The following is a 54,467-nucleotide window of genomic DNA, read 5'->3' as shown; positions in this document are numbered from 1 at the left end:
GTCGCGCTCTGCCGCACGGTGTGGCAGCACGGTGCCCAGCCACCAGGCGCCGCGGGGGGCGAGGCGCAGCCACCAGCCGCGCTCCTCCTCGACCCGCTCCGCGGGCTGGCCCCGGGCGGCCCGCTCCTGCAGGGCCCTGACCAGTTCCGGGCCGGTCAGATTCGACGGCGGCGACACGACACCCTCCTTTTCCCTGGCGGCTGCCCGGACAGCGTCACAGTCGTTGGAGACGACGGGGTGTCCCGGTCCCTGATGCTCCCAGGATTCGGCCAGAAAAATCTTGGCGACGATGTCGAACCGGCCGTCGCCCGGACGACGCGTTGATGACAGCGACACCAACCCGAAGGAGCGATCATGCGTTTCATGCTGCTGGTGAAGGCGACCCCGGAGTCCGAGGCCGGCGCGCTGCCGACCGAGGAACAGCTGACCGAGATGGGCAGGTACAACGAGGAGATGGTCAACGCCGGGATCATGCTCGCCGGCGAGGGCCTGCACCCCAGTTCGAAGGGCGCCCGGGTGCGGTTCTCCGGCAAGAACCGCACCGTCGTCGACGGCCCGTTCGCCGAGACGAAGGAGCTGATCGCCGGCTTCTGGCTGATCGACGTCAAGTCCCGCGAGGAGGCCATCGAGTGGGTGAAGCGCTGCCCGAACCCGATGAACGAGGACTCCGAGATCGAGATCCGGCAGGTCTTCGAGGCCGAGGACTTCGGCGACGTGATGACCCCGGACCTGCACGCGCAGGAGGATCGGCTGCGCGCGGCGGTGGCGAACCAGCCGCGGTAGCCCGCTGGTGCGGCGTCCGGCCGTCGTACCCGGCCAGCCTGGTAGCGTCGCGACGCAGTGACGAGCCTGGAGACGCGACGGACGATCGAGGCGGTCTGGCGGATCGAGTCCGCCCGACTGATCGCCGGTCTCGCGCGGATGACGCGCGATGTCGGCCGCGCGGAGGACCTCTCGCAGGACGCGCTCGTCGCCGCCCTCGAACAGTGGCCAGAGTCAGGCGTCCCGGACAATCCGGGCGCCTGGCTCATGGCCGTCGGCAAGCGCCGCGCGATCGACCAGATCCGCCGTGACATCCGGTTGGAACGCAAGCAGGACGAGCTCGGGCGGGCCCTGGAACTGGCGGACCCCGCGGTGGATCCGGAGGCGAACGCCGTCGACGACATCGGCGACGACCTGCTGCGGCTGGTCTTCACCTCCTGCCATCCGGTGCTCTCCACCGACGCCCGGGTGGCGTTGACGCTGCGGGTGCTCGGCGGGCTCAGCACGGCGGAGATCGCCCGGGCGTTCCTCGTTCCGGAGTCCACCGTGGCGCAGCGCGTCGTGCGGGCCAAGCGGACCCTCGCCGACGCCGGAGTGCCGTTCGAGGTGCCCTCCGGGCCGGAACTCGCCGACCGGCTCGGGTCGGTGCTGGAGGTGGTCTACCTCATCTTCAACGAGGGATACTCGGCCACCGCCGGCGACGACTGGATGCGCCCGGAGTTGTGCGGCGACGCCCTCCGGCTGGGCCGGATCCTGGCCAGCCTGGCGCCGAAGGAGCCCGAGGTGCACGGCCTGGTGGCGCTGATGGAGATCCAGGCGTCGCGGTCGCGGGCCCGGGTCGGCCCGTCGGGTGAGCCGATCCTGCTGGCCGAGCAGGACCGGTCCCGCTGGGACCAACTGCTCATCCGGCGCGGGCTGGCGGCGCTGCGCCGGGCGGAGGAACTCGGCGGCGCGGCCGGACCGTACGCCCTCCAGGCCGCCATCGCGGCGTGTCACGCCCGCGCGGTCCGCCCGGAGCAGACGGACTGGCGGCGGATCGCCACGCTCTACGGGGCGCTGAACCGGGTAACGCCGTCGCCGATCGTGGAGCTGAACCGGGCGGTCGCGGTCTGCATGGCCGACGGACCGGCGGCGGCCCTCCCCCTCGTGGACGCGCTCGCCGCCGAGCCGGCGCTGCGCGACTACCACCTGCTGCCGAGTGTCCGCGCTGACCTGCTCGACCGGCTGGGCAGGTTCGACGAGGCCCGGGTCGAGTTCGAGCGGGCCGCCGAGATGACCGCCAACGCCCGGGAGCGGGAGCTGCTGCGCCGCCGCGCCGCCGAGGCGACCCACCAGAAGGGCTGACCATGTCCAACACCGGCACCGTACGGGCGTTGTTCGATGCGTACCGGAACCAGGACCTGGCCGCCGCGGACCGCCTGCTCGCCCCGGACCTGGTCTTCACCAGCCCGCAGGACGACCACATCGACAAGGCGGCGTACCTCGACCGGTGCTTCCCGACAGCGGACCGCTTCGTGTCGCAGGAGATCCTGCGCCTGACCGACGTCGGCGACGACACCGTGTTCCTGCTGTACGAGTACGAGCTCCGGAACGGCGAGCGGTACCGCAACGCCGAGCACATCACCGTGCGGGCGGGCCGGGTCGCCGAGATCTGGGTGTTCTTCGGCGGACGCGTCTAGGGGTGCTTCCCGCTACCAGCACGCCCCGCCGCTACCCGGCCGCCAGGAGCCGGCGGATAGCGTCGGTGATCACGCGGTCGGCCGTGAAGCGCTCCTCCAGCCAGGTCAGCGTGACCTTCGCCGCCTGCCGGTTGTGCTGGTAGCCGGGCACCATCGCGGCCAGCGGAAGCAGCTCCGGCGGGTACGCCTGCTCCACCCGCCGGCTGGCGTCGAACGGATCGCGACGGTGCCCGGCCCCGGGACACGTCAGGTTGAGCAGCGCGATCACCCGGTCGACGGCGTACGACTGGATGAACCGGGCCGCGGTGAGCCGCTCGCCACGCAGTTCGCGGAGCAGGCCGACGTAGAGGTTGGTCAACGCTTCGTTGAGATGGAACTCGACGGTGTCGAACGCGGGCCCGGCCGGTGACGGTCCACAGTCAACCAGCCTGTCCGGCGCGTCGCCGCGCTGCCAGACGATCCGGGCGCCGGTGAACGGCAGCCGGGCCAGTTCGGCGAGGGTGAAGACGGCGTACTCGACGAAGATGCCGTCGGCGTAGAGCGCCTTACGCCCGTTGCGGTCGTTGGCGAAGCTGTACGCCACCGGGCAGGGGGCGCGCAGCCAGTCGATGGACTCCAGGTAGCGGGGCTTGGCGGGCGCGTCGACCACAACGAAGAAGTCCAGGTCGGAGTAGTCGTCGAGGCGGTCGTGGTCGGCGCCGGCGGAGCCGAGCCCGAGCAGCGCGATCACGTCGGTGCGGCTCGCGAGGTGGGCGGCGAGGTCGTCCAGCCGCCGCAACATCGGGTGCATCACGTCGTCCCTTCGTGGAGAGTCGACGTTTCAGCCCGCGCGGCCCGACTGGCCGCCGAGGTCGCGACACCGATGCCCCGATGCTGGCCAGCGGGCCCGGGTGTGTCAAGGGCAACGGTCCTTCGCTTCGGACAGCTAGGGTCGCGGCATGCATCTGGCGACCGTGCCGAGTTCGTTCGTCACCATCACCGGCGGCTGGCCGAACCTCCTCCAGGGACTGTTGAGTGCGGGGATCACCGGAGCGGTGGCGGCGGTGGTGAGCTTCGCGGTGGTCAACCGGACGAACGCCGGAGCCCGGCACCTGCACCGCCGACAGGAAGCCCGACAGAAGCTGATCGAAGCCATCGAGGCGTGCATCAGCACCTTCATCGGGGTACCGGACAGCCGACCCTGGCGGGACGACCTCGAATCCGTTGCCGTGCTCAACTTCAAGCTGAGGCTCGCCGCCGCCCTGGTCGCCGAGGAGAGCGTGCAGATCGCCCAGCGGGTCCAGGACGCCGCGGGCCAGCTGGCCGGCCTGGCGAACACGTGGCGGGCAGATCCGTCGTGGCAGCCGGACGACCAGGCCCTCCGGCGCTACAACGCCGCGTTCGCGGTGGTCTCGCCGCTGGAGGAGGAGGTCATCAAGTGGCTCGGCACCATCAACCCCCTCCCCCGCAAGACCTGACAACGCTGCCCGGGCCCAAATTCACTTAGGTATTGACCTAACCAACCCCCGCCCCCATACTTAGGTACATGCCTAAGCGAGCTGGCGGTGGAGACGGGGTGGTCGACCCGACTCTGGACGGCGTGTTCCACGCGTTGTCCGATCCCACCCGCCGCCGGGTCGTCGAGCTTCTCGGGCGGGGGCCGGCGACGACCAGCGAGCTGGCCCGCCCATTCGACATGGCACTGCCGTCGTTCACCCAGCACCTGAGCGTCCTCGAGCGCGCCGGCCTGGTGACGTCGGAGAAGAAGGGGCGGGTGCGGACCTACCGGCTCGCGCCCGAGCCACTCGACCGAATGGACACCTGGCTCGCCGGGCAGCGCGCCCTGTGGACCCGACGCCTCGATCAACTGGACACACTTCTCTACCACCTGAAGGAGCAGCAGGAATGACCACCTACAACGCGAACCCCGACCTCGACCTCGTCCTGGAGCGCACCGTCGACGTGGCGCCCGAGCTGGTCTGGAAGGCCTGGACGACGCCCGAGCTGATCGTGCAGTGGTTCACCCCGAAGCCCTGGTCGACCACGTCCTGCGAGCTGGACCTGCGGCCCGGCGGCAAGTTCAACACGGTGATGCGCTCGCCGGAGGGCGAGGAGTTCCCGAACATCGGCTGCGTCCTGCTGGTCGAGGAGAACTCGACGCTGGTGTTCACCTCGGCCCTGGGCCCCGGGTTCCGCCCGCAGGTAAACGAGGACGGCTTCCCGTTCACCGCGGTCGTCCACATCGAGCCCGCCGGCAACGGCACGAAGTACACCGCCACCGCGATCCACGCCGACGCTTCGGCGAAGAAGGCGCACGCGGAGATGGGCTTCATCGAGGGCTGGGGCGCGGCACTGGACCAGCTGGTCGAGGTCGCGAAGGGCCTCTGACGGACGGACCGGACGGCCATCCGGGCGAAAGACGCGGCGGCCGCCAGCCCACGGGGGTCCCGGCACCCTGGCGCTGGCGGCCGTCAACTCATCGGGCGCACCCACGAGGAGCAGACCCTGCGGCTCCCGGTGCGCCGTCAGACCTCGGCGGCGCGGATCGCCGCCGCCTGTTGACGGGCAAGGGCCCGCATGCGCCCGAACAGGTCGATGAGCATCCGGAGCTGGGCGTCGTCGTAGTCGGCCATCGCGGCCGACCAGCCGGCCGCCATCCCGGCGAAGAGCGGCCCGATCTCCGCCAGCCGCTCCGGCACCGGCTCGACGATGACCCGGCGGCGGTCGACGGTGTCGTGGCGGCGCCGGACCCACCCGCCACGCTCCAGGCGGTCGATCATCCGGGTCACCGCGCCGCTGGTCAGTCCCGTGCGGTGGGCGATCTCCCCGGCTGTCGCCGAGCCGTCCTCGGTGAGTGCGGTGAGGCACTTGAAGTCGGCCAGCCCGAGACCGAGCCGGTCGGCCGCCGCCTGCTGGACCAGGATCGCGTCGGCGACGGCCTGGGTAAGCGTGACCTGCAGTTCCACCAGCAGCTCCTGCCGTGCCCTTGACATGGCCCGACTCTACCGCCGCAAAATCTGCATCATCGTTTATCTGCATAGTGCGGATTATGATAGGGGAAGACATGTCGTCACGGAGGCTGCTCTGGGCCGGTGTGGTCGGTCCGCTGCTGTTCGCCACCGTCGCGCTGGTCGAGGGCGCCGCGCGACCGCACTACGACCCGCTCCGGAACTGGATCAGCGAGCTGGCCCTCACCGGGCGCGGCTGGATCCAGATCGCCAACTTCCTGATCACCGGCGTACTGCTGATCGCCTTCGCGGTCGGGCTGCGCCGGACCATCCACTCCGGGCCGACGGCCGTCTGGGGGCCTCGCTGGGTCGCCGTCACGGGCGTGGCGCTCGTCGCCGCCGGCGTCTTCGTCACCGATCCCGGCCTGGACTACCCGCCGGCGACACCCCCGGCGACCTCCTGGCACGGCGCGCTGCACGACGTCGCCGGCCCGGCCGTGTTCCTCGCCCTCGCGACGACCGCCTTCGTGTACGCGCGCCGCTTCGCCCGGCCGTACGGCATCGCGGTGGGGGTCGCCGTCGTCGTGCTGTTTCTCGGCGCCGGCACGCTCGTCGGCCTGGACTACGCCGGCGTGTTGACCCCGGCACCCGCCGGCCTGCTCCAGCGCCTGTCGATCCTCGCCGGGCTGGCCTGGCTCGTCGTCCTGGCCCACCACGCCCTGACTACCGGGCGGGCGGCGGAGCCCGTACCCGCCCCGCGGCGCTGAACGAGAACCGCCGTAGCCTCGCTACCCACGCAGCACGGCGGCGACGGTGGCGATGCCCTCCTCGATGGCCGTCGCGGTGTTCGCCGCGTACCCGAGGACCAGCCCGGGCCGGTGTTCCCGCTGGCAGTGCCAGGACAGCGGCTGCACCTTCACCCCGCGCTCCAGCGCGGCGGCCGCCACCTCGGTGTCCGGCACGCCGCCGCCCAACGTGACCATCAGGTGCAGCCCGGCCGCCGCCCCGTGCACCGTCGCGCCCGGCAGGTGCCGGGTCAGCGCGGCTATCATCGCGTCCCGCCGGCGGACGTGCCGCCGGCGCAGCATCCGGAGCTGGCGCTCCAGGGCGCCGGAGGTCATCAGCTCGGCGAGCACCAGTTGCGGCAGCACCGCGTTGCCCAGGTCGGCGTTGCGCTTGGCGTCCACCACCGCGTCCCGGTAGCGCGGGGGCACCAGCAGCCAGCCGACCCGTAGCGCGGGCGCGAGCAGCTTCGACACGCTGCCGGCGTAGCAGACCTGGTCGGGCAGGAGCGCCTGCAGCGCCGGCACAGGCGGGCGGTCGTAGCGGTGTTCCGCGTCGTAGTCGTCCTCGATGACCAGCCCGCCGGCCCGCGCCCAGGAGACGAGCTGCCGGCGGCGCTCGCCGTCGAGCACCACGCCGGTCGGGAACTGGTGGGCGGGGGTGAGCATCGCCGCGCCCACGCCGCTGGCGGCCAGCTCGTCGACCCGCAGGCCGGCGGCGTCGACCGCGACGGGCGGGGTGTCGACCTGCCAGTTGTTCAGGTGCTGGCGTACCCCGAGCGAGCCGGGGTCCTCCACCGCGATCCGGGTGACGCCGTGCGGGCGCAGCGCCTGGGCGAGCAGGCCGAGCGCCTGGGAGACGCCGGTCGTGACGATCACCTCGGCGGGGTCTGCGGCGACGCCCCGGCTGCGGGCCAGCCAGGCGGCGACCGCGCCGCGCAGCGCTGGGGTCCCGCGCGGGTCGCCGTAGCCGAAGTCCGACGCGGCCAGGTGCCGCAGCACGGTCCGTTCGGCGCGCAGCCAGTCCGCACGCGGAAAGGCGGCCAGATCCGGTACGCCGGGCGTCAGGTCGATCCGCGCCGGTGCCGTGCGTACGGCGTCGAAGATGTCGGTGCCCGGGGCGCGCGGGAAGAGCGTGGCCGGCGCGGGCGCGGGGGCCGGCGGCGGCGCGGGCGGCGCGGCCGGGGCGGCGACCACCACGGTGCCGGCGCGCCCCCGGCCGGCGACCTGGCCGTCCTCGACCAACCGCTGGTACGCCTCGGTGACCACGCCCCGGGAGACGCCGAGGTCGGCGGCGAGCACCCGGGTGGCGGGGAGCCGCCCGCCGACCGGGAGCCGCCCGTCGGCGATGGCCGCGCGGAGCCGGGCGGCGAGCCAGCCGGCCCGGCCGCCGGGCGGGGCGTCGGCGATGTCCAGGTGCAGGAAGTCCGACCCGGCGGTTATGGACCTCTCGGACGGCCGCGGTTTGGCCCTGCTCATCGGGCCATGATGGCAGCAGAGTGGGCGTGAAGGAAGCACCACCCACTCGTCGGAAGGACGATGATGACCGTCGCGTTCCTGCTCACCTCGCTCGTCGTGATCGCCACCCCGGGCACCGGCGCGCTCTACACGCTCGCCGCCGGGCTCGGCCGGGGCCCCCGGGCGGGGCTGCTCGCCGCCGCCGGTTGCACCCTGGGCGTCGCCCCGCACCTGGCGGCCGCGGTCACCGGGCTGGCCGCGCTGCTGCACTCCAGTGCGACGGCCTTCCAGGTGCTCAAGTACGTCGGGGTGGCGTACCTGCTCTACCTGGCCTGGGCGACGTGGCGGGACCGGAGCGGGTTCACCGTCGATCCGGCGGACCCGGCCCCGTCGGCCACCCGGGTGATCACGGTGGCGGTGCTGTCGAACCTGCTCAACCCGAAGCTGACCATCTTCTTCTTCGCGTTCCTGCCGCAGTTCGTCCGCGCGGGCGAGCCGGACCAGTTCGCCCGGATGCTCGGGCTGGGCACGGTGTTCATGCTGCTCACCTTCGTGGTGTTCGGCGGGTACGGGGTGCTCGCCGGCGCGGTGCGCGACCGGGTGCTGGCCCGGCCGGCGGTGACCCGCTGGCTGCGCCGGGGCTTCGCCGGCTCGTTCGTCGCGCTCGGGCTGCTGCTGGCCCGCGCCGAGGCCTGAGCGAGGACCTGAGATGTTCTTCCAGCACTCGCCCGAGGTCTGGGCCGCGCACCCGGGACTGGTCGCCGGGCTGCTGCACGCCGAGGGCGTCGACGGCAAGCCCCGCGTCGACCTGCCGCTGGCCGACCTGCACGCGGTGGCCCGACAGCGGCTGGCCGGCGGCACCGAGGCGACCTTCCCCGAGATCCAGGCGTGGCGGCGGGCGTTCTCCCGGATGGGGCTCGCCCCGACGAGGTACCGGTGCGCGGCGGAGTCACTGCTGCGTCGGCTGCGCACCGAGGGCGGCCTGCCCGCGGTGCATCCGCTGGTCGACCTCGGCAACGCCGTCTCCGCCGCGTACGCCATCCCGGTGGGGATCCTCGACGTGGCGCGGATCGGCGGCGGCATCGAGGTGCGGCCGGCCCGCGGCGACGAGCGCTACCTGACCTTCGGCGGCGCCGAGGAGCACCCGGACCCGGGTGAGGTGATCTTCGCCGACCCCGACGGGCGGGCGCACGCCCGGCGCTGGACCAACCGGCAGAGCGGCTGGTCGGCGGTACGGGACGACACGGCGGCGATCCTGGTGGTGGTCGAGGCGATGCACGACGCCGCCGCACGGGACGTGCCGCGGGTGCTCGACGCGATCGCCGGCGAGCTACGGCGCGGCTGGGCCGCGCCGGCCCGGACGGCCCTGCTGACCCCGGCCGCGCCGAGGTTCGAATGAGGTGTCGGAGGCGGGCCGGCGGTCAGATGTTGGACGAGTCGGCGGGCACGTCGGCCGGGAGCGCCGGCGCCCCGACCGCCGGGCCCGAACCCTCGCAGGTCAGGCCCACCGTGTACGCGGTCATCGACAGCGACCCGTAGGCGTACCCGTCCACCAGCACGTTCGACCCGTCGCCCGCCGTGCCGGCCAGGCCGGCCAGGTAGAGCGGCGGGATGAAGTGGTCGGGCGTCGGCACGGCGAGGCCGAAGTCGCGGTGGGCGTCCAGCGTGGCCGCCTCGGTCGGCTGGCCGAGCATGACCTCCTTCGCTGCCTCGTCGAACCGGTGCGCCCAGTCGAAGCCCTCGTCGACCATCCCGGGGTTCACCCCGCGCAGGTTGTGCACCACGTTGCCGCTGGCCGCGATGAGCACGCCCCGCTCGCGCAGCGGTGCGAGTCGCGCACCGAGCTCCAGGTGGTGGTCCAGGCTCTTGAAGGCGTTGATGCTCAGCTGGACGACCGGGATGTCCGCCTCGGGGAAGGCGTGGGTGAGCACCGACCAGGTGCCGTGGTCGATGCCCCAGGAGTCGACGTCCGCCCCGACCCAGGTCGGATGGACCACGTCGCTGATCTCCTCGGCCAGCTCGGGCAGACCGGGCGCCGGGTAGCGCACGTCGAACAGCTCCTGCGGGAAGCCGTAGAAGTCGTGGATGGTCCGCGGCCGGGGCATCGCGGTGACCGCGGTTGCCCCGATGTACCAGTGGGCCGACACCACCAGGATCGCCCGGGGCCGCGGCACCGACCGGCCGAAGGTGCGCCACGCCTGCGTGTAGCGGTTGAGCTCAAGGGCGTTCATCGGGCTGCCGTGCCCGAAGAAGGCGGCCGGCATCGCCGTGGACACGGTCTCGCTGCTCATGCTGCTCCCTGCGGCGCGCGGTGGCCCGAGCGTATCCGAGCCGCCGCAGGGCGGCCGGCCGATCGGCGGAGGGTTCAGGCGGCGTCGCCGGGGGCGAGGTGGCGGTAGCCGGGCACGGTCTCGCCGAACCAGCCGTTGACGCTGGCCAGCCCCCGCTCGTTGAGCTGGGCGTCGTGGATCGGGAACACCCGCTCGGCGCCGACGGCGCGGGCGAAGTCGATCGCCTCGGTGAGCTTCAGCCAGGACGCCTGGGCCGGCACCAGCAGCGTCGACACCGGCTGGTCGGGGCGGTGCAGCGAATCGCCCGGGTGGTAGACGCTCTCCTCGACCAGGTAGCCGAGGTTGGCGCAGGCGGGCTGCCCGTTGTGGATGGTGGCGTGCCGCCCGCCGTACGCGGCCACGGTGAGGCCGGCGGCGGTGAACCGCTGGCCGGCGCGGACCCGGGTGACCGGCAGCGGGGCCAGGTCGGGCAGCACCGCCTGCTCGGGCGCGAAGACCGGGACGCCGAGGCCGGCCAGCCGCAGCACGTCGACGTGGTCGGTGTGCTCGTGGGTGACCAGCACGGCGTCCGCGCCGGCCAGGGCTCGTGGTTCGCTCCAGGTGCCCGGGTCAATCACCAGGACCGCCCCGTCGTGCTCGATCCGGACACAGGCGTGGGTGAACTTGATGATCCTCACCCGCCGACCGTACGCCCCGTCGCGGGCCGCCGCGGTCCCGCCACCTACCGACGCCGGCGGCGGCCGGTGCACCGGTCATCGTGGCGCTCGCCCGTGCGCGCCCTGCCGAGCTGCCCCACAGACGGGGCACCGTGACGCGCCTGCGCGCCGCGACGCTCGACTCCTACACGCCTGTCGAGCTGCCCGCACAGACGGGGCACGCGGGTGTCGCCTCGCTCCGGGGCGCAGGTCGGGTGGCCCGGTGGCGGTTGGTCCTACAGATGGGGCAGCTCGACAGGGCGCCACGGGTGCCCGGCCGGGTCCGCGCCGCCCGCCCCCGAGGGCGGCGACCCGACCGCCGGTGACCGGGCCGCCGGTGACCAGGACGCCAGTCACCGGGACGCCAGTCACCGGGACGCCAGTCACCGGGACGCCAGTCACCGCGCGGGTGGCCGTCAGTCGTGGCCGCTGTGGTCGCCCGCCCGGGGTGGGCGGCCGGCCCGCTGGCCCGGTTCCACCACCACGAACTGGCCCATCATGCCGGCGTCCTCGTGGTACAGCAGGTGGCAGTGGTACATGTACGGCATGTCCGGGTCACTGTGGTCGGTGAACCGCATGATCAGTCGTACCGGCCGGTTGGGCGCGAGGTAGACGGTGTCCTTCCAGCCGCTCAGCGCGGGCCGCGGCGCCGAGCCGCCGACCGAGAGCACCTGGAACTGGACGTCGTGCACGTGGAAGTTGTGCGGGGCGCCGTCCCGGTTGGTCACCTCCCAGACCTCGGTGCTGCCCCGGGTCACCGTCTCGTCGATCCGGTCCAGCTCCATCGAGCGCCCGTTGATGCTGCGGCCGCTGAGGGTGAAGCGGCGGGTCTGCTCCGCCTCGGCCGGATCCAGCCGGTCGGTCGGCACCAGCGTCTCCGGCACCGGCGGCGACGCCGCGAGCGTGTCGGCCGCCCGCAGTTGGAGCACGTCGAAGCGGTCCGCGCCACCGGCTAACCGGTCGGCCAGCGCGCCCGCGCCCAGTTCGGGCGGGGTGCTGCGCAGGGTCACCCGCTCCCCCGGCCGGACGTCCACCACGATCTCGGCGCGCTCGCCGGGAGACAACTGCACCCGGTCGACCCGGGCGGTACGCGGCAGCAACCCGCCGTCGCTGCCGATCAGCGCGAACGGCCGGTCGTCGGCCAGGCCGAAGTCGTACGTGCGGGCGGTCGAGCCGTTGAGCAGGCGCAGCCGCACCCGCTCGGTCCGCACGTCCAGGTACGGCCCGACGGTGCCGTTGACCAGCAGGGTGTCGCCGAGCACGCCGATGCCGGCGATCACGTTGCGGGTCGTCTTGAACTCGCCGCTGCGGGAGAAGTTGCGGTCCTGCACGATCACCGGGATGTCGTCCACGCCGTAGTCGCGGGGCAGCGCCAGGGCGGCCTCCCGCTCGTCGTCGAGGATGAACATCCCGGCGAGCCCGCGGTAGACGTGTTCCTCGGTCGCCCCGTGCGGGTGCGGGTGGTACCAGAGGGTGGCGGCCGGCTGGTTCACCGTCCAGGTCGGCGACCAGGTCGCCCCCGGGCGGATCATCTGGTGCGGCCCGCCGTCCATCCGGGGCGGCAGGTGCATGCCGTGCCAGTGCACGCTGGTCTCCTCGGCGAGCCGGTTCACCACGTTGACCACGACCTGCTCACCCCGCTTCGCGCGGAGCGTGGGGCCGAGGAAGTCGTCGTCGAAGCCGGCCGTGCGGGTCAACCGCCCGTCGCCGCGGAAGTCCCGCTGACCGTCCCGGGCGAGCAGGTCGAACACCCGCCGTCCCCGCTCGTCGATCCGGGATTCGGCCAGCGGCGGCACGGCGAGCGGGCGCACGAAGTCCACCCGGCCGACGGTGTCGGTGCCGCCACGCGCCAACGCCCAACCGCCGACGGCCATCCCGCCGCAGCAGAGGACGAGCACGACGGCGAGCACGCCGATGGTCACCCGGGCCAGGGATCGTCGTCCGGCCACCACAAGAACCTCCTGTAGATTCGATACCTGTAGCCTGCCTGCATATTGGGGCGGCGCCCAGCGGATCGGGCCGGTTTCCGGGCCCGCTCCGGGTTCCCCCGGACCCGGTTCCGGGCCGCTCCCGACAACCGCCCCGCCGCCGGGCGCGGAAGCGCATGATCGGGGCATGGAGCGACGAGCGGAACGGGGGCACCGGTGCGTGCCGCACACCGCCGACGTACGGATCGAGGCGTGGGCGCCCACCCGGGAGGCGTGCGTGGCCGAGGCGGTGACCGCCCTCGTCGACACGTTCACCGACCCCGGCGCGGCCCGGCCGAAGGCCGAACGGGAGTTCCGGGCGCCCGCCGGCGACGACGGGGACCTGCTGGTCAGCGTCCTGGACGAGGTGATCTTCCGGATGGAGACCGAGGGCGAGCTGCCGCTGAGCACCGAGGTGACCGACGACGGCGCCGGCGGCCTGCAGGTGCGCTGGCGGACCACCGACACCGAGGCGGTCGAGCTGGTCGGCGCGGTGCCGAAGGCGGTCGCCCTGCACGAGCTGCGCTTCGGCCGCGGCGACGAGGGCGGCTGGTCCTGCGCGGTGACCCTGGACGTCTGAGCCCGGTCAGCGCCCGCCGGCGCCGGCGCGGGGTCAGCCCTTCACCACGCCGATCGGCACCAGCCGGGCCACCTTCCGGCACAGCCCGGCCCCCTCGGCCGCCTCGATCACCGCCGAGATGTCCTTGTACGCCGCCGGCATCTCCTCGGCCAGGCCCCGCCGGGACGCGCCGCGCACCACGATGTCCTGGGCCTCCAGCTGGCGACGCGGATCCATCCCCTTCTCGGCCTTGACCGCCTGCTTGCGGCTCTGCACCCGGCCGGCGCCGTGGCAGGTGGAGGCGAAGGCGGGCGCGCCGGGCACCCCGGTGAGCACGTACGAGCCGGTGCCCATCGAGCCGGGGATCAGCACCGGCTGCCCCACCTCCCGCAGGTCGTCGGGGAGGTCCGGGTGACCCGGCGGCAACGCCCGGGTGGCGCCCTTGCGGTGGACGCAGAGACTGCGCTGGCCGCCGTCGACCCCGTGCGTCTCGATCTTGGCGAGGTTGTGCGAGATGTCGTAGACCAGGTCGAGGCCTCGGCCGGTCTCCCGCTTGAAGACCTTGCCGGCGGCGTCGGCCAGCAGCTGCCGGTTGGCCCGGGCGTAGTTCGCGGCGGCCGCCATCGCGCCCAGGTAGGCGCGGCCCTCGTGCGAGTCCACCGGCGCGCAGGCCAGCTGCCGGTCCGGCACGTGGATGCCGTACCGGGCCATCACCTTCTCCATCCGGCGGACGTAGTCGGTGCAGATCTGGTGGCCCAGCCCCCGCGACCCGCAGTGGATCATCACGCAGACCTGGCCCGGGCGCAGCCCGAACGCGGTGGCGACGCGGTCGTCGTACACCTCCTCGACGGCCTGCACCTCCAGGAAGTGGTTGCCGGAGCCGAGGCTGCCGACCTGGCGGGCGCCGCGCTCCACCGCCCGTTCGCTGACCTCGGCGGGGTTGGCGTCGTCCACCGCCCCGTAGTCCTCGCAGCGGGCCAGGTCCCGCTCGACGCCGAACCCCCGCTCCACCGCGTACCGGGAGCCGCCGCGCAGCACCGCGTCCAGCTCCGACTGCTTGGACAGGTGCCACACCGCGCCCTTGCCCATGCCGCGCGGGGTCACCGCGCCCAGCCCGTCCATCAGCGTCTCCAGCCGGGCGCCCAGCTCGGCGCGGTCCAGATCGGCGGCGAGCAGCCGGACCCCGCAGGAGATGTCGAAGCCCACCCCGCCCGGGGAGACCACGCCGCCGGCCTCGACGTCGGTGGCCGCGACCCCGCCGATCGGGAAGCCGTAGCCCCAGTGCACGTCCGGCATGGCGTACGAGGCGCCGACGATGCCGGGCAGGGTGGCCACGTTCGCCACCTGGTCCAGCGACTTGTCCGCTCCGGCGTCCGGCAGCAGCGAGCGGGACGCGAAGACCACGCCCGGTACCCGCATGGGGTCGTGCCGGTCGATCCGGAACCGGTACGGCGACTCCTCCACCAGCTCCATTCCCCGCGGCTACCCCCGCCGGGCCGCCCTACACCTGCCCGCGCCGGCCTGACCACCGGATCAGGCCGGCTCCACCCGGTTCACGGCCATGGTCTGCGCCAGCTCCCGCTCACCGCAGGCGGCGGGGCGCGAGGTCAGCGCGCCGTGCACGGTCACCTGGGCACCCGGGCTCAGGGTGGCCGCGACCTCCCCGGTGAGCGCGAAACGCTGCGCACCCACCAGCAGCATGGTGCAGTCGCCCGCGCGCTCCACCGTGCCGGTCAGCGTCCGGCCACCCCAGGGCAGCGGCCCAGGCACCTCGCCACCGCCCGGCGGGGAGGGCGCCGCGGCCGACGGGCCGGCCGCGGACGGCGGGGGTGCGGTCGGCGGCTGGCCGGTGGACGCCGGTTCGGGTGCCTCGCCCGTTGAGCAGGCGGTCATCGTCCAGACCAGACCGATCGCGGTGAGCAGCACCGATGCTCTGCGCATGACATGACACCTCCGTCAGCTGGGACGGTCCGGCCGGCCGCCGGGTTCCTCAGACGCCGTAGAACGCGCGGTAGCGGCGGATCAGCCGCCACTGCACAAGCACCGCCGCCACGGTCAGCAGGATCATCACCAGCGTCGCCGCGGCCGCGTAGCCGTACCGGAGGTACTCGAAGGCGTTGCGGTAGACGAACAGCGAGAGGTAGGTGGTGGCGTACGGCGGTGGGCCGCCGTCGGTGACCACGAACGCCGGCACGAACGAGAAGTGCAGGCTCTGGATGAGGTCACGCACCGTCAGCAGGGCCAGCACCGGCGCCATCAGCGGCAGGGTGATCCGCCGGAACACGTCCCAGCCGGTGGCGTCCTCGAGGGCGGCCATCTCGTACACGTCGCGGGGCAGCGCGCGCCGCGCGGCCAGTAGCACCACGAAGGTCTCCCCCATGGTGAACAGGCTCAGCAGGATGATCGCCGCGCGGGCGTCTCTGGGGTCGGTGAGCCACTGCGGTGGGGTGCGCCCGAGCGCGGTGAGCCCGTTCTCCCCGCCGGTGCGCAGCAGCTGGTTGATCGGCCCGTACAGCGGGTTGAGCAGCCAGAGCCAGAGCAGGCCGTAGGCGATCTCCGGCACCGCGGTGGGCAGCACCGCCGCGGTGCGGGCGCTGCCGACGCCGAACGCGCGGCGGTGCAGCAGCAGCGCCAGGCCGAGCGCGAGGAGCACCCGCAGGGGTACGGCCACCAGCCCGAACACCAGCGAGTTGGTCAGCGACACCCGGAAGACCGGGTCGTCGACCAGGGCGGTGAGATTGTCCAGCCCCACCCAGGTCGGTGGGCGCAGCAGGTCGTACTCGGTGAAGGCCAGCGCCAGCGTCACCACGGCGGGCAGCAGCACCAGCCCGACCAGGCCGACCAGGTACGGCGCGAGCATCAGCGCCAACTGCCGGCGGGAGCGGGTGTCCGGCCTCATGACGGGGTGAACCGTCGCCCGGAACCGGCGTGGAAGACGTGCACGTCGGCCCAGCGGACCGCGATGCGTACCGCCGCGCCCCGGTCCGGCCGGCGGGCGGCCGGCACCCGGGCGACCACCGGCTCCCCGCCGGCGAGCCGCAGGTACGCGTACGCGTCCTCGCCCACCACGTCCACCCGGTCCACGGTGGCCGGCGTGCCGTCGGCGTCGGGACCGGCCACGGTGACCGCCTCCGGCCGGAAGCCGAGGTCGAGCCGGCCGGTCTCGGTGACCGGCGCCCCGGCCGGCGCGGTGCCGGTGGGCGGCAGCGGCCCGGCGGCGGGGAGCAGGTTCATCGCCGGGGAGCCGACGAAGCGGGCCACGAAGGTGCTCGCCGGGGTGAGCCAGATCTCGTCCGGGGTGCCGACCTGTTCGATCCGGCCGTCGCGCAGCACGGCGATCCGGTCGGCCAGCACCAGCGCCTCGGTCTGGTCGTGGGTGACGTGCACCATGGTGGCGCCCAGCCGGTCGTGCAGAGCCCGCAGCTCGGCGCGCATTTCCACTCGCAGCGCGAGGTCGAGGTTGGACAGCGGCTCGTCGAGCAGGAACACGTCCGGCTCCCGCACCAGCGCCCGGGCCAGCGCGACCCGCTGCCGCTCGCCGCCGGAGAGCTGCCCGGGGCGGCGGTCGAGCAGCCCGGCGCAGCCCACCGACTCGGCGGCGGCGCGGGCCCGCTCCCGGGCCACCGTCCGGGGCGTGTCCCGCACCTGCAGCCCGAACGCGATGTTCTCGGCCACGCTCAGGTGCGGGAAGAGCGCGTACGACTGGAAGACCATGGACACGTTGCGCAGGCCGGGGCGGTCGGCGGTGACGTCCCGCCCGGCGATCCGGACCCGGCCGGCGGTCACCGGCTCCAACCCGGCCACCACCCGCAGCACGGTCGACTTGCCCGCCCCGGAGGGGCCGAGCACGACGAGCAGCGCACCGCGGGCCACCGCCAGGTCGACCTCGTGCAGCACGGTCGCGGACCGGTAGGCGGCGCTGACGCCGTCGAGGGCGAGCCCGGGTTCGCTCACCCGTGCTGCCCGCGGGCGAACAGCGGCCGGGTCTGTTGGTCGAGGTCGCGGATCACGTCGTCGAGCCGGTCGCCGCGGTGCATGGCGTTCTCCAGGATCCCGTACGTGACGTCCTCGATCTCCGGCCAGGTGGAGACGGTGGGCAGCGCCCGCACGGTGGGGATGGCGTCGAGGAAGACCTTGGCGCTGCGCGGCGGTTGGGCCGGGCCGAGGAACGCCGGGGACTGCGACACCCCGATGTGCGACGGCACGGTGCGGCCGGTCGCCGCGATGATCCGCTGGCCCTCCTCGGCGATGGCGTACTCCAGGAACCGCCAGGCCGCGTCCTTGCGCTTGGCCCCCCGGGTCATGCAGTACGCGTCGGAGTGCAGCACCCCGACCTGCTCGCGGTAGACCGGTAGCGGGGCGACGTCCCACTCGAAGTCGGTGATCGACCGGAACGTGGTGGTGGACCGGCGGGAGCTCATCAGCATGGCGAGCCGGCCGTTGGCGAACCGTGACTCGTCGTCCTCCGCCTCCACCTCCTCGTCGGTGGGCACCACCCCGTACGCCAGCCGCAGGTCGACCAGGTTCTTCAGCGCCTCCCGGGCGGCCGGGGTGTCCAGCGTCAGACGGGTCGGTTTCGCCGGGTCGTCGACGATCTCGGCGCCGTTGGACCAGACGAACGGGGCGAGCCGGATGATGGACGGCTCGACGCCGAGCCCGTGGACGGCCGGGCGCAGCGCCGCGCCCTCGCTCTCGGTGGCCTTGACCACCACGCCGCGGGCGTCGCGGGTCATCGCGGTCGCGGTGCCGACCAGGTCGTTCCAGGTCCAGCCGGGCTTCGGCTCGGGCACGCCGTACTTCTGGAAGAGCGTGCGGTTGTAGTAGACGGCCAGGCTGGAGACGTTCTGCGGCAGGCAGAGCTGCCTGCCGTTCCACTTGAACGCGTCCATCGCGACCGGGTAGTAGTCGGCCGGGTCGACGGCGTCGGAGGCGGCGATCCGGTCGTCCAGCGGCTCGACGACGTCCTTGGCCGCGAACTGGCCGTAGAAGCGGTAGTTCATCAGGAACAGGTCCGGCGGCGCGCCGCCGGCCACCGAGGTGGCCAGTCGGGCCAGCAGGTCCTTGCGGTCGCTGGCCTCGATCAGCTGCACCTCGGCCCCGGGCCGGGCCTTCTCGTACGCCTCGATGAGGGTGCGGTAGGCGGCCAGTTCCTCCGGGGCGCCGAAGACCAGCAGCCGGACCGGACCGTCCGTGGACGAGCCCGATCCGGAACCGCAACCGGTGGTCAGGAGAACGGCGGAGAGCAGCAGTGCCAGCAGGGCCTTCGGTCTCATCGGTTCCGTCCCGTCGGGTCGTCGTGGTGGAGGAAGCGCCGCTGGGCGAGCACGAACACGGCCAGCGCCGGCACCGTGGCGAGCACCGCCCCGGCCAGGAAGACCGGGAAGTTCGTCGGGTCCAGCACCGACAGCGAACGCAGCGCCAGCGGCAGGGTGAACAGGTCGCGGTCGTAGACGTAGACCAGCGGGTCGAGGAAGTTCGACCAGGTGAGCACGAAGGTCAGCGCGGTGAGCGCGGCGGTGACCGGGCGGACCAGCGGGAGGGCGACCCGCCACCAGATGCGCATCGGGGAGAGGTCCTCCACCAGGCAGGCGTCGTAGAGGTCAGCCGGCAACGCCCGGAAGGCCAGGTAGTAGACCAGGACGTAGAGCGGTGAGGTGCCCACCAGCGCCGGCGCGATCAACGGCACCAGGGTATCGGTCAGCCCGAGCGTCCGGAAGATCGCGAACCGGGGCACCAGCAGCGCGGTGGCCGGCACCATCAGCGCCACGAGGGAGGCCGCGACCACGGTGGCGGTGGTACGCGGGGCGAGCCGGGCCAGCGCGAAGCCGGCCAGCGCGGCGACCAGCACGCTCAGCGGCACGGCGACGACCGCCACCAGCACCGAGTTCAGCGAGGCGCGCAGCAGCCCGCCTAGCTCCACGGCCTGCTGGTAGCCGGTGGTGGAGACCGGCTCGGGCACCAGTCGCGGCGTCGGCGAGGGCGGCAGGCCGGGCTCGGTGAGCGAGCCGGAGACCAGCAGCAGCAGCGGCGGGACGAAGACGAGGAGGACGAAGGCCGCGCCGAGGGTGCGCCAGACGCGCGCGGCCCGCTCGGGCAGCGGTGAGGGGCCGCACGCGCGGCCCCTCACCCGGTTGGTGCCGATGTGCGCCTACCTCAGCGGGAGCTGCCAGGCGCCGAGCCCGTGCGAGGCGGCGTAGAGGATCCGCTTGCCCGGCACGATGGTGAGCCCGGCGACCTCCACGTTCGGCATCCCGCCGGCCGCCTTGACCCAGCTCGTCGTCCCCTTGGCCAGCCGCAGCACACCGAAGTCGGTGGCCGCGTACAGGTCGCCGGTGACGTCGTCGCGGACCAGGTCGGTGATCGGCTGGTCGCCGAAGTCGTACGAGCGGTCGGCCCAGGTCGCCCCGGTGCCGGTCAGCCGTACCTCGAACGCGTGCCCGAGGGTGGCCGGAGTGTTCGAGTTGAAGCCGCTGTAGGAGATCCACGCCCGGGCCGGGTCGGCCGGGTCGACGTGGATGCTGGTCACGAAGCGGTTCGGGGTGGTCGCGGTGTCGATCCGGGTCCAGGTCACCGCGGCGGCCGGCTCGGCGTCGGCGTTGCGGGTGACGAACACCCGGCCGGTGCTGGTCGCCGCGTACGCCGTCGAGGAGTCGGTGCCGACCCGCTGGACCACCGAGACGGCGCCGCCGGCCCGGTCGCCCCAGGCGGCGTCGGTCAGCGCGACCGTGCCGAGCTGCTGCCAGTCGCCGCACTGGGCCTCGAAGGTGCCGGTCCAGCTGTTGCAGATCCGGTTGGCCTCCTCCAACGTGCGGTTGCCCAGGCCGAAGGTCTTGGTGCGGAACACCGAGCGGCCGGTGCCGGCGAACATGGTGCCGCTGACCTTCGGGTCGGTGATCACCGGGGCGTAGAACAAGTTGCCCGGCTGACCGAAGACACCCTGGTAGACCGTGATCCAGCTGCCGATGTCGCCGTTGTTGAAGTTCACCTCGGGCGTCACGTCGTAGAACGTGTGGAACCGGAACTCGGGCTTGCCGACGTCGAAGCCGGAGGCGCCGCCGTCACCGATCATGGTGTTGACCCAGCGGGTGCGCTGGCCCTTGTTCTCCCAGGTGCCGTTGTCCTGGGTGCCGCCCTGCAGCAGCGTGTGGTCGTGCGGGCTGACCGACAGGCTGATGAACTGCAAGGTGTTCATGCCCGAGTTGATCCCTTCCAGCTTGGCCGGGATCCGGGAGAGCATCTGCTGGCAGCGGGCCTTCTGGGCCGGGCCGGTGTCGCCGGTGAAGTTGCGGGCCGGGTTGTCGCACCAGGCGGAGCGGTCGACGAACTGGCCGTTGGAGCGCATCACGCCGCCGTCGTTGGCCTCGAAGAACTGGTACGGGTTGCGCGGGTTGGTGACCAGTGCGTGCTGGTCGGGGTGCAGGCCGTTGGGGTGCAGTTCGTCGGTGCCGTCGAAGGTCATGTCGGTGCCGCTGACCCCGGCGTCGGTGGAGAGCACGACGGCCCGCTTGTGGGCCACGGTCTCGCCGTAGACGTACGAGCCGCCGGTGTAGACCATGTCCGGGTGGCCGGCCGGGGTGTGCACGAACACGTCGTACCAGCACTGGCCGGTGCACTGGTTGTAGGTGGCGTAACCCGGGTCGGCCGGGTTGGCGCTGGTCAGGTCGACGAACGTCGGGGCGCCGCCGGCCGCGTCGTCGCTGCGGAACAGCCGCGAGTACGGGTTGCCGGTGTTGCCCTCGTAGGCGTACATCCGGGTCTTGCCGTTCGCCAGCTCGGTCACGTCGATCGCGGCCCGGGTCTGGGGCAGAGCCGCGTTCAACGACGGCTTGATCTGGGTCCAGGTGGCACCGGCGTCGGTCGACCGCCAGACACCGCGCGCGTACGAGGAGGCGTACACGATGTTGGCGTTCTTCGGGTCGAGCTTGACGTGCCGGACGCCGCGCGGCGAGCAGGCCGTGGTGTTGTTGTACTCGGCGATGGTGCCGGTGCACTCTGTGGCGTTCGCCGAGCCGTTGTGGATGAACTGCCAGTTCTTGCCGCCGTCGCTGGACTTGTAGAGACCCCACTTGGCGGCGTCGGGCACCGGGCGGGTGACGCCGGTGCAGCAGGAGCTGGACATGCCGCGCAGCGCGGTGGTGGTGGCGATGTAGAGCGTCTTAGGGTCGCCCGGCTTGACCGTGATCTCGCCGATGCCCTTGCCGGCCAGCACGTCCTTGCCCAGCGGGCCCTGCCAGGTCAGGCCGCCGTTGGTCGACTTGTAGAGCCCGACGCCGGCCACGCAGCCGGAGGCGCAGGTGTTCGCCTCGCCGGTGCCGACGTAGATGGTCAGGCCGGTCCGGTCGTTGCGGTCGATCTTCACCGAGCCGGCGGCGTTGATGCCGAGCGGCCCGCCGAGGTAGAACCACTTCGGCTGCGGGGCGAGGACGTTCAGGGTGCCCCAGACGCCGCCGCCGGCCGGGGTGACGTAGGCCCGGCAGAGCAGCGCGTTGCAGTCCGGGGCGATGTCGATGGAGGTGACCCGGCCGCCGGCAACGTACTCGTTGGGCACGTAGTTGAAGGCGTCGCGGTACTCGGTGAACGGGTAGAGCGCCTCGCTCGGGCCGACGTTGGTCCACCGCTGGGTGCCGCGCAGGCGCCGCTCGGCGGCCGCGTAGGCGGCCTTGGAGCGGTCGACCTGGGCGATGCTGATCGAGTCGGCCGGGTAGGCGCGCTCGAGGAACTCCTGCTGGGCGGCGCCGCCCGGCCCGTCGGGCGACATGCCGTCGCTGCCCGGCGCGGCCTGGCGCAGCCGCTCGATCAGGGCGCCGCTGGCGCCGGGCAGTTCGCCGTCGCCGGCCGCGGCCGCGGTGGGCCGCACCTCGGCTCCGCTGTAGTGGATGCCGGCGGCACCCGTCGTCGCCACCAGGGCGGCGACCGCTAGTCCTGCGAGGAGATGGCGACGTCTGCGTTTCACAGGGTCCCTCCGGCACGAGAAGGCGTCGCCGCAGCGCGGCGGCCGGATTGGCGACCGTCGCTGGCAGCGTCCACGCTGGAGGATGTCAGAGTGATCGGTCGCCGACAATCCCCTGCATGGACCGACATCGACGGATGGTTGTATTCGCATGTGACGGGTAATGCGCGGGCATGCCAGCGCGCTACGAGAACTACCCGAGGATCGCCATCGTCACCGGCGCCGATTCCGGCATCGGGAAGGCCTGCGCGGTCGCCCTCGCCGAGGCCGGTTTCGACATCGGCGTCACCTGGTACGGCGACCCCGACGGGGCCGACCGGACCGCCACCGAGGTCCGCACCACCGGGCGCCGCTGCGAGGTCGCCGAACTGGACCTGACCCGGCTGCCCGGGGCCGCCGCCGTGATCGACGAGCTCGCCGACCGGCTCGGCGGGATCGGGGTGCTGGTCAACAACGCCGGCACCGGCACCGCCGTCCCGTTCGTCGACACCGGCTGGGAGCAGTGGCGCGAGGTGCTCTCGATCGACCTGGACGGGCCCTTCCTCTGCTCGCAGCGCGCCGCGCGGCGGATGCGGGCGGACGGCACCGGTGGCCGGATCGTCAACATCACCAGCGTGCACGAGCACGCGCCGCGGGTGGGCTCGGCCGCGTACTGCGCGGCGAAGGGCGGGCTGGGGCTGCTCACCAAGGTGATGGCGCAGGAACTGGCCGCCGACGGCATCACCGTCAACGCAGTCGCCCCGGGCGAGATCGCCACCCCGATGACCGGCCAGGAGGACGTCGACCCGTTCACCCAGGAACGCCCGGGTGTGCCGGTCGGACGGCCGGGCGACGCCCGCGAGGTGGCCGCGGTGGTCGCGCTGCTGGCCTCCCCCGCCGCCGCGTACGTCACCGGGGCGTCCTGGCCGGTCGACGGCGGAATGCTGATGATGGGGCCGCAGGCGGCGGCGCTCACCTCGGACGACTGGCGGCGGGTCGAACCCTCGTAACAGTTGGTGACGCTTGCGGTTCACAGTGTCCACTTAGCGTGGTCGGCGGCCCGGTCACACGACGGCCGGGCCGACACCGGCCCCCACCCGGGGCCCCGACCGGAAGGACACACCATGCCCTTCGTCCAGCGGGTCACCGCCCTGTTCGCGGTGACCGTCCTGGCCACCGGCGCGCTCACGGCGGCGACCACCCCCCGCGCCGCGCACGCCGCCGACCGGCCCACCTCGGTGCTGCTGCTGACCGTCCCGCCGCACGTCCACGGCGAACCGCGGGCCACCGCGCTGCGCTGCGAGCCGGCCGGCGGGACGCACCCGGAGGCCACGGCCGCCTGCCGGGCCGTGGCGGCCGTGGACGGCGACCTGACCGCGATGACCCCCGAACCGGGCCCGTGCACCCTGGAGTACGCGCCGGTGACCGCCCGCGCCTTCGGCTTCTGGCAGGACCGGCCGGTGTCCTGGGCCAAGACCTTCGGCAACCGCTGCGCGCTGCTGCGCGAGACCCGCTCGCTCTTCGCCTTCTGACCCGCGCATCGGCGCGGCGTCCGCCCTCGGGCGGGCGCCGCGCCGCGTCGCCCGGCCCGCGGACTGCCCGGCTGCGCGCGCTCCGCCACCGGTCACGAACGGGACAGCGCGGGCGGATCCCGGCAACGTATCCTCCGCTTTCCGGGTGATCACGAAGGCCGGGGGCGACCGGCGCGACGCCGAGGGGGGCGGATGGCGGAGGCGGGCGGGAGCCGTCGCTGGAGCGGGCGCACCGGCCGGCAGCGGCGGGCGTTGGTCGGCGGCGGTGGCCTGCTGATCGTCGCCGCGGTCATGCTCCTGGCCGCCTGGCGCAACACCGGCTTCGTCAGCGACCTGCTGCTCAACCTCGGCGCCAGCGTGGTGCTCGCGGCGATCTCGTACGTCATCTTCGACCCGCTGTTCGAGGAGGCCCGCCGGGCCCGGGTGCAGGAGCACCTCAGCTTCGACCAGAAGGCGTTCGTCGAGCGGCTGTGCCGCAGCGCCCGGCGCGCCCGGATCCTGGACACCTGGACCATCCTGCTCGAGCACCGGCACCGCGAGGAGACCCTGCGGGCCGTCCGGGCGGCGTTGACCAACGGCACCCAGGTGCAGTTGCTGCTGCTCGACCCGGACTGCACGGCCGCGCAGCAGCGCTCCGAGGAGCTGGAACGGCAACGGGTCGACGTGCCCCGGCAGATCCGGGCCAACCTGCGCCACCTCGTCGCCTTCCAGGAGACGCTGGAGCCGCGCCTGCGCGCCCGGTTCCAGGTGCGCGTCTACGACGCCTCCCCGTCCATCCAGCTCTACCAGTGGGACGGGCACGCGCTCATCTCGTTCTTCCCGATCGGCAAGCTGTCGTTCAACGTCCCCCAGCTGGAGGTGGACATGGACAGCCCGTGGGGCGGGTTCGTGCACGCCCGGTTCGAGGAGCTGTGGGAGCACGAACAGGCCACCTCGACGCTGGACCGCTACTGGTCCACCACGGTCACCCTGCGGCACGACGGCTCGGACCTGGTCGAGGTGCAGGTGCCGTACGTGACCGTCGACGGGCAGCACTACATCGACTGCCACGCCTTCCGGCTGACCCGGCCGCTCACCGTCCGGGCGCAGCTGCACCCGCGTACGCCCGGCTCGGCGCCCCGGGTGTTCGCGCTGGTGGAGCCGGCCGACGGCGACCACACCCCGCCGGCGGCGGCGGCCCGGCTCTTCGACCAGAAGTACGGCCCCGGCGACGGCGACCGGGCCGTGCTGCGGCTGGTGCCGGACCGCCGCCCGCCCGGTCCCCGCTCCGCCGGCGGCGGCGACCCGCACGGCCGGTGACCCGCGGCCGGCCGCAGCGCCGGCCGGCTGGGACAATGGCCGGTGTCCGCCCGCCCGGGCGGGCACCAGCATCGGCAGGAGGACGGTCAGCGTGTCGGAAACCGCCCAGGCCCCGTCGCCGGCCGGCGAGCTGCGCGCCGACTGCGCCCGGTGCTTCGGGCTCTGCTGCGTCGCGCCGGCCTTCGCCGCGTCGGCCGACTTCGCCGTCGACAAGCCGGCCGGGCAGCCGTGCGGGAACCTGGGGTCGGACTTCCGCTGCGGCATCCACACCGAGCTGCGCGAGCGCGGCTTCCCGGGCTGCACGGTCTTCGACTGCTTCGGCGCCGGGCAGCAGGTCGCCCAGGTGACCTTCGGCGGGCGGGACTGGCGGCAGGCCCCGGAGACCGCGGCCCGGATGTTCGACACCTTCGCGGTGATGCGGCCGCTGCACGAGCTGCTCTGGTACCTGACCCAGGGGGTGGCACTGCGCCCGCCGCGGCCGCTGCCCGACGAGCTGGCCGCCGCCCTGGCCGAGACGAGCCGGCTGACCGGCGCCGACCCGGAGACACTGCTCGCGCTGGACGTCGACGCGTACCGGGGGCGGGTCAACGCGCTGCTGTCGCGCACCGGCGACCTGGTGCGGGCCCGGGGCGGCCGGCCCGGCCCCGACCACCGGGGCGCCCGGCTGTTCGGGGCCGACCTGCGCCGGGTCGACCTGCGCGCGGCCAACCTGCGCGGCGCGCTGCTGATCGGGGCCGACCTGCGCGGGGTGGACCTGCGCCTGGCCGACCTGACCGGCGCGGACCTGCGCGGCGCCGACCTGCGCGGGGCGGACCTGTCCGCCAGCCTCTTCCTGCACCAGTCGCAGCTCGACGCGGCCCGGGGTGACCGGCACACCGGGCTGCCGGCCGCGCTCACCCGGCCGGCGCACTGGTCGGGACTGCCGCTCACCCCGGTACGACCGGCCGCCGGCCGGCGCCCCGCCCGCGCCGCCCGGCGGCGCTGACTCCCGCTCCGCGACCAGCCCGACGGGGCCCGGCTGCGCCCCGACTGGTCCGGCATGACTCCGCTCCGCGACCAGGCCGGACCGGGCCGCGCTGCGCCCCGACTGGTCCGCCACCGTCCGCTCTTGCCGCTGCGTTGCCGGCTGCCGGTCAGCCGACGGGCTGCGGACCGCCGGCCGGGCCGCAGCCGTGCCGGTAGCTGTCGTGCACCGGGCAGGCGGGGCAGCGGGAGCGGTCGCAGAGCCGGCACAACCGGGCCAGTTCCTGCCGGTCCCCCGGCTCGCAGCGCAGCAGGCCGCCGGCGATCTCCGCGAACTGCCGGCGCTGCTCAGGGCTGAGTCGGTCCATCAGTTCGGCGAGCGCCTGCTGCCGGGCCCGCAGGATCTCCCCGGCGGCGCGCCGGCCGGCCGGTGTCAGGTGCAGCGCGCGACTGCGCGCGTCCGCGCCCGGTCGCCGCTGCACCCAGCCCTGGTCGACCAGGCGACGGACCAGGTGGGCCGCGCCGGGCTGGGTCAGGCCGAGCACCTGGCCCAGCCACTCCGCGGTCACGCCGGGCTGGTCCTTGATGACCACGACCGCCTCGGCGAGCGCGCCGCCGGACCCGGCCGGGCCGGCGACGGCGGCCCGCATCCGGGAGTTCACCACCAGCGCGAGCGCGCCGAGGAGATTGGCCGCCGGGTCCTCGGGTAGATTCATAAGTTATGAATCTACCGGGTCGGGCGGTCGCCGTCATCGTGCTGATGAACCTCGCCCAGCTCCCGGTCGCGATGCGACAGTTGCTCATCGTGCTGCTCGGCCACCACAACACCGGCAGCTTCGCCACCGCCGGCGCCGCGAGCGCCGCGTGCGGGCTCGGCCTGGCGGTGACCGCACCCCTCTACGGCCGGCTGTTGCCCCGGTTCGGCGACCGGGTGGTGCTGCTCGTCTCCGGCCTCGCCCACCTGGCGGCCCTGTCCGGGCTGGCGCTGACCACCCGTCCCGCCGCCTTCGTGGCCCTGGCCGCCGCCGCCGGAGTGGCCACCCCGCCCGCGCTGAGCAGCGGCCGGGCCCTGCTGCCCCGACTGGTGCCCGCCCCGGCGCTGACCCGCGCGTACGCCGTCAACGCGGTCGGCCAGGAGTTCCTCTACGTCGGCGGCCCGCTCGCGGTCACCCTGAGTCTCGTGCTGACCGGCCCCGCCGGGGCGATGCTCGCGTTCGCGGCCGTCGGCAGCCTCGCCCTCGTCGGCAACGCCGTCGTCGTGCCCCGGCGGGACACCGCGGTCCCGTCCGGCCAGGCCGCCCGACCGGCCGCCCGGCGGACGGTGCGCACCCTGCTCGGCGTGCACCTCGGCTACGCGACGTGCATGGGCGGCATGTGGGTGCTGGTGCCGGCGTTCGCCACCGGTGCCGGGCATCCGGACCAGGCCGGCCTGCTGGTCACCGTCTGGTCGGTGGGCAGCCTGGCCGGTGGCCTGGTGCTCGCCCGCCGCGGCCGGCTGACCGACCCGCGGCGCGCCTACCTGGCGCTGCTGGCCACCCTGGCGGTCACCTCGGTGGCGCTGCCCTGGCCGCGTACCGTGCCGCAGATGGCGGTGGCGCTCGCCGTCTTCGGGCTCGCGCTCGCCCCGTGGCTCGCCGTCACCGACGGCCTGATGGCCCGGGCGGCGCCGGCGCCGCACACCGCCGAGGCGTACGGCTGGTTGCAGACCGTCGGTCAGCTCGGGACCGCGATCGGCGCCGCGAGCAGCGGCGCGGTCAGCGACCGCGTCGGCACCACCCCCGCCTTCCTGATCGTGTCCGGAGCGCTGGCGGTCGCCGTCGCGGTCGCGGTCAGCCGCCGCCGGTCGCTGACCGCCCCACCGGACGATCCGCGCCCGACGCCGGAGCCCGCGGGCGACGTTTCGGCGTCAGGGCCTCGGGTAGCCGGGTGACCGACGGCACCTACGGGGAGGCGATGGTGGGATTTCGGACACGTCAGGGCAAACAGCCGGTCGACCCGGAGCACGCCGAGGACGAGGCCGGCCAGGCCCGGCTGGTCCAGGTCGGTGCGGACACCGACGTCCCGGCCCCGGACGACACCGAGATCAAGCCGGACATCGTGACCGAGGACGACGGTTCCGGCGTGGCCGGCGGCGCGTCGGGCAGCAGCAGCGGCGGCTCCGGCATGCCCGGCCACCCGGACGCGACCCGCTGACCACCGGCCCCGGTCCACTCGATCACCACGGCCGGGCCGCCATGCCCCGCCGGGCGCCGCCGACCCCGGCGTGCCACGCCCGGCGACCTGATCGGTTCCCCGCGTGATACCGCAGAGTCATCTTGATACCGCAGAGTCATCAGGCTCGACGCGCAGAAGTGCCGCGGCCGGGTCGGCGCTCGGAACGCCGGAGAAGGCCGCTGAGGGCACGGCACGGACGCTCCTCCCCCGCGCCCGCCCGGTGTCAGCGGGCGGCGGGCACCGCCGCGGCGCGGGCCTCGGTCATCCCCCGGTTGGCCAGCGCGTCGGCGCGCTCGTTCTCCGGGTGTCCGTTGTGTCCCTTCACCCAGAGCCAGGTGACCTGGTGCCGGGCGCACGCGGCCTCCAGCCGCTGCCACAGGTCGGCGTTCTTGACCGGCTGCTTCGCCGCGGTCAGCCAGCCGTTGCGCTTCCACGAGGCGAGCCAGCTGGTGATGCCGTTGCGCACGTACGTGCTGTCGGTGTGCAGCTCGACCGCGACCGGCCGGGTCAGGCTCTCCAGCGCCTGGATGGCGGCCATCAGCTCCATCCGGTTGTTGGTGGTCGGGGTCGCCTCGCCGCCGCAGAGTTCCCGCTCGTGGCTGCCGTAGCGCAGCACCACGCCCCAGCCGCCCGGGCCGGGATTGCCGCTGCACGCGCCGTCGGTCCAGATCTGCACGACCCTGCCGGCCGTCCCGTCCACCATGCCGGCAACCTACCGGGTGCCGGCGTCGGCCCGGGTGGTCGGGGCATCCGCCACGCCGCTCGGCGGCTAGGGTCGGGCCGGTGGAACGGCACATCAGCTTCGAGCGGCTGCACAACTTCCGGGACCTGGGCGGCTACCGGTCCGACGACGGCCGCACCGTGCGATGGGGGCTGCTCTACCGGTCGGACTCGCTGGGCAAGCTGGCCGGGGCGGACCTGGACCGGTTCCGCGAACTCGGCGTGCGTACGGTGATCGACCTGCGCTACCCGTGGGAGATCGAGGCCCGCGGCCGGGCGCCCCACCACGACGGTCTGATCTGGCACAACCTCAGCATCGAGCACCGCCCCTACGACCAGGCCACCATCGACCCGGCCGTCGACCCGTGGCGCTACCTCGCCGACCGCTACGCCGAGGTGGCCGAGGACGGGGCGGCCGAGCTGCGGACGGCGCTCGAGGTGATCGCCGAGGCCGAGGGACCGCTGGTCTTCCACTGCGCCTCGGGCAAGGACCGTACCGGCCTGCTGGCCGCGCTGCTGCTCACCCTGCTCGGCGTCGACGATGAGCAGATCACCACGGACTTCACGCTGACCGAGCTGGCCACCGAGCGGCTGGTCGCCGACTGGCGGGCCGCCCACCCGGGGCGCACCCTGGTCTGGCCGGGCTACGGCCGCGCCCCGGCCCAGATCATCCGGCTCGTCCTGGCCGACCTGCGGGCGAGGTACGGCTCGGTGCACGGCTACGTCACCGACCGGCTGGGGGTGTCCGAGAAGACGATCACCCGGCTTCGCGAGCGGCTGCTGACCGACTGATCAGCGGCCGGCCGGCACCCGGACGGCGCCGGAGGCCGGCCCGTCCCGGTGGGCGGAAAGCTCCGCGCCCGGCGCGACGGCGTTCTGGCAGGGTGGGTCAACGTGGCGATGATCAGGGACGGCCTGCGGGCCGAGGCGCAGCGGACCATCGACGAGGCGGGGCACACCGGTGGCGCGATGATCCGGCCGGCCGAGCCGGGCGACGTCGACGTGCTGCACCGGTTCATCGTGGAGCTGGCCGAGGCGGAGGACTTCCCGGGCGGGGTCAGCGCCGAGCCGGCGGACGTGGCCCGGGCGTTGTTCGGGCCGCGTCCGGTGGCGGAGGCGGTGGTCGCGACTGTCGACGACGAGCCGGTCGGGTTCGCGCTGTTCTATCCCACCTACAGCACCGTGCTCGGCCGTCCCGGCATCCACCTGGAGGACCTGTACGTACGGCCCGAGCAGCGCGGCGGCGGGCTCGGCCGCGCACTGCTCGCCCATCTGGCCGCGCTGGCCTTGGCGCGGGGCTGCGCCCGGTTGGAGTGGTGGGTGCTGCGCACCAACGACCCGGCGCTGCGGTTCTACCGCCGGCTGCGGGCCCGGTCGCTGGACGAGATCGACGTGCTGCGACTCGACGGCGCGCTGCTGCGCGAGCTGGCCGCCGACGGCACTCCGCCGGGCTGAGCGCGGCCCAGCCGTCGACGACCCGTGCCGGTCACCGGGCAGGAGTGAGCCGGTCGCGGAGCCGGTGGGCGGCGTCGCCCGCGGTGGCGGCCACCATCGGCGGCAGCCGGGTGGAGCTCATCACCGCCAACTCCTCGGCCGGGCTGGTGGTGCCGTCGAGGAAGCGCAGCACCCGCTCGGCGGGGTTGCGGTCGAAGAGCCGGTCGAAGAACTCCGGGCCGCTCACCCCGCCCCGGTCCAACGCGCGCAGGGCGACCGCGTCCATCCACAGATGCCGTCGGGGGTACGCGGGCGCCGGCACCGGTGGCCGCCCGGCCGCGAGGGCGCGGGCGACCTGGTCGGCCTGCCGGCGCATGGCGGAGAAGGTGAAGCCGGTGGAGGGGCGGGTGGCCCCGCCGGCCGTGCCGAGCCGGACCACCCGCGGCGATGGGTGGGCGTCGAACGGTCCGTCGGTCATCGGGATCACCCCGTTCTCCACCTCCCGCACGGTCAGCCGGGCCGGGTCGAGGCCGAGCAGGTCGCGGTAGCCGGTCAGCGCCGCGTCGTAGCCGGCGTCGGTGAGCGGAGCGGGCGAGAACTCGGTGTACTCCACCAGGGCGTAGCGGTCGCTCACCGGCAGCACGTAGCCGAACGAGACGCCCCGGGCCGGCTGCGGGGTGCGGAAGTCCATCAGCACCGCCCGCCCGGCGTCGAACACCGGGGTGTCCGACGCCAGCCACCAGCCCCGGAAATGCTGGAGCCAGTTGGTGCGCCCGGGCCGTCGCGGCGGACGGGGCCGGGAGTCCAGCACCCAGGACGCCCGGACGATGGGAGCACCGCCGGCCCGGACGAGAACCCGCTCGCCGTCGTCGTCGAGACCGTCGGCGGCGGCCACGATCCGGGTCGCGCCGAGCCGTCGCTCGGCCTCGGCCGCCCGGTCGTAGACCGGGCCGGAGCGGAGCATGGCGTACCGCAGCGGGGCGAGGTCGAGCACCCGCCGGCGCTGCGTGGTGACCACCTCGACCTGCCGCCAGCTCGCGCTCAGCACCGGGTCGAGGTCGTTGCCCGGGCGGTCCCAGAACGCCCAGGTGCGGTCCTGGCCCCGCCGGTGCACCGGGTCGACCACGGCGACCCGCAGGTCGCGCACCTCGTGCCGGTCGAGCGCGGCGAGCACCAGGGACGCCGCACCGCCGCCGCCGACAAGGGCGAGGTCGACGTCGACCGGCGCGGAGCTGTTCACCCGGTCACGGTGTCACACCGCCCCGGACGTCCGCCTCGGCGGCGGTGGAGTCCGCCGGAAGCGCCGGCTCGTCAGGAGACGGCAGCGGGCGTGGCGGGCAGGTCGGGCGACGGGGCGGCGTACGCCCGGGCGACGGTGGCCCGGTCGAAGACCCGCCAGGTCGCGGCCGAGACGCCGACCGCGACGACGAACCCGATCCAGTACGGCGCGGTGAGCCCGAACCGGGCCGCGACCGCGCCGCCGAGCAGCGCGCCGAGGCAGTTGCCGCCGGCGGCGATGAACAGGGTGGTGCTGCCCACCCGACCCTGCAACGCGGTCGGGGTGAGCCGCTGGCGCAGCGAGTTGGCGACGATGTTCCAGAGCGCGCTGTGCACGCCGAAGGCGAACAGCGCGAACCCGACCACCGCCGCGCTGCGCGAGGCGGCCAGGGCCAGGTGCAGCCCTGCCTCGATCAGCAGGCCGATCCGGATGGTCCAGGTGGCGCTGATCCAGCCGATCAGCCGGTCGCCGACCGCGGCGCCGAGGACACCGCCGACGGCCATGCAGGTGAAGAGCAGGCCGTAGCCGACCTCCCCGAGCCGCAGCCGCTCGGCGGCGAGCAGCACCAGCACCGCGATCGCGGCGGTCAGGGTGAGGTTGAGCAGTCCGATCAGGACGGCCATGGTGCGCAGCAGGCGTTGCCCGGCCAGCCAGCGGAAACCCTCGACGATGTCGGCGCGGACCGGCCGGGCCGCCGCGCTGCCGGCGTTCGCCGGGCCGGCCCGGTAGCTGCCGGTGACCAGCGCGAGCAGCACCGCGCTCAGCGCGTACGTGGCGGCGTTGGCCAGGAACGGGCTGCTCACGGCCAGCACGAACAGGAACCCGCCGAGCGGACCGGCGAGCATCCCGTGCATCAGCATGCTGCCGCCGCTGAGCCAGCCGTTGGCCCGCTCCAGCAGGTCGCGGGGCACGACGGCGGGGACCATCGCCTGGCTGGCGGCGCGGAACACGATCTCGCCGGTGTTGACCACGAAGAGGACGGCGTAGAGCAGGGGCACCCCGGCCCGGCCGGTCATGATGGCCGCCGCGAGGACGGCCAGCGCGGCGACCCGTACCCAGTCGATGACGATCATCAACCGGCGGCGGTCGACCCGGTCGACCAGCACGCCGCCGGGCAGCGCGAAGAGCAGCCAGGGCAGCCAGGCCACCCCGGACGCGGCGGCGACGACCAGCGGGTCGTCGGTCCGGGAGGCGACGAAGAGCGGCGCGGCGACGGTGGCCAGACCGCTGCCGAGTGCGGACATCGTGCTCGCCGCCCAGAGCTTGGCGAACCGCGCCCCGAGCCTCTCCCCCGCCTGCAAGGTCACGGCGGGCCAACCTACCAGAGGGCGGTGCCGCCGACCCGCGCTTTTCCGCTGGGCGTAAGCCCGTTCAGCGGTCGGCGCGCTTGCGGTAGAGCACATTGCGGCGCAGCGGGCCGGCGGGGACCTCCGGGTCGTCGAAGTCGTCGGCCGGGTCTGTGGTCATGCGGAGCCGCCGCATCACCGCCTGCGAGCGCAGGTTGGTGGCGGTGGTGACGGCGAGGATCTCGGGCAGCCCGACGGTGTCGAAGCCGCACGCCAGCACGGCGCGGGCCGCCTCGGTGGCGTAGCCGTGCCCCCAGGCGGCGCGGGCGAGCCGCCAGCCCGCCTCGACCCCGGTGAACGGCAGCCCCGGGTCGACCGGGTCGAGCCCGGCGAAGCCGACGAACTCGCCGGTGTCGCGGACCTCGACCGCCCAGAAGCCGTAGCCGTTGCGCTCCAGGTCGGCCTGGAACCCGCGGGCCGAGGCGGTGGCCTGCTCCGGGGTGAGCAGCGGGCCGAGGTGCTCGCGGACCTCGGGGTCGGCGTTCATCGCGGCCCAGGGCGCGAGGTCGGACTCCCGCCAGTCGCGCAGCAGCAGCCGCCGGGTTCTGATCTCCGTCACCGGGCGACCCTAGCCGGCCGGCGCACCGGCCTCCGAGCGGTTTTCGGTCGGCTGGTCCCGCGGGATCGCCTCGATCGTCGCCATGTGCCGCTCACCCCACTCGCCGAGCGGGATCAGCGCCTCGTTCAGCGACACGCCGAAGGTGGTCAGTGAGTATTCCACCTTGGGCGGCACCTGCCGGTACACCTCCCGGTGCACGAGGCCGTACGCCTCCATCTCGCGCAACTGCTGGATCAGCATCTTCTCGCTGATGCCGGCGACCCCCCGCCGCACCTCGGCGAAGCGGCGGGGGCTGTGGTGCAGCTCCCAGAGGATCAGCGCCTTCCATTTGCCGCCCACCACGTCCACGGCGGCGTCGAGGCCGCACGAGTAGGTCCGCTTCTTCACCTCACCCCTCCTCACTTACCAAAAGGTAAGTACCTGAAAAAATAGTAGGTACTTGTCGCTCTGCGTGTGCCGCAACCAGGATGGGACTGCCCGGCGGGATGCGCAAGAGCTGCCCGATCCGGCGCCTCCACCCCTTTCCTGATCCCTGTGAGGAGCGGATCCATGACAGACCACGACCCCGCCCCGGTGACCGTGCTGGGCCTCGGGCCGATGGGCCGCGCGCTCGCCGGCGCGCTGCTCGCCGCGGGCCATCCCACCACCGTCTGGAACCGGACGGCCGCCCGAGCCGATCCGCTGGTCGAGCGCGGCGCACGGCGCGCCCCCACCGTCGAGGAGGCGGTCCGGGCCAGCCCGCTGGTGCTCGCCTGCGTCGTCGACTACACCGCCGTCCGGGCCATCGTCGAGCCGGCCGCCGACGCGCTGACCGGCCGTACCCTGGTGAACCTCACCGCGGACGCTCCGCAGCGGGCCCGGGCGTTGGCCGACTGGGCGGCCGGGCACGGCATCGACTACCTCGACGGGGCGATCATGACGCCCGCGCCCACCATCGGCGGACCGGCCGCGCTCGTGCTCTACAGCGGCCCGGAGCAGACCTGGCGCGCCCACCGGGCGGTGCTGGCCCACCTGGGCGGCCGCGCGAAGTGGCTCGGCGCGGACCCGGGGCGGGCGGCCGGTTACGACGTCGCCCTGCTCGACGTCTTCTGGACGGCGATGAGCGGCATCGCGCACGCGTTCGCCCTGGCCCGCGCCGAGAAGATCACACCCGCCGAACTCGCCCCCTACGCCAAGGGCATCGGCAGCCTGCTGCCCGACCTGATCGACGACCTGGCCCGGCGGTTGGACGCCGACGACCACGCCGCGGACGTCTCCAGCATCGCCTCGGCCACCGCCGGGATGGCGCACATCGTCGACGCCGCCGAGGCGCACGGCATCGACGGCGTGCTCCGGGCCGCCCACGCCGTCGCCCGCCGGGCGATCCGCGCCGGACACGGTGCCGACGACTTCTCCCGGGTGACCCGGACGTACGAGGAGGCTGCCAGGTGAGCGCGGCGGCACCTCGACCGGTCACCGTGCTGGGCCTCGGCGCGATGGGCCGGGCGTTGGCCGGCGCGCTGGTCGCCGCCGGCCACCCCACCACGGTGTGGAACCGGTCGCCGGGCCGGGCGGCGGCGCTGACCGCGGCCGGCGCCGTCGAGACGCGTACGGCGGCCGAGGCGGTCGCCGCCGGCGACCTCGTGGTGGTCTGCCTGCTCGACGACGAGGTCACCCGGCAGGTGCTCGCGCCGGTGGCCCCGGTGCTCGCCGGCCGCACCCTGGTCAACCTCACCAACGGCACGCCGGAGCAGGCGCGGCGGCTGGCCGGATGGGCGACGTCGCACGGTGCGGACCACCTCGACGGCGGGATCATGGCGGTGCCCGCCATGATCGGGCAGCCGGGCTCGCTGGTCCTTTACAGCGGCCCGGAGGACGCTTTCCGGGCCGGGCGGGAGACGCTGGCCGCGTTCGGCGCCGCCCGCTGGCTCGGCGCCGACCCCGGAGCGGCGTCCCTGCACGACCTGGCCCTGCTGGCCGCGATGTACGGGATGTTCGGCGGCTACCTGCACGCCGTGGCTATGACTCGGGCGGCGGGCGTGCCGGCCGCCGAGGTCACCCCGCTGGTCACCGACTGGCTGACCGCGATGCTGGGCGCGCTGCCGGTCATGGCGCGGGCGGTCGACTCGGGCGAGCACGTCGCAGACGGCTCCGCCCTGGGCATGCAGGCGGCGTCCTTCGGCAACCTGCTCGCGGCAAGCCGGGAGCGCGGCGTCGACACGCTGCTCGTCGAGCCGGTGGGCCGGCTGCTCGACGACGCGGTGCGGGCGGGGCACGGTGACGACGGTCTCTCCGCGCTGGTGGACCTGCTGCGCCGGGCCTGACCCGGCCGGCACGCGGACCCGACCCGCCGGCGCCGCTGGACACGCAGCCGTTCGGTTGCCTATAGTGACAGGCAACCGAACGGCTGCATATGCGAGGTGACGGGGTGGACGAGGTGTTCCGGGCGCTGGCCGATGCCAGCCGCCGCCGGCTGCTCGACGACCTCAACCTGCGCAACGGGCAGAGCCTGCGCGAACTGTGCGCCGGGCTCGCCATGACCCGGCAGTCGGTCAGCAAGCACCTGGCGGTCCTGGAAGCGGCCGACCTGGTGACCGCCGTGCGCCGCGGCCGGGAGAAGCTGCACTACCTCAACCCGGCGCCGATCAACGCCATCGCCGACCGGTGGATCAACCGGTACGACCGGCAGCGGGTCCACGCGCTCGCCGACCTGCAGACAGCATTGGAGCGGGAGTCCATGCAGAGTCCGACGTTCGTCTACACGACCTACATCAACACCACGCCGCAGCGGCTCTGGGCCGCGTTGACCGAGCCGGCGTTCACCCGCCGCTACTGGGGCGGCGTGGCGCTGCGGTCCGACTGGCAGGTGGGCTCCCCCGTGCTGTGGCAGGACGCCCCGAACGGCGAGTTCCGGGACCTCGGCCAGCGGGTGCTGGCCGCCGAGCCGTACCGCCTGCTCAGCTACAGCTGGCACGGCTTCCAGCCGGAGCACGCCGCGCACTTCGGCTGGTCCGCCGAGGAACTCGCCGCCCGCCTCGGCGAGCGGCGCTCCAAGGTGACCTTCGAGATCACCCCGCACGGCGAGGCCGTCCGGCTGACCGTGGTGCACGACGACTTCTCCCCGGACAGCGAGATGCACCGGGCGATCAGCGGGCAGCTCGACGGCAGTGGCGGCTGGCCCGAGCTGCTGGCCAGCCTGAAGACCCTGCTGGAGACCGGCGAGCCGCTGCCCGAGCCGGCTCCGGAACCCGCCGCGCCGGGCACCTGAGCCGCCGCCCGCCCGGCGCGGCCCGCCGCGTCGACGCTGCCCGCCGGCCGCCGGAAGGTGGCACGGCAACACCGCCGGCCGCCGGGAGGTGGCACGGGACGCACCGCCTCCCGGCACCGGGTCAGCGGTGTTCGAGGGCGAGCCGGGGCAGGCGCCGGGCCAGCCAGGCGGGCAGCCACCAGGCCCGCCGGCCGAACAGCTGCATCACGGCCGGCACGATCAGGCAGCGAATGACCAGCGCGTCGACCAGCACCGCCACGGCCAGCCCGAGGCCGAACTGCTTGAGCATCCGGCCGGGATCGAACAGGAACGAGCCGAACACCACCACCATGATCGCCGCGGCCGCGGTGATGATCCGACCGGTGGTCGCCATCCCGTGCCGCACGGCGGCCGGGGCATCGTGGTGCTGCTCCCAGTGCTCGTGCATCCGGGCGAGCAGGAAGATCTCGTAGTCCATGGACAGCCCGAACGCGATCGCGAAGATCAGCACCGGCACGAACGCCTCGATCGGGCCGGGCTGGACGCCCAGCGCCTCGGCGAGGACGCCGTGTTGGAAGGCCAGGGTGATCGCGCCGAGGGACGCGGCGACGCTGAGCAGGTTGAGCAGCGCGGCCTTGAGCGGGATCAACAGCGAGCGGAACACCAGCACCAGCAGCAGCGTGGACAGTCCGACGACCACCAGGACGAAGAGCGGCAGCCGGTCCGCCACCGCGGTCGAGAAGTCCACGGTCGCGGCGGTGGTGCCGCCGACCAGGAAGCTCACCCCCGGTCCCCCCAGCCCGGGCAGCACCTCACGGCGCAGCCGGTCCACCAGCTGCTCGGTGCGGGCGTCCTGCGGCTTGGCGTCGGGGATGACGATCATGGTGGCGACCCGGCCGTCCGGGGTCGGCGCGGGCGGGACGACGGCGGCGACGCCGGCCGTGGCGACCAGCGTGGACCGGGCCGCCTCGGCCACCGCCCGCGCGTCCCGGCCCGGCGCCGCGCTGGCGTCGACCACCACGACCAGCGGTCCGTTGAAGCCGGGGCCGAATCCCTCGGCCAGCAGGTCGTACGCCTGCCGGCTGGTGCGCGACGGCGCGCCGTTGCCCGCGTCGGCGATGCCCAGCCGCAGGTCCAGCACCGGCACGGCCAGCGCCAGCAGGGCACCGACCGCGACCACGGTGGACACCCAGGGGTGCCGCTGCACCAGGGCGGACCAGGCCGTCCAGCGGGACGTCTCGCCGCGGCCCCGGGCGGCGCGCCGGCGCACCGTCCACTCGATCCGCGGTCCCATGATGCCGAGCAGCGCGGGCAGCAGCACCAGCGCCGCGGCCATGGTGGCCGCCACGGTCACCGCCACGGCGACCGCCACGCCCTGCAACGAGCCCAGGCCGAGCACCACCAGGCCGAGCAGGGCCAGGATCACCGTCGTGCCGGCGAACAGGACGGTCCGGCCGACGGTGTCCACCGCCCGGCGCCCGGCCTGCTCGGGGTGCGCGCCGGCAAGCAGTTCCGCGCGGTAGCGGGAGAAGAGCAGCAGCGCGTAGTCGATGCCGACCCCGAGCCCGACCAGGGCCATCAGCGGGGTGGTGTAGTCGGCGACGGTCGCGACGTGGGAGGCGAGCAGGACCAGCCCCATCGCGGTGCCGACGGCGAAGACGGCGATGATGACCGGCAGGCTGGCGGCGAGCACCGACCCGAAGAGGACGACGAGGATGACCAGCGCGGCGAGCAGGCCGATGCCCTCCGCCGGCCCGCCGCCGCCCTCCTCCACTCCGACCACCGCGTCGCCGCCGACCTCGACGCGCAACCCGTCGCCGGCGCCGGCGCGGGCGGTGTCGACGAGTCGCCGGACGTCCGCGTCCGGCACGTCGGCGGCCTGCCCGGTGAGGGTGACGGTGGCGTAGCCGACCGTCCGGTCGGCGGAAAGCGCGCCGGGGTCGGCGTACGGGTCACGGGCGTCGGCGACCGACGGCAGCGCGCGCACCCGGTCGAGCAGGTCCCCGACCCGGTCCCGGGTCGCCGGTCGTTCCAGCCCCGCCGGGTCGGCCAGCACGATCTGCACGCTGGTGTTCGCCGCCACCGGCGCCCGCTCGCGCAGCGTGTCCAGGGCCCGCTGCGACTCGGTGCCGGGCAGCGAGACGTCGTTGCGGTAGTTGGCGCCGACGAGTTGCGCGCCGACGGTGACCGCGATCAGGGTCACCAGCCAGGCGAGCACCGCCCACCAGCGGTGCCGGTGCGCCCAGCCGGCCAGTCGCTCGAATCGGCTCGCGGTCGGGGTGATCGGGGGCGCGCTCTGCGCCGGACTGGGCTGGACCATCGCGGTGACGACCTCCTACTGCACGGGTGCCGCCGACGCTAGGAGCGCCGGCCCGCACCCGGCGACGCCCCGGGTGGTGATCTCCGCGTACCCCCAGGGAGGGAGGACGGATGCTTCCGCCGGGTGATCCGGGGGCCGCCGCACCCCCGCTAACCTCGGTGTCGTGACCCGTCGTGACCAGCTGGTGGATGCCGGCGTGACGGTGTCCGCGTTCGCCGTGTCGCTGCTCGTGCTCGTCCTCGACGGGATCGGCACCCCGTCGCCGGACGCGACCACCCTGGACGCCACCGGCGTGGCGCTGGTCACCGCGGCCTGCCTGCCGCTGCTGATCCGGCGCCGGGCACCCCTGCTCGCGTACCTCGGCACCGCCGTCGGCACCGCCGCCCTGCTCGTCCTGCGCTATCCGCTGGACTTCCCGTTCAGCTGCGTCGTCGCGGTGCACACCCTGGCCGCGGTGTACGGCGGCGACCGGCGAACCAGCCGGCGGTGGACGGCCCGCCTCGCCGTCGGGGCGTTCGTCCCGGTGGCCGCCAGCGCGTACGCCGCGGCCGGCTTCCGCGGGCTCGGCGTGGTCTCCGGGATCGGCGCGTGGGCGCTGACGTTCGCGGGCGCCTGGCTGTCCGGCGAGGTGTCCCGGCTACGGCGGGAACGGATCGACGAGTTGGAGGAGCGGGCCGCCCGCGCCGCCCGGGAGGTCGAACGCGAGCGCCGGCTGGCGGTGGCCGAGGAGCGCACCCGGATCGCCCGGGAGCTGCACGACTCCGCCGGCCACGCGGTCAACGTGATCCTGGTGCAGGCCGGCGCGGCCCGGTTGACGCACGCCCGGGACCCGCAGCGGTCGCTGCGCGCCATCGCCACCGTGGAGGAGGTGGCCCGGAGCACCATCGTCGAGATGGAGCGCCTGGTGCGGGCGCTGCGCGACGACGACACGGCCGAGGCCGTGCCCGCCGATCCCGGTGCGTTGGCGGAGCTGGTGGATCGGCACCGGGCGGACGGGCTGCGCATCGACGCCGAACTGCACGGCCCGGACGGGCCGCTGCCGCGCAGCGTCTCCTGGGCCGCCTACCGGATCCTGCAGGAGTCGCTGACCAACGCCGCCCGGCACGGATCCGGCACCGCGCAGGTCGCCGTGGACTTCCGGGCGGACGCGGTGGAGATCGCGGTGAGCAATCCCGCCCCGGCGGCGCCGGCCGATGCCGCCGTCCGGGGGCGGCGGCACGGCATCGTGGGCATGCGGGAGCGGGCCACCCTGCTGGGCGGGACGCTGGAGACCGTCGCGGAGCGGGGCGTGTTCCGGCTGCGGGCCCGCCTGCCGTACGACGGGTCGGGCCGGTGACCCCGCTGCGGCTGCTGCTGGTCGACGACGACGACCTGATGCGCGCCGGCCTGCGGGCGGTGTTGTCGGTCGACGACGGCATCGAGGTGGTCGGCGAGGCCGCCGACGGCCGGCAGGCGGTCGAGCGGAGCCGGGCGCTCGAACCGGACGTGGTGCTGATGGACGTGCGGATGCCCCGGATGGACGGGGTGAGCGCGACCCGGGAGATCGTCGCGGCCGGCGGCCGGACCCGGGTGCTCGTGCTGACCACCTTCGAGGACGACGACTACGTCTTCGGCGCGCTGCGCGCCGGGGCGTCCGGCTTCGTGCTCAAACGCACCCGGCCGGAACAGCTCATCGCCGCTATCCACACCGTGGCCGCCGGTGAGGCCCTGCTCTCCCCCGCCGTGACCCGTACGGTGATCAGCCGGATGGTCGACCACGACGCGCCGGTCGATCCGGCGCTGCGCCGCCGGCTGGGTGAGCTGACCCCGCGGGAGCGGGACGTGCTGGAGCTGGTGGCCCGCGGTCTGTCCAACGCCGAGATCGCCACCGTGCTGGTGATCGAGGAGTCGACGGTGAAGACGCACGTCAAGCGGATCCTGGCGAAGCTGGGGCTCCGCGACCGGGTGCAGGCCGTGGTGCTCTGCTACGAGACCGGGCTGGTCCGCCCCGGCCAGGGCCGTCCCGGCTGAGCCGACGCCGGGCGTACGCCGCGAACGGGGTGCAACGCGGCTTTCCTCGCGGGCGTCGCGGTCGCGCGTGCCGGGCCTGACCTGCGGCTTCCGCCGCCGTGGGGTGGACACGTGACGGCAACGAAGATTTCTCATTTTCACCGGATCGAGGCCCCAACCCTCCTAGTGTTGGGCACACCGGTGCTAGTCACGGAGTTGGCCACCCGAACGACGTCCCACGCAGTCAGCGGACGAAATGTGAGGGAAGACGCGCATGAAGGCAAAGACAGTTCTCGTATCGGCGGCGGTGGGCGTAGGTCTCGGCACGCTGCTGCTCCCGGGCGCCGCGCTGGCCGACACCATCGTGTCACCGGCCACCACCCCGGTCGGCGGGACGGTCGTGCTCACCGCGACGACCTGCAACCCGATGGCCGGCGACGCGATCTTCCGCGTCACCGGCCCCAACCGTGACATCAACGTCCGGTCCACCACGGCCGCGGCCGGCGGCGGCCTGAGCGCCGAACTCTTCACCGCCGGATTCACCCTGGGCACCTACACGGTGACCGCGACCTGCGGCGACGGCACCGCGGCCGGCAGCGCCACCTTCACCGTCACGCCGATCGGTGGCGCCCCGGCCGGTGGCGGCGGTGGCACGGACGGCACCGCTTCGCTCGCCGCCGGCGCGACCCTGCTCGGCACCGCCGTCGGCGGCGCCCTGATCCTGGCCCGCCGCCGGCGCCATCCCGCCGCCGTCGCCTGACCGGCGACCCGACACACCATCCCTGGGACGGGTGCCCGCACCGACGCCGGCGCGGGCACCCCGACCCGACCGGGCACGGAGGTGCAGACGTGTGGTGGCGCAGGCCGGGGCCGACCGTCGCGACGGTGGGGCTGGTCGGCACGGCCGGGCTCGGCCTGATCGCGGCCGGGCTGACCGCCGCGCCGCCCCGACCGCCGCAGCCGGACGCCGCGGACGCGCCGGTCGCCGTCCGTCCCGCGCCGAGCCTGCCGCCGCTGCCCCGCGCCGACCCCGTCCGGGTCGAGGTCCCGGCCATCGGCGTACGGGCGGAGGTGGTGCCCGTCGCCGCCGACGCCGCCGGGGCGCTGGAGGTCCCGCCGCTAGACCGGCCCGCCCTGGCCGGCTGGTACTCCCTCGGCGTCAGCCCCGGCGAGACCGGCAACGCGGTGGTCGTCGGGCACGTGGACTCCCCCAGCGGTCCGGCCGTCTTCTTCGACCTGGGCCGGCTGCGCCGGGGCGACGCCGTGCGCGTCACCCGCGCCGACGCCAGCGCGGCGACCTTCACCGTGGACGGCGTCGCGGCGTACCCGAAGCAGCGCTTCCCCTCCGACCTCGTCTACGGCCCGAACCCGGCGGCAGGGCTGCGCCTGGTCACCTGCGGCGGCCGGTTCGACGAACGCAGCGGCAACTACGTCGACAACGTCGTCGTCTTCGCCACCCGCACGGGCTGACCGGCCCGAGGCGTCGGAGGCCGGACAGGGCCGCATCCGTGATCCGCGTACGGTGTCGGGTCAGTGCCCGGCGACGCGGAGGTGGACGTGGACGAGCAACCCGTACGGACCCGGATGCGGCTGCCGGACCTGGTGACCCGGTTGCTCGGCCGGCCGGCCGCCGAGGCCGTCCCGGCGCCACGCCGGCGGGTCAACCCGGACGCGGTGGTGGACTGTGCCGTCTACGTCAACGGGCGCCGCGAGCCGGGCCGGCCGCACTACGCCGACGCGTACGACCGGGTCCGACGCGGCCGCAACGCGTTCGTCTGGCTCGGCCTGCACGACCCGGGCGCGGCGGTGATGGCCGCGGTCGGCCGCACGTTCGGGCTCGACGAGTTGACCGTCGCGCAGGCGCTCGCCGACGGCCACCGCCCCACGGTGCAGCGGCACGGCGAGGTCACCCTGCTGGTGCTGCGCACCGCCGGCTACGTCGAGCACCACGAGCTGACCGACACCTCCGAGGTGATCGACACCGGGGACGTGATGGTCTTCCTCGGCGACCGGTTCGTCATCACCGTCCGGCACGGCGCCTCCGGGGCGCTGACCCCGGTGCGGGAGGAGATCCAGGGCCGGCCGGCGGTGCTGGCCGAGGGCCCGTGGGCGGTGGCGTACGCGGTCTGCTCGCGGATGGTCGACCTCTACCTGGAGGTGGCCGGGCACGTCGAGCGGGACCTGGAGCGGGCCGAGGAGACCGTCTTCGCCCGGGACCGGTCCGTCGACATCCAGCACCTCTACCAACTCAAGCGGGAGGTGGTGGAGTTCAAGCGGGCGGTGCTGCCGCTGCAGGCGCCGCTGCGCTCGCTGCTCGACCAGCGCCCGGACGGCCCGCCCCGCGGGCTGCACCGCTGGTTCGTCGACGTCGACGGCCGGCTGGCCCGGGCCGTGGACCGGGTCGCCGCCTACGACGACCTGCTCACCTCGATCGTGCAGTCCCGGCTGACGCAGCTGACGGTGGAACAGAACAACGACATGCGCAAGATCGCCGCGTGGGCGGCCATCGCCGCCACCCAGACCGGCATCGCCGGCATCTACGGCATGAACTTCGCCAACATGCCGGAGCTGGGCTGGCGCTACGGATACTTCGCGGCGCTCGGTCTGATGGCGGCGGTCGCGTTCACCCTGCACCGCCTGTTCCGCCGCTCCGGCTGGCTCTGACCAGGGGCTCAGCGCAGCCGGGTGAGGAAGGCGCGGACCCGCTCGCGGGCGTTGTCGGTGATCTCCGGGCCGTGGGTGAAGGCGGCCACGTCGTAGTCCAGTTCGCCGAGCACGTGCGCGGTCCGCTGGGTCATCCGGAAGTCGGTGCAGAAGACCTTGACCGGCCAGCGGACGCCGACCACGTTGAACAGCGCGTCGCCGGTGATCAGCACCCGGGTCGGCTCGTGCAGCAGCGAGACGTGGCCCGGCGAGTGCCCGGGGGTGTGCACCACGCGCAGCCCGCCGCCGACCGGGAGCAGGTCGCCGTCGGCGAGCGGCTGCGCGACCTCGACGGCCGGGAAGCGGCCGCCGGGCAGCCGGGCGAAGAGCCGCGCCCCGGTGACCGCGGGATCCCGGGGCGGGACCTGGCCCGCCTGGACGTACCCGACGTCGGCGGCGTGCGCGGCGACCGGGGCGCCGGTGCGGCGGGCGAGTTCGGCGGCGCCGCCGGCGTGGTCGGCGTGGGCGTGGGTCAGCACGATCCGGGTGACGTCGGCGGGGGTCCGGCCGATCGCGGCCAGCCCGCGCACGATCCGGGCCGGCGCCCGCTTCACCCCGCAGTCGACGAGCGTGACGCTGCCGTCGTCGTCGGCCAGGGCATAGGAGTTGATGAAGGCGCGGCCGGCGGTGGGAATGCGCCAGACGCCGGGGGCGAGCGGAACCGCGGCAGATCGCGCCATCGGCAGAGTCTACGGGGCATCGTCAGTCGTCGCTGTCCCCCGCGGCGGTGGACCCCGGCGGCCCGGCCGCTACCCTCGGCCCCGTGATGTGGCGGCGGTACGTGGCGATCGGCGACAGCACCACCGAGGGGCTGGACGATCCCGGCGACGGCGGGGGCTACCGGGGCTGGGCCGACCGGTTCGCCCTGGCGGTGGCCCGCGCGCAGGGCGGGTTGGAGTACGCGAACCTGGCGATCCGGGGCCGTACCGCGGCCCGGATCCGGGCCGAGCAGCTGCCGGTCGCGCTCGACCTCGCGCCGGACCTGGCCACCGTGGTGGCCGGCATGAACGACGTGCTGCGCCCGTCCTTCGACGCCGACCGGGTGGCCGCGGAGGTCGAGGCGATGCAGCGGGCCCTGGTCGGGCAGGGCGCGACCGTGCTGACCTTCACGCTGCCCGACCCGGTGCCGGTGATGCCGGTGGCCCGCCCGCTGCGGGGCCGGATGCTCGCGCTCAACGCGGCGCTGCGCGCGGCCACCGCGCGGACCGGGGCCACCCTGCTGGACCTCGGCGCGCACCCGGTCGCCTCGGATCCCCGGCTGTGGAGCGACGACCGGCTGCACGCCAACAGCGCCGGGCACGAGCGGATCGCCGCGGCGCTGGCGCACACGGTCGGGCTGCCCGGGGCCGACGACAGCTGGTCGCAGCCGCTGGCCGCCGCGCTGCGCCGGCACCACCACGAGGTGGTCCGTGCCGAACTGGCGTGGACCCGCCGGCACCTGCTGCCGTGGCTGGCCCGGCACCTGCGCGGCCGGTCCTCCGGCGACGACCGGGTCGCCAAGCGCCCGGTGCCGCTGCCGGTCGAGCTGCCCTGACCCGGTCCCCGCCGCCCCGGCCCGCGGGCGGAACGCCGCCGGCCAGCCGGTCAGCGCTCGATCGGCGGGCGGGTGCGGGCGCGCTTGAGTTCGAAGAAGCCGTCGGTGCCGGCGACCGCGAGCACCCCGTCCCAGAGCCGGCCGGCCGCCTCGCCGCGCGGCGCCGGGGCGACGACCGGGCCGAAGAAGGCGGTCCGGTGACCGCCCACGGTGACGTGGATGGTGGGCGTGCCCAGGTCCTCGCCGACCGGCTCCAGGCCGGCGTGGTGGCTGGCCAGCAGCGCCTCGTCGTGGTCGGTGGACTCCGCGGCGTCGGCGAGTTCGACCGCCAGCCCCACCTCGGCCAGCGCCGCCCGGTACAGCTCCGGACCGATCGGGGTGCGCTCGTGGTGGATCCGGTTGCCGAGCGCCGTGTAAAGGTCGCGCAGCACCTGGTTGCCGTACTTCTGCTCGGCGGCGACGGCCACCCGCACCGGGCCCATGCCCGGCTTGAGCCACTCGCGGTACCACTCCTCCAGCCCGTCGCGCCCCTCGTTGAGCACGGACAGGCTCATCACGTGGAAGCGCACGGTGACCGCCCGGACCCGTTCCACCTCCAGCAACCAGCGGGAGGCGTTCCAGGCCCACGGGCAGCGCGGGTCGAACCACATGTCGGCGGTCGTCATGGTCGGTGTTCCAGCCCTTCGGTCGGGTCGATCGCTTTCCCCACCCTGCCGGCCGGATTGGCCCCACGACAGAGCCGATCCATGTTTCGTTTCCTGGTCCAATCGCGCTGACCGGTGGGGCCCGGAAGGGGGAAACCGGCGTATCGGCCTCGTCACGCCGGGTGTCTGGTATTAGACGCCGGTCACTGCCGGTGGAGGGGCCCGCCCGTACCGGCCCGGTGGGCCGGACGCCCGACGGCGTTTGACGGCCGGGGGCCCGGGAAGACCGTGCGCGCCGGACGGGTCGTCGGCCCGCGCCGGCCGGTCAGCACGGGTCCCGCCCTGGACGGGGCGGGCAGGGCGGATCCGCGAGGAGGGACGATGGCGGCCAGATCCACCGGTGGTACCAGCAGAGCGACCGGCGGACCCCACGGGGGCCCGCTGCCCCGGAAGGCGGCGGCGAAGAAGGTCGCGGCGGCCACGAAGCGGGCGACCGGGGCGAGCACGGCCAAGACGCCGGGCGAGAAGCCCACGTCGACCTCAGCTCGGGTCGCGCGGAAGAAGGACACCTCGGCCACCGCGGCCCCCACCCGCCGGCCCCGGGTGTCGGCGACGGCCGCGAAGGCGCCCGGCACCAAGGCGGCGGCGAAGGCGCCCGGCACCAAGGCGGCCGCCAAGAAGGCGCCCGCGAAGAAGGCGGTGGCGAGCCGCTCCCGCGCCACCACGACCGCGCCGGCGAAGAAGACGACGGGGCGGAAGGCGACGATGGAGTCGTTCGGCACCCGACGCGGCGCCCGCCGGACCACCGGCTGACCGCCGCCGCGCCAGCCGCCGAGCCCGCGGCGGCCGGACCGACCGGGGGTACGGCCCGGCGGTGGGCCAGAATGGGCCCGTGCCACGACGAGACGCCCGCCGGAGCGCGGCTCCCGGCCCGGCCGGGCCGTGCCCGTGCGGCTCCGGCCGGCCGTACGCCGACTGCTGCGGCCCGCTGCACCGGGGCGGGACGGCCGCGACCGCCGAGGCGCTGATGCGCTCCCGGTTCACCGCGTTCGCCCTCGGCGACGCCGCTTACCTGCTGCTCAGCTGGCACTCCTCGACACGGCCGGCCCGGCTGGACCTCGACCCGGGGCAGCGCTGGACCCGGCTCGAGGTGATCGGCACCGACTGCGGCGGGCTCTTCGACACGGCCGGGACCGTCGAGTTCCGTGCCCACTACCGGGCGGGCGGGCGGCCCGGGACGCTGACCGAGCGCAGCCGCTTCGTCCGCGAGGACGGTCGCTGGGTCTACCTCGACGCGCTGCCCGGCTGACGCCGGCCGGTCACTCGGTCACCCGGGGCAGTCCGAGCTTGCCGACCGCCGCCTCGACCAGTTCCTCCGGCGTCAGCGACACGTCGAGCACCAGCACCGACTCGTCCGGGTCGGGCTGCTCCAGGGTGGCCAGCTGCGACTCCAGCAGGCTCGCCGGCATGTAGTGCCCGGCCCGGCGGGTCATCCGGTCGCGGATCACCTCGGCCGACCCGTCCAGGTGCACGAACTCCACGCCCGGCGCGCCCTGCCGGAGCAGGTCGCGGTAGGAGCGCTTGAGCGCCGAGCAGGCCAGCACCGTGGAGACACCCTCGGCGGCGCGGGCCGCCATCCACCCGGCCAGGTCACGCAGCCAGGGCAAACGGGCGGCGTCGTCCAGCGGCTCGCCGGCCGCCATCCGGGCCACGTTGGCCGGCGAGTGGAACTCGTCCGCCTCGGCGAAGGTCAGTCCGGTACGGGCGGCGATGCCCCGGGCCACGGTCGTCTTGCCGGCCCCGGACACCCCCATCACCACCACGTGCCGCGTCGGGCCGGCCGGGGCCGGCCGCCGCTCACCAGTCATGGACCGTGCCGTCCTTGAGCCGGTTGAACGGCAGGTAGGCCGGCACGTACGGGAACTTCTCGGCGGCGGCCTCGTCGAGTTCCACGCCGAGCCCGGGCTGCTCGCCCGGGTGCAGGTACCCGTCGGTGAAGGTGAAGGACTGCCGGAACACCTCGTTGGTGAGCGGCCCGTGCCGCATGTACTCCTGGATGCCGAAGTTGTGGATGGCCAGGTCCAGGTGCAGCGCGGCGGCCATGCCGACCGGCGAGATGTCGGTGGGTCCGTGGATGCCGGACTTGATCTGGTACTGCGCGGCGAAGTCGAGCAGCTTGCGCATGGCGGTGATGCCGCCGGTGTGCGTCACCGCGGACCGGACGTAGTCGATGAGCTGCTCGCGGATCAGGGTCTGGTAGTCCCACACCGTGTTGAAGACCTCGCCGATGGCCAGCGGCGTGGTGGTGTGCTGGCGGACCAGCCGCAGCGCCTCCTGGTTCTCCGCCGGGGTGCAGTCCTCCAGCCAGAACAGGTCGTACGGCTCCAGCGCCTTGCCGAGCTTGGCCGCCTGGATGGGGGTCATCCGGTGGTGACCGTCGTGCAGCAGCGGCAGCTCCGGGCCGAACTCGTTGCGGACCGCCTCGAAGACGCCGGGCAGGTGGCGCAGGTAGGCCCGGGTGTCCCAGTCCTCCTCGGCCGGCAGCGGGATGCGCTGCGCCGGCTCGTAGTCGTAGCGCTTGCCGTCGGCGCTGGGCTGGGCGGCCACGCCGTAGACGGCGTTGATGCCCGGCACGGAGGTCTGCACCCGGATGGAGCGGTAGCCCTCGTCCAGGTGCCGGCGGATCGAGTCGAACAGCTCCGGCAGGTCCCGGCCGGAGGCGTGGCCGTACGCCATGATGCCGGTGCGCGACGCGCCGCCGAGCAGCTGGTAGAGCGGCATCCCTGCGGCCTTGGCCTTGATGTCCCACAGCGCCACGTCGACCGCCGCGATGGCCGCCATGGTTACCGGCCCCCGCCGCCAGTACGCCGAGCGGTACAGGAACTGCCAGGTGTCCTCGATGCGGTGCGGGTCCCGCCCGATCAACAGCGCGGCGACGTGGTCGCGCAGGTACGAGGCGACGGCCAGCTCGCGTCCGTTGAGCGTGCCGTCACCGAGTCCGGTGATGCCCTCGTCGGTGGTGATCTTCAGGGTGACGAAGTTGCGGTCCGGACTCGAGACGATCACGTCCGCTGCGACGATCTTCACGGGGTGCCTTTCTTCGGTTCGTGGTGCGGGGACGGCTAGCGCAGGACGCTGCCCGTCTCGTGGCCGTCGAGTAGGGACAGTTCGGCGCGGCGCGGCAGGCCCTCGCAGTCGCCCCGGGTGGAGACCGCGAAGGCGCCGAGGGTGGCCGCCCGACGCAGCCGACCGGCCAGGTCGAGCCCGTCGAACCAGCCGGACAGGTAACCCGCGGTGAACGCGTCCCCGGCGCCGACGGGGTCGACGGCGGTCACGGTCAGGGTGCCGACGTCCTCGACCCCGTCCGGGGTGTACGCCCGGGCGCCGTCCGCGCCCAGCTTGACCAGGACGGTCTCCACGCCCCGCCGGAACAGCTCCGCCACGACAGTGGATTCGTCGGCCCCCGGGTCGCCGACGAGGTCGAGCTCGTCGGCGGAGGCGATGACGACGGCGGCGTACCCGGCCAGCGGGGTGAGCACCTCGCGGGCTCGCTCCCGGGACCAGAGCCGGCCGCGGTAGTTGACGTCGAGGCAGACCGGAATCCCGGCCGCGGCGGCGGCCTCGGCCGCCCACCGGGTGGCCTCCCGGGCGCTGTCGGACAGCGCCGGGGTGATCCCGGTCAGGTGCAGCATCCGGGCGCCGGCGGCCAGCGGAGCCCGCAGGTCGTCGACGCGCAGCGCGGACCCGGCCGACCCGGACCGGTAGTACTGCACCCGGGTCAGGTCGGCGCTGCGCTGTTCCAGGAACATCAGGCCGGTCGACCGGTCGGCGTCCCGCGCGACGGCGTCCACACCGACGCCCTCGGCGCGCAACTGCCGCAGCGTGTACTCGCCGAACTCGTCGGTGCTCACCCGGCCGACCCAGCTGGCGCGGTGGCCCAGCCGGGCCACCCCCACCGCCACGTTGGACTCGGCGCCGGCCAGGTGCATGCTCAGCGACCCCCCGGTGGCGAGCGGGCCGGCCGAGCGCAGCGACACCATCGCCTCGCCGAAGGTGAGCAGGTCCGGTGCGGTCATCAGCGCGCCGACCCGTTCACCGCGGCGACGTAGGTGCGGGCCCGCTCCCGCAGGGCGGCCAGGTCGCCGCCGGAGGCGGCGTCGCCGACCAGCGGCCCGCCGACGCCGACCGCGATCGCGCCGGCCTTCAGGTAGCCGGGCACGTCGTCGAGGCCCACGCCGCCGACCGCGACGAACGGGATGTCCGGGAACGGGTCGCGCACCGCCTTCAGGTACGCCACGCCCCCGACCGACACCGGGAAGAGCTTGACCGCCGACGCGCCCATCTGCATCGCGGTGTACGCCTCGGTCGGGGTGAACGCCCCGGCCGCGACCGGGATGCCCCGGCGGGCGGCCTCGGCGATCGACTCGACCACGGCCGGCGTCACCACGAACTGCGCGCCGGCGGCGGCGACGTCGGCGACGTCGGCGGCGGTGAGCACCGTGCCGGCGCCGACCAGGGAGCCGGCGGGCGCGGCCGCGCGCAGCGCCTCGACGGCCCGCACCGCGTCCGGCGTGGTGAGGGCCACCTCGACGATGCGTACGCCCTCTTCCAGCAGGGCGGTGCCGGCGGCGATCGCGCTGGCGGTGTCGGTGCCGCGGATGACCGCGAGGATGCGGGCGGCGGTGAGTTCGGCGGTGAGGTTGACAGTCATGTGATCACCATTCCGCATAGGAGCCGTCGCGGTGTCGCCAGGTGGGGCTGCGCCAGGCGTGGCCGCGCTTGTCCGCCGTCCGCACCGCGTGTTCGTCGATCTCGATGCCCAGGCCGGGCGCCGTGAGCCGTTCCACGTACCCGTCGACGAAGGTCAGCGGGGTCTTGTCGAGGCAGTAGTCGAGCACCTCGGCGCCGAGGTTGTAGTGGATGCCGATGCTCTGTTCCTGGATCAGGTAGTTCGGCGTGGCGAAGCCGACCTGCAGGCAGGCCGCCAGCGCGATTGGCCCGAGCGGGCAGTGCGGGGCGAGCTGCGCGTCGTACACCTCGGCCAGCGCGGCGATCTTGCGGACCTCGGTGATGCCGCCGGCGTGCGACAGATCCGGCTGGGCGACCGCGATGCCGGCCTGCAGCACCGGCAGGAACTCCTGCCGGTTGTAGAGCCGCTCGCCGGTCGACACCGGCGTGGTGGTGGCCCGGACGAACTCGCCGATCAGGTGCGAGTTCTCCGGGACCACCGGCTCCTCGAGGAAGAACGGCCGGAAGGGTTCGAGCAGCGGAGCGACCCGGCGGGCGGTGGCGAGGGTGAACCGGCCGTGGAAGTCGACCGCCACGTCGCGCTCGTCGCCGAGCACCTCGCGGGCGGCGGCCACCCGCCGGACCACACCGTCGAGTTCGGCGACCGAGGCGACCGGGCTCATCCGGCCCGAGGCGTTCATCTTCACCGCGGTCAGGCCCGTCTCGATGGCGGCGCTGATCTGGTCGCGGACCTCGGCGGGCTCGTCGCCGCCGACCCAGCCGTAGACCCGGATCCGGTCCCGGACCGGGCCGCCGAGCAGCTGGTGCACCGGCGCGCCGAAGTGCTTGCCGGCGATGTCCCACAGCGCCTGGTCGAGCCCGGCGACGGCGCTGGCCAGGATCGGCCCGCCCCGGTAGAACGAGCCCTTCGTCATCACCTGCCAGTGGTCCTCGATGCGCAGCGCGTCCTTGCCGATCAGCAGCTCGCTGAGCTGCTCGACGGCGGTGCGGACGGTCTCGGAGCGGCCCTCGCAGGTCGCCTCGCCCCAGCCGACGATCCCGGAGGAGGTCTCGATCCGGACGAACAGCCACCGCGGCGCGACGAGGAAGGTCTCCACCCGGGCGATCGTGGTCATGGCGTCAGCCCTTCGTGGCGCCGGCGGTGAGGCCGGAGACGATGTACTTCTGCACGAACAGGGCGATCACCATGATCGGCACGGTGACCACCGTGGCCGCCGCCATCAGGCCGCCCCAGTCGATGCTGGCGTAGCCGACGAAGTCGAAGATCGCCACCGGCAGCGTCTTGGTGTCGGCGCCGGAGAGCACCAGGGCGAACATGAAGTTGTTCCAGGAGAAGATGAAGGACAGGATGCCGGCGGTGGCGATGCCGGGCACCGACAGCGGCAGGGTGATCCGCCGGAACGCCCCGATGTGGGTCAGCCCGTCGACGAGCGCCGCCTCCTCCAGCTCGCTCGGCAGGCCGTCGAAGTAGCCCATCATGATGTAGACGATCAGGGGCAGCGACACGAACATGTGGCTGAGGATCAGCACCGTGTAGCCGCCGACCATCTGCAGGTTCGAGAAGACGTAGTACCAGGGCACCAGCAGCGAGACGCCGGGGATGACCCGTGCCATGAGCACGACGAGCGCGGACTTCTTCATGCTGAACCGGCTCATCGAGTACGCGGCGGGCACCCCGAGGATGAGCGACAGCACGGTGGCCGCGAACGCCACCCAGAGGCTGTTGCCGATGAACTGGACGTAGTTCGCCCGCTCCAGCACGGTGCTGTAGTTGTCCAGGGTGGGCGAGAAGACGAACGCCTTGCTGGTGTCGTAGATGTCGACGTTGGTCTTGAGCGACGCGGCGATCATCCAGAGCAGCGGCGCGATCAGCGAGGCCACCACGACGACGAGGGCCACCGCCCGGAAGACCTTGAACGGCCTGCTCGGCTTCATCGTTCCAGCCCCTTCTTGCGGTAGGTCAGGGCCCACATCACCCCGATGATGATCAGGAAGAAGATGATCAGGACCGTCGACGAGACGCCGTAGTCGTTGTAGTCGAAGCTCAGGCCGTAGGCGTAGACGTTGAGCGTCTCCACCTCGTGGAACGACCCGCCGCCACGGCCCTTGGTGGCGTAGAGGATGTCGAAGGTCTTCAGCGCGTCGATGCCGCGCAGCAGGATCGCGACGATCACGGTGGGCATCAGCAGCGGCAGGGTGACATGCCGGAACCGCTGCCAGGTGCTGGCGCCGTCGATCAGCGCCGCCTCCTGGGGCTCATCGGAGAGCGACGTCAGGCCGGCGAGCAGGATCAGCACGACCATCGGCGTCCACTGCCAGATGTCGATGAACATCGTCGTCGGCAGGGCCGAGCCCTGCCCGGAGAGCCAGGGCTGCGGGCCGATGCCGACCCAGCTGAGCACCTGGTTGGCCATGCCGATGTTGGGGTCGAAGATCAGTCGCCACATCATGCCGACCGCGACCGGGGTGGCCACCAGCGGCAGCAGGATCGCGACCCGGACCCACTTCTCACCGCGGAACGGCCGCCACAGCAGCAGGGCGATCGCCATGCCGAGGACGACCTCGACGAGGAGCACGACGCCGGTGAAGAGGACGGTGCGCCACACCGCCGGCCAGAACCGGTCAGTGTCGGAGAGCACGTCCAGGTAGTTCTGGAACCCGATGAACTCGCTCTCGGCGCGGACCGAGCCCTCGGCGTCGGTGAGGCTGAGATACCCGGTCCACGCCACCGGGAAGATGATCAGCACGGCGACGAACGCCATGGCGGGTGCCGCGAAGAGCCACTTGCGGTGCTGATTGGCCCAACGCGACCAGGCCGAATCCGGGGACGCCGGACGGGCCTCGGACGATCTGGTGACTGGGGTGGTGACGGTCGACATCGATGTCTCCGGGTTCTCAGGGCCAGGGTCCCGGCGCGGGGTGGCGGAGCCGGTCGGCCCCGCCACCCCGCGGACGGCTTACTTCGCCTCGTCGTCGAGGAACTTCTGGAACGCCTCGTTCGCCGCGTCCGCCGAGGCGGCCGCGTCCTTGCCGGTGATGGCGTCGACGATCGGCTGGCCGACGATCTCCCGCGCCTGGGCGACCTTCACAACCAGCGGACGGTCGTGGCCGATGCCGTTGGCGGTGCTGACCTGGGTCGCCTCGGCCAGGTCCTTCGGGTAGGTCGCGGCGCCCTCCGGGTTGGCCCAGACGGAGGCGCGGGCGCCGGGGACGCCGGCCTTCTGCTGCGCCAGCGACTGCTCCTTGCCGGCCGCCCACTGGATGAACTTCCAGGCGTTGTCCTTGTTCTTCGACGCGTCGTTCACGCCGAGCGCCCAGGACGGAATGTTGTACGGCTTCGAGCCGGCCGGGCCGGCCGGGAAGGTGGCGAAGCCGACGGTGTCGGAGACCTTCGACTTGGCCGGGTCGGTGGCGTTCTTGTAGAGCGAGTTGGCCTCGGTGTAGAAGGCCGCCTTGCCCTGGGTGAAGATCGCCATCGCCTCAGACCAGCTCATGTCGGTGCTGATGTTCTCCGGGCCGTGCTCGCGCAGCAGCCCGCCGTAGTAGGCGTACGCCTGCTTGGCCTGCTCGGTGTTGACCGAGGCCTTGCCGCTGGCGTCGACGAAGTCACCGCCGAAGCTGTACAGGAAGCTGGAGAACTGGGTGACCGCGGCGGCCTTGCCGGTACGGGCCACGAAGCCGGCGACCCCCGGGTTGTCGGCCTCGACCTTCGCCGCCTGCGCCTTGAGCTCGTCGAGGGTCTTCGGCGGGGCGGTGAAGCCGGACTTCTCCAGCAGGTCCTTGCGGTAGTAGAGGACCTCCTGCTCGGTGATGATCGGTACGCCGACCACCTTGTCCTCGTACGAGGTGGCCTGCACCGGGCCGGCCTGGAAGTCGCTGAACTCGAACGCGCCGTCCGACTTGGCCT

Annotated in this window: 60 protein-coding genes (2 of these 60 only partly in view); 29 read left to right on the top strand and 31 right to left on the bottom strand. The window is 73.9% G+C overall.

Features of this window, described 5'->3' with window-relative positions:
• Positions 1-177, bottom strand: the beginning of a protein-coding gene (locus tag ACVCAH_RS19535) for a GNAT family N-acetyltransferase (protein WP_447137603.1). 594 nt of this gene lie to the left of the window's left edge; the window shows 177 of its 771 coding nt (coding positions 1-177); it begins with the start codon at positions 175-177; the stop codon falls past the left edge of the window.
• A 177-nt stretch (positions 178-354) separates the two neighbouring features.
• Between ACVCAH_RS19535 and ACVCAH_RS19530 the strand changes: the two genes are divergently transcribed.
• From ACVCAH_RS19530 to ACVCAH_RS19520, 3 genes are read left to right on the top strand one after another with little or no spacing between them, the layout of a single operon-like run.
• Positions 355-783, top strand: coding sequence for a YciI family protein (locus tag ACVCAH_RS19530; RefSeq protein ID WP_447137602.1), 429 nt, complete (start codon positions 355-357; stop codon positions 781-783).
• Positions 784-840: 57 nt separating this feature from the next.
• A complete protein-coding gene (locus ACVCAH_RS19525; protein WP_447137601.1) occupies positions 841-2,106 on the top strand; it encodes an RNA polymerase sigma factor in 1,266 nt (421 codons plus the stop codon).
• Positions 2,107-2,108: 2 nt separating this feature from the next.
• Entirely contained in the window at positions 2,109-2,441 is a 333-nt protein-coding gene (locus ACVCAH_RS19520) for a nuclear transport factor 2 family protein (protein WP_447137600.1), read from the top strand.
• Positions 2,442-2,472: 31 nt separating this feature from the next.
• On the opposite strand, the gene ACVCAH_RS19515 is transcribed toward ACVCAH_RS19520, so the two are convergent.
• Complete coding sequence (locus tag ACVCAH_RS19515; protein WP_447137599.1) at positions 2,473-3,231, bottom strand: hypothetical protein; 759 nt, start codon at positions 3,229-3,231, stop codon at positions 2,473-2,475.
• Between the two features lie 148 nt (positions 3,232-3,379).
• Here ACVCAH_RS19515 and ACVCAH_RS19510 point away from each other — a divergent pair, with 148 nt between their 5' ends.
• From ACVCAH_RS19510 to ACVCAH_RS19500, 3 genes are all read left to right on the top strand, one after another.
• Positions 3,380-3,898 (top strand): hypothetical protein, encoded by a 519-nt coding sequence (locus tag ACVCAH_RS19510; protein WP_447137598.1) that lies wholly within the window; start codon positions 3,380-3,382, stop codon positions 3,896-3,898.
• Positions 3,899-3,966: 68 nt separating this feature from the next.
• A complete protein-coding gene (locus ACVCAH_RS19505; RefSeq protein ID WP_447137597.1) occupies positions 3,967-4,329 on the top strand; it encodes an ArsR/SmtB family transcription factor in 363 nt (120 codons plus the stop codon).
• Positions 4,326-4,808, top strand: a complete 483-nt coding sequence (locus ACVCAH_RS19500; RefSeq protein WP_447137596.1) for an SRPBCC family protein — start codon at positions 4,326-4,328, stop codon at positions 4,806-4,808. The genes ACVCAH_RS19505 and ACVCAH_RS19500 overlap by 4 nt, the downstream gene beginning before the upstream one ends.
• A gap of 137 nt (positions 4,809-4,945) precedes the next feature.
• Here ACVCAH_RS19500 and ACVCAH_RS19495 read toward each other — a convergent pair whose 3' ends face one another.
• Positions 4,946-5,413, bottom strand: a complete 468-nt coding sequence (locus ACVCAH_RS19495; RefSeq protein ID WP_447137595.1) for a MarR family winged helix-turn-helix transcriptional regulator — start codon at positions 5,411-5,413, stop codon at positions 4,946-4,948.
• Between the two features lie 71 nt (positions 5,414-5,484).
• Here ACVCAH_RS19495 and ACVCAH_RS19490 point away from each other — a divergent pair, with 71 nt between their 5' ends.
• Positions 5,485-6,135 carry a DUF998 domain-containing protein gene (locus ACVCAH_RS19490; RefSeq protein ID WP_447137594.1) on the top strand — a complete coding sequence of 217 codons (651 nt, stop codon included), beginning with the start codon at positions 5,485-5,487 and terminating at the stop codon, positions 6,133-6,135.
• Between the two features lie 21 nt (positions 6,136-6,156).
• On the opposite strand, the gene pdxR is transcribed toward ACVCAH_RS19490, so the two are convergent.
• Positions 6,157-7,629: a MocR-like pyridoxine biosynthesis transcription factor PdxR gene (pdxR, locus tag ACVCAH_RS19485; protein ID WP_447137593.1), complete on the bottom strand. Its 1,473-nt coding sequence runs from the start codon at positions 7,627-7,629 to the stop codon at positions 6,157-6,159.
• A 63-nt stretch (positions 7,630-7,692) separates the two neighbouring features.
• Here pdxR and ACVCAH_RS19480 point away from each other — a divergent pair, with 63 nt between their 5' ends.
• Complete coding sequence (locus ACVCAH_RS19480; protein WP_447137592.1) at positions 7,693-8,304, top strand: LysE family translocator; 612 nt, start codon at positions 7,693-7,695, stop codon at positions 8,302-8,304.
• A 13-nt stretch (positions 8,305-8,317) separates the two neighbouring features.
• Positions 8,318-9,007 carry a B3/B4 domain-containing protein gene (locus ACVCAH_RS19475; protein ID WP_447137591.1) on the top strand — a complete coding sequence of 230 codons (690 nt, stop codon included), beginning with the start codon at positions 8,318-8,320 and terminating at the stop codon, positions 9,005-9,007.
• 22 nt (positions 9,008-9,029) lie between these two features.
• Here the strand turns inward: ACVCAH_RS19475 and ygiD are convergent, their stop codons facing one another.
• From ygiD to ACVCAH_RS19460, 3 genes are all read right to left on the bottom strand, one after another.
• A complete protein-coding gene (gene ygiD, locus ACVCAH_RS19470; RefSeq protein ID WP_447137590.1) occupies positions 9,030-9,899 on the bottom strand; it encodes a 4,5-DOPA-extradiol-dioxygenase in 870 nt (289 codons plus the stop codon).
• Positions 9,900-9,973: 74 nt separating this feature from the next.
• Positions 9,974-10,576, bottom strand: coding sequence for an MBL fold metallo-hydrolase (locus tag ACVCAH_RS19465; protein ID WP_447137589.1), 603 nt, complete (start codon positions 10,574-10,576; stop codon positions 9,974-9,976).
• A gap of 434 nt (positions 10,577-11,010) precedes the next feature.
• Positions 11,011-12,543 carry a multicopper oxidase family protein gene (locus ACVCAH_RS19460; RefSeq protein WP_447137588.1) on the bottom strand — a complete coding sequence of 511 codons (1,533 nt, stop codon included), beginning with the start codon at positions 12,541-12,543 and terminating at the stop codon, positions 11,011-11,013.
• A 166-nt stretch (positions 12,544-12,709) separates the two neighbouring features.
• Here ACVCAH_RS19460 and ACVCAH_RS19455 point away from each other — a divergent pair, with 166 nt between their 5' ends.
• Positions 12,710-13,141, top strand: coding sequence for an archease (locus ACVCAH_RS19455; RefSeq protein ID WP_447137587.1), 432 nt, complete (start codon positions 12,710-12,712; stop codon positions 13,139-13,141).
• Positions 13,142-13,174: 33 nt separating this feature from the next.
• Here ACVCAH_RS19455 and ACVCAH_RS19450 read toward each other — a convergent pair whose 3' ends face one another.
• From ACVCAH_RS19450 to ACVCAH_RS19420, 7 genes are read right to left on the bottom strand one after another with little or no spacing between them, the layout of a single operon-like run.
• Complete coding sequence (locus ACVCAH_RS19450) at positions 13,175-14,593, bottom strand: RtcB family protein (RefSeq protein ID WP_447137586.1); 1,419 nt, start codon at positions 14,591-14,593, stop codon at positions 13,175-13,177.
• 60 nt (positions 14,594-14,653) lie between these two features.
• The gene (locus ACVCAH_RS19445) at positions 14,654-15,061 is read right to left on the bottom strand and encodes a hypothetical protein (protein WP_447137585.1); all 408 of its coding nucleotides are present in this window, start codon (positions 15,059-15,061) and stop codon (positions 14,654-14,656) included.
• A 49-nt stretch (positions 15,062-15,110) separates the two neighbouring features.
• The gene (locus tag ACVCAH_RS19440) at positions 15,111-15,980 is read right to left on the bottom strand and encodes a carbohydrate ABC transporter permease (RefSeq protein WP_447137638.1); all 870 of its coding nucleotides are present in this window, start codon (positions 15,978-15,980) and stop codon (positions 15,111-15,113) included.
• 35 nt (positions 15,981-16,015) lie between these two features.
• The gene (locus ACVCAH_RS19435; RefSeq protein WP_447137584.1) at positions 16,016-17,074 is read right to left on the bottom strand and encodes an ABC transporter ATP-binding protein; all 1,059 of its coding nucleotides are present in this window, start codon (positions 17,072-17,074) and stop codon (positions 16,016-16,018) included.
• Complete coding sequence (locus ACVCAH_RS19430; protein ID WP_447137583.1) at positions 17,071-18,393, bottom strand: ABC transporter substrate-binding protein; 1,323 nt, start codon at positions 18,391-18,393, stop codon at positions 17,071-17,073. The genes ACVCAH_RS19435 and ACVCAH_RS19430 overlap by 4 nt, the downstream gene beginning before the upstream one ends.
• A complete protein-coding gene (locus tag ACVCAH_RS19425) occupies positions 18,390-19,247 on the bottom strand; it encodes a carbohydrate ABC transporter permease (RefSeq protein ID WP_447137582.1) in 858 nt (285 codons plus the stop codon). Before ACVCAH_RS19425 ends, ACVCAH_RS19430 begins: the two co-directional genes overlap by 4 nt.
• Positions 19,248-19,268: 21 nt before the next feature.
• Positions 19,269-22,073: an exo-alpha-sialidase gene (locus ACVCAH_RS19420; RefSeq protein ID WP_447137581.1), complete on the bottom strand. Its 2,805-nt coding sequence runs from the start codon at positions 22,071-22,073 to the stop codon at positions 19,269-19,271.
• Between the two features lie 170 nt (positions 22,074-22,243).
• Here ACVCAH_RS19420 and ACVCAH_RS19415 point away from each other — a divergent pair, with 170 nt between their 5' ends.
• The 4 genes from ACVCAH_RS19415 (at position 22,244) to ACVCAH_RS19400 (ending at position 25,865) form a co-directional block, all read left to right on the top strand.
• Complete coding sequence (locus ACVCAH_RS19415) at positions 22,244-23,059, top strand: SDR family oxidoreductase (RefSeq protein ID WP_447137580.1); 816 nt, start codon at positions 22,244-22,246, stop codon at positions 23,057-23,059.
• Between the two features lie 114 nt (positions 23,060-23,173).
• The gene (locus ACVCAH_RS19410) at positions 23,174-23,581 is read left to right on the top strand and encodes an SSI family serine proteinase inhibitor (protein ID WP_447137579.1); all 408 of its coding nucleotides are present in this window, start codon (positions 23,174-23,176) and stop codon (positions 23,579-23,581) included.
• Between the two features lie 192 nt (positions 23,582-23,773).
• Positions 23,774-24,880, top strand: coding sequence for a DUF5919 domain-containing protein (locus ACVCAH_RS19405; RefSeq protein ID WP_447137578.1), 1,107 nt, complete (start codon positions 23,774-23,776; stop codon positions 24,878-24,880).
• Between the two features lie 91 nt (positions 24,881-24,971).
• Positions 24,972-25,865 carry a pentapeptide repeat-containing protein gene (locus ACVCAH_RS19400; protein WP_447137577.1) on the top strand — a complete coding sequence of 298 codons (894 nt, stop codon included), beginning with the start codon at positions 24,972-24,974 and terminating at the stop codon, positions 25,863-25,865.
• Between the two features lie 148 nt (positions 25,866-26,013).
• Here the strand turns inward: ACVCAH_RS19400 and ACVCAH_RS19395 are convergent, their stop codons facing one another.
• A complete protein-coding gene (locus ACVCAH_RS19395) occupies positions 26,014-26,559 on the bottom strand; it encodes a MarR family winged helix-turn-helix transcriptional regulator (protein ID WP_447137576.1) in 546 nt (181 codons plus the stop codon).
• 5 nt (positions 26,560-26,564) lie between these two features.
• On the opposite strand from ACVCAH_RS19395, the gene ACVCAH_RS19390 reads away from it, so the two are divergent.
• The gene (locus ACVCAH_RS19390) at positions 26,565-27,773 is read left to right on the top strand and encodes an MFS transporter (protein WP_447137575.1); all 1,209 of its coding nucleotides are present in this window, start codon (positions 26,565-26,567) and stop codon (positions 27,771-27,773) included.
• Positions 27,770-28,036, top strand: coding sequence for a preprotein translocase YidC (locus ACVCAH_RS19385; RefSeq protein WP_447137574.1), 267 nt, complete (start codon positions 27,770-27,772; stop codon positions 28,034-28,036). The genes ACVCAH_RS19390 and ACVCAH_RS19385 overlap by 4 nt, the downstream gene beginning before the upstream one ends.
• A 244-nt stretch (positions 28,037-28,280) precedes the next feature.
• Here ACVCAH_RS19385 and rnhA read toward each other — a convergent pair whose 3' ends face one another.
• Entirely contained in the window at positions 28,281-28,760 is a 480-nt protein-coding gene (rnhA, locus tag ACVCAH_RS19380) for a ribonuclease HI (protein WP_447137573.1), read from the bottom strand.
• Positions 28,761-28,840: 80 nt separating this feature from the next.
• Here rnhA and ACVCAH_RS19375 point away from each other — a divergent pair, with 80 nt between their 5' ends.
• Positions 28,841-29,569 carry a tyrosine-protein phosphatase gene (locus ACVCAH_RS19375; protein WP_447137572.1) on the top strand — a complete coding sequence of 243 codons (729 nt, stop codon included), beginning with the start codon at positions 28,841-28,843 and terminating at the stop codon, positions 29,567-29,569.
• 108 nt (positions 29,570-29,677) lie between these two features.
• The gene (locus ACVCAH_RS19370; protein WP_447137637.1) at positions 29,678-30,232 is read left to right on the top strand and encodes an N-acetyltransferase family protein; all 555 of its coding nucleotides are present in this window, start codon (positions 29,678-29,680) and stop codon (positions 30,230-30,232) included.
• Positions 30,233-30,263: 31 nt separating this feature from the next.
• On the opposite strand, the gene ACVCAH_RS19365 is transcribed toward ACVCAH_RS19370, so the two are convergent.
• From ACVCAH_RS19365 to ACVCAH_RS19350, 4 genes are all read right to left on the bottom strand, one after another.
• Positions 30,264-31,451, bottom strand: coding sequence for a lycopene cyclase family protein (locus ACVCAH_RS19365; RefSeq protein ID WP_447137571.1), 1,188 nt, complete (start codon positions 31,449-31,451; stop codon positions 30,264-30,266).
• A 71-nt stretch (positions 31,452-31,522) separates the two neighbouring features.
• Positions 31,523-32,797: an MFS transporter gene (locus ACVCAH_RS19360; RefSeq protein ID WP_447137570.1), complete on the bottom strand. Its 1,275-nt coding sequence runs from the start codon at positions 32,795-32,797 to the stop codon at positions 31,523-31,525.
• A gap of 64 nt (positions 32,798-32,861) precedes the next feature.
• Entirely contained in the window at positions 32,862-33,395 is a 534-nt protein-coding gene (locus tag ACVCAH_RS19355) for a GNAT family N-acetyltransferase (RefSeq protein WP_447137569.1), read from the bottom strand.
• A gap of 9 nt (positions 33,396-33,404) precedes the next feature.
• Positions 33,405-33,782, bottom strand: coding sequence for a winged helix-turn-helix transcriptional regulator (locus tag ACVCAH_RS19350; RefSeq protein WP_447137568.1), 378 nt, complete (start codon positions 33,780-33,782; stop codon positions 33,405-33,407).
• A 162-nt stretch (positions 33,783-33,944) separates the two neighbouring features.
• On the opposite strand from ACVCAH_RS19350, the gene ACVCAH_RS19345 reads away from it, so the two are divergent.
• From ACVCAH_RS19345 to ACVCAH_RS19335, 3 genes are all read left to right on the top strand, one after another.
• Positions 33,945-34,826, top strand: coding sequence for an NAD(P)-dependent oxidoreductase (locus ACVCAH_RS19345; protein ID WP_447137567.1), 882 nt, complete (start codon positions 33,945-33,947; stop codon positions 34,824-34,826).
• Positions 34,823-35,698, top strand: a complete 876-nt coding sequence (locus tag ACVCAH_RS19340) for an NAD(P)-dependent oxidoreductase (RefSeq protein WP_447137566.1) — start codon at positions 34,823-34,825, stop codon at positions 35,696-35,698. The genes ACVCAH_RS19345 and ACVCAH_RS19340 overlap by 4 nt, the downstream gene beginning before the upstream one ends.
• 104 nt (positions 35,699-35,802) lie before the next feature.
• A complete protein-coding gene (locus ACVCAH_RS19335) occupies positions 35,803-36,642 on the top strand; it encodes an ArsR/SmtB family transcription factor (RefSeq protein ID WP_447137565.1) in 840 nt (279 codons plus the stop codon).
• A gap of 121 nt (positions 36,643-36,763) precedes the next feature.
• On the opposite strand, the gene ACVCAH_RS19330 is transcribed toward ACVCAH_RS19335, so the two are convergent.
• Positions 36,764-38,941: an MMPL family transporter gene (locus ACVCAH_RS19330; protein WP_447137564.1), complete on the bottom strand. Its 2,178-nt coding sequence runs from the start codon at positions 38,939-38,941 to the stop codon at positions 36,764-36,766.
• Between the two features lie 163 nt (positions 38,942-39,104).
• Between ACVCAH_RS19330 and ACVCAH_RS19325 the strand changes: the two genes are divergently transcribed.
• The 5 genes from ACVCAH_RS19325 (at position 39,105) to ACVCAH_RS19305 (ending at position 43,594) form a co-directional block, all read left to right on the top strand.
• Positions 39,105-40,277, top strand: coding sequence for a sensor histidine kinase (locus ACVCAH_RS19325; protein WP_447137563.1), 1,173 nt, complete (start codon positions 39,105-39,107; stop codon positions 40,275-40,277).
• Positions 40,278-40,315: 38 nt separating this feature from the next.
• Positions 40,316-40,951 (top strand): response regulator, encoded by a 636-nt coding sequence (locus ACVCAH_RS19320; RefSeq protein WP_447137636.1) that lies wholly within the window; start codon positions 40,316-40,318, stop codon positions 40,949-40,951.
• 253 nt (positions 40,952-41,204) lie between these two features.
• Complete coding sequence (locus ACVCAH_RS19315; protein WP_447137562.1) at positions 41,205-41,690, top strand: hypothetical protein; 486 nt, start codon at positions 41,205-41,207, stop codon at positions 41,688-41,690.
• Positions 41,691-41,779: 89 nt separating this feature from the next.
• The gene (locus tag ACVCAH_RS19310; protein ID WP_447137561.1) at positions 41,780-42,400 is read left to right on the top strand and encodes a class F sortase; all 621 of its coding nucleotides are present in this window, start codon (positions 41,780-41,782) and stop codon (positions 42,398-42,400) included.
• Between the two features lie 63 nt (positions 42,401-42,463).
• Positions 42,464-43,594, top strand: a complete 1,131-nt coding sequence (locus tag ACVCAH_RS19305; RefSeq protein ID WP_447137560.1) for a magnesium and cobalt transport protein CorA — start codon at positions 42,464-42,466, stop codon at positions 43,592-43,594.
• Positions 43,595-43,602: 8 nt separating this feature from the next.
• On the opposite strand, the gene ACVCAH_RS19300 is transcribed toward ACVCAH_RS19305, so the two are convergent.
• A complete protein-coding gene (locus ACVCAH_RS19300; protein WP_447137559.1) occupies positions 43,603-44,313 on the bottom strand; it encodes an MBL fold metallo-hydrolase in 711 nt (236 codons plus the stop codon).
• 86 nt (positions 44,314-44,399) lie between these two features.
• Between ACVCAH_RS19300 and ACVCAH_RS19295 the strand changes: the two genes are divergently transcribed.
• Entirely contained in the window at positions 44,400-45,167 is a 768-nt protein-coding gene (locus tag ACVCAH_RS19295) for an SGNH/GDSL hydrolase family protein (protein WP_447137635.1), read from the top strand.
• Positions 45,168-45,217: 50 nt separating this feature from the next.
• On the opposite strand, the gene ACVCAH_RS19290 is transcribed toward ACVCAH_RS19295, so the two are convergent.
• A complete protein-coding gene (locus ACVCAH_RS19290) occupies positions 45,218-45,832 on the bottom strand; it encodes a mycothiol-dependent nitroreductase Rv2466c family protein (protein ID WP_447137558.1) in 615 nt (204 codons plus the stop codon).
• Between the two features lie 360 nt (positions 45,833-46,192).
• Here ACVCAH_RS19290 and ACVCAH_RS19285 point away from each other — a divergent pair, with 360 nt between their 5' ends.
• Both ACVCAH_RS19285 and ACVCAH_RS19280 read left to right on the top strand, forming a co-directional pair.
• Positions 46,193-46,624 (top strand): hypothetical protein, encoded by a 432-nt coding sequence (locus tag ACVCAH_RS19285; RefSeq protein ID WP_447137557.1) that lies wholly within the window; start codon positions 46,193-46,195, stop codon positions 46,622-46,624.
• A 79-nt stretch (positions 46,625-46,703) separates the two neighbouring features.
• Positions 46,704-47,120: a YchJ family protein gene (locus ACVCAH_RS19280; RefSeq protein WP_447137556.1), complete on the top strand. Its 417-nt coding sequence runs from the start codon at positions 46,704-46,706 to the stop codon at positions 47,118-47,120.
• Between the two features lie 10 nt (positions 47,121-47,130).
• Here ACVCAH_RS19280 and ACVCAH_RS19275 read toward each other — a convergent pair whose 3' ends face one another.
• The 8 genes from ACVCAH_RS19275 to ACVCAH_RS19240 all read right to left on the bottom strand — a co-directional run.
• On the bottom strand, positions 47,131-47,679 hold the full coding sequence (locus ACVCAH_RS19275) for a gluconokinase (protein WP_447137555.1): 549 nt from the start codon (positions 47,677-47,679) through the stop codon (positions 47,131-47,133).
• Positions 47,669-48,898 carry a D-mannonate dehydratase ManD gene (manD, locus tag ACVCAH_RS19270; RefSeq protein WP_447137554.1) on the bottom strand — a complete coding sequence of 410 codons (1,230 nt, stop codon included), beginning with the start codon at positions 48,896-48,898 and terminating at the stop codon, positions 47,669-47,671. The genes ACVCAH_RS19275 and manD overlap by 11 nt, the downstream gene beginning before the upstream one ends.
• A 35-nt stretch (positions 48,899-48,933) precedes the next feature.
• On the bottom strand, positions 48,934-49,887 hold the full coding sequence (locus ACVCAH_RS19265; RefSeq protein ID WP_447137553.1) for a sugar kinase: 954 nt from the start codon (positions 49,885-49,887) through the stop codon (positions 48,934-48,936).
• Positions 49,887-50,522: a bifunctional 4-hydroxy-2-oxoglutarate aldolase/2-dehydro-3-deoxy-phosphogluconate aldolase gene (locus ACVCAH_RS19260; protein WP_447137552.1), complete on the bottom strand. Its 636-nt coding sequence runs from the start codon at positions 50,520-50,522 to the stop codon at positions 49,887-49,889. The genes ACVCAH_RS19265 and ACVCAH_RS19260 overlap by 1 nt, the downstream gene beginning before the upstream one ends.
• Positions 50,523-50,526: 4 nt before the next feature.
• On the bottom strand, positions 50,527-51,675 hold the full coding sequence (gene dgoD / locus ACVCAH_RS19255) for a galactonate dehydratase (RefSeq protein ID WP_447137551.1): 1,149 nt from the start codon (positions 51,673-51,675) through the stop codon (positions 50,527-50,529).
• Positions 51,676-51,679: 4 nt separating this feature from the next.
• Positions 51,680-52,495, bottom strand: coding sequence for a carbohydrate ABC transporter permease (locus tag ACVCAH_RS19250; RefSeq protein WP_447137550.1), 816 nt, complete (start codon positions 52,493-52,495; stop codon positions 51,680-51,682).
• Positions 52,492-53,439 (bottom strand): carbohydrate ABC transporter permease, encoded by a 948-nt coding sequence (locus ACVCAH_RS19245; protein WP_447137549.1) that lies wholly within the window; start codon positions 53,437-53,439, stop codon positions 52,492-52,494. Before ACVCAH_RS19245 ends, ACVCAH_RS19250 begins: the two co-directional genes overlap by 4 nt.
• Before the next feature lie 78 nt (positions 53,440-53,517).
• A protein-coding gene (locus ACVCAH_RS19240; protein ID WP_447137548.1) for an ABC transporter substrate-binding protein crosses the window boundary here: on the bottom strand, positions 53,518-54,467 show its 3' portion. It continues 340 nt past the right edge of the window; 950 of the gene's 1,290 nt are visible here — the last part of the coding sequence; its start codon lies off the right edge, out of view — the gene reads right to left on this strand; its stop codon occupies positions 53,518-53,520.

The sequence above is a fragment of the Micromonospora sp. LZ34 genome (assembly GCF_052981855.1).
This window is presented reverse-complemented; position numbering and strand designations above follow the sequence as displayed.

Excerpts from the sequence above, each read along its gene's own strand:
- ACVCAH_RS19530 (WP_447137602.1), top strand. The coding sequence starts at position 355 with ATGCGTTTCATGCTGCTGGTGAAGGCGACCCCGGAGTCCGAGGCCGGC.
- ACVCAH_RS19520 (WP_447137600.1), top strand. The coding sequence starts at position 2,109 with ATGTCCAACACCGGCACCGTACGGGCGTTGTTCGATGCGTACCGGAAC.
- ACVCAH_RS19515 (WP_447137599.1), bottom strand. The coding sequence starts at position 3,231 with ATGCACCCGATGTTGCGGCGGCTGGACGACCTCGCCGCCCACCTCGCG.
- ACVCAH_RS19510 (WP_447137598.1), top strand. The coding sequence starts at position 3,380 with ATGCATCTGGCGACCGTGCCGAGTTCGTTCGTCACCATCACCGGCGGC.
- ACVCAH_RS19505 (WP_447137597.1), top strand. The coding sequence starts at position 3,967 with ATGCCTAAGCGAGCTGGCGGTGGAGACGGGGTGGTCGACCCGACTCTG.
- ACVCAH_RS19500 (WP_447137596.1), top strand. The coding sequence starts at position 4,326 with ATGACCACCTACAACGCGAACCCCGACCTCGACCTCGTCCTGGAGCGC.
- ACVCAH_RS19495 (WP_447137595.1), bottom strand. The coding sequence starts at position 5,413 with ATGTCAAGGGCACGGCAGGAGCTGCTGGTGGAACTGCAGGTCACGCTT.
- ACVCAH_RS19490 (WP_447137594.1), top strand. The coding sequence starts at position 5,485 with ATGTCGTCACGGAGGCTGCTCTGGGCCGGTGTGGTCGGTCCGCTGCTG.
- pdxR (WP_447137593.1), bottom strand. The coding sequence starts at position 7,629 with ATGAGCAGGGCCAAACCGCGGCCGTCCGAGAGGTCCATAACCGCCGGG.
- ACVCAH_RS19480 (WP_447137592.1), top strand. The coding sequence starts at position 7,693 with ATGACCGTCGCGTTCCTGCTCACCTCGCTCGTCGTGATCGCCACCCCG.
- ACVCAH_RS19475 (WP_447137591.1), top strand. The coding sequence starts at position 8,318 with ATGTTCTTCCAGCACTCGCCCGAGGTCTGGGCCGCGCACCCGGGACTG.
- ygiD (WP_447137590.1), bottom strand. The coding sequence starts at position 9,899 with ATGAGCAGCGAGACCGTGTCCACGGCGATGCCGGCCGCCTTCTTCGGG.
- ACVCAH_RS19455 (WP_447137587.1), top strand. The coding sequence starts at position 12,710 with ATGGAGCGACGAGCGGAACGGGGGCACCGGTGCGTGCCGCACACCGCC.
- ACVCAH_RS19450 (WP_447137586.1), bottom strand. The coding sequence starts at position 14,593 with ATGGAGCTGGTGGAGGAGTCGCCGTACCGGTTCCGGATCGACCGGCAC.
- ACVCAH_RS19445 (WP_447137585.1), bottom strand. The coding sequence starts at position 15,061 with ATGCGCAGAGCATCGGTGCTGCTCACCGCGATCGGTCTGGTCTGGACG.
- ACVCAH_RS19440 (WP_447137638.1), bottom strand. The coding sequence starts at position 15,980 with ATGCTCGCGCCGTACCTGGTCGGCCTGGTCGGGCTGGTGCTGCTGCCC.
- ACVCAH_RS19430 (WP_447137583.1), bottom strand. The coding sequence starts at position 18,393 with ATGAGACCGAAGGCCCTGCTGGCACTGCTGCTCTCCGCCGTTCTCCTG.
- ACVCAH_RS19415 (WP_447137580.1), top strand. The coding sequence starts at position 22,244 with ATGCCAGCGCGCTACGAGAACTACCCGAGGATCGCCATCGTCACCGGC.
- ACVCAH_RS19410 (WP_447137579.1), top strand. The coding sequence starts at position 23,174 with ATGCCCTTCGTCCAGCGGGTCACCGCCCTGTTCGCGGTGACCGTCCTG.
- ACVCAH_RS19405 (WP_447137578.1), top strand. The coding sequence starts at position 23,774 with ATGGCGGAGGCGGGCGGGAGCCGTCGCTGGAGCGGGCGCACCGGCCGG.
- ACVCAH_RS19395 (WP_447137576.1), bottom strand. The coding sequence starts at position 26,559 with ATGAATCTACCCGAGGACCCGGCGGCCAATCTCCTCGGCGCGCTCGCG.
- ACVCAH_RS19390 (WP_447137575.1), top strand. The coding sequence starts at position 26,565 with ATGAATCTACCGGGTCGGGCGGTCGCCGTCATCGTGCTGATGAACCTC.
- rnhA (WP_447137573.1), bottom strand. The coding sequence starts at position 28,760 with ATGGTGGACGGGACGGCCGGCAGGGTCGTGCAGATCTGGACCGACGGC.
- ACVCAH_RS19370 (WP_447137637.1), top strand. The coding sequence starts at position 29,678 with ATGATCAGGGACGGCCTGCGGGCCGAGGCGCAGCGGACCATCGACGAG.
- ACVCAH_RS19345 (WP_447137567.1), top strand. The coding sequence starts at position 33,945 with ATGACAGACCACGACCCCGCCCCGGTGACCGTGCTGGGCCTCGGGCCG.
- ACVCAH_RS19330 (WP_447137564.1), bottom strand. The coding sequence starts at position 38,941 with ATGGTCCAGCCCAGTCCGGCGCAGAGCGCGCCCCCGATCACCCCGACC.
- ACVCAH_RS19320 (WP_447137636.1), top strand. The coding sequence starts at position 40,316 with ATGCGCGCCGGCCTGCGGGCGGTGTTGTCGGTCGACGACGGCATCGAG.
- ACVCAH_RS19315 (WP_447137562.1), top strand. The coding sequence starts at position 41,205 with ATGAAGGCAAAGACAGTTCTCGTATCGGCGGCGGTGGGCGTAGGTCTC.
- ACVCAH_RS19300 (WP_447137559.1), bottom strand. The coding sequence starts at position 44,313 with ATGGCGCGATCTGCCGCGGTTCCGCTCGCCCCCGGCGTCTGGCGCATT.
- ACVCAH_RS19295 (WP_447137635.1), top strand. The coding sequence starts at position 44,400 with ATGTGGCGGCGGTACGTGGCGATCGGCGACAGCACCACCGAGGGGCTG.
- ACVCAH_RS19290 (WP_447137558.1), bottom strand. The coding sequence starts at position 45,832 with ATGACGACCGCCGACATGTGGTTCGACCCGCGCTGCCCGTGGGCCTGG.
- ACVCAH_RS19285 (WP_447137557.1), top strand. The coding sequence starts at position 46,193 with ATGGCGGCCAGATCCACCGGTGGTACCAGCAGAGCGACCGGCGGACCC.
- ACVCAH_RS19275 (WP_447137555.1), bottom strand. The coding sequence starts at position 47,679 with ATGACTGGTGAGCGGCGGCCGGCCCCGGCCGGCCCGACGCGGCACGTG.
- ACVCAH_RS19265 (WP_447137553.1), bottom strand. The coding sequence starts at position 49,887 with ATGACCGCACCGGACCTGCTCACCTTCGGCGAGGCGATGGTGTCGCTG.
- ACVCAH_RS19260 (WP_447137552.1), bottom strand. The coding sequence starts at position 50,522 with ATGACTGTCAACCTCACCGCCGAACTCACCGCCGCCCGCATCCTCGCG.
- dgoD (WP_447137551.1), bottom strand. The coding sequence starts at position 51,675 with ATGACCACGATCGCCCGGGTGGAGACCTTCCTCGTCGCGCCGCGGTGG.
- ACVCAH_RS19250 (WP_447137550.1), bottom strand. The coding sequence starts at position 52,495 with ATGAAGCCGAGCAGGCCGTTCAAGGTCTTCCGGGCGGTGGCCCTCGTC.
- ACVCAH_RS19245 (WP_447137549.1), bottom strand. The coding sequence starts at position 53,439 with ATGTCGACCGTCACCACCCCAGTCACCAGATCGTCCGAGGCCCGTCCG.